Below are 57,671 nucleotides of genomic sequence, written 5' to 3'. Positions count from 1 at the left end.
GAGCGTGGTCCCCAACTCGCAAGCTCCATCTTCCCTGATTGATATCAACGGCGTCTACAAGCAGTACGGCACTGGTGTCATGGCAGTGAGCGATATGTCGCTCAGAATCGAACAAGGCCAGTTCGTTAGCTTTCTCGGTCCATCGGGCTGCGGCAAGAGCACGGCTCTGCGCATGATCGCGGGCCTGGAATCCATTTCCGCAGGCGACATCCATGTCAACGGCCACGCACCGGGCAAAGGCCCGGCTGGCGCACAGGATATTGGTTTCGTGTTTCAGGAACCAACCCTGATGCCGTGGGCTAGTGTTTTCGACAATGTCTATCTCCCGCTTCGTCTTTCCGGCCTTTCGCGCAAGGAAGCCACGCCCCGCGTGGAAGAAGTGCTGACGCAAGTCGGCCTATCCCGCTTTGCAAATGCTTATCCGCGCGAGCTTTCCGGCGGCATGAAGATGCGTGTGTCTATAGCCCGTGCACTGGTCACGCGTCCTCGTCTTTTGCTTATGGATGAGCCTTTTGCGGCATTGGATGAAATGACCCGCTTCAAGCTCAACAATGACGTGTTGCGGCTGTGGCAAGAACATGGACTGACGGTGATCTTCGTCACGCACAGCGTTTACGAGTCTGTGTATCTGTCCAATCGCGTTATTGTCATGGCAGCACGTCCTGGACGGGTGGTTGCCGATATCGCTATTGAGGGCAGCTATCCCCGCGCGGAAAACTATCGCACCACAGAGCCTTATGCCAAATATTGTGCCGAAGTTTCTGATGCACTGACGGCGACGCTTTCGTCTCAAGATATAGACCATTGAGGGCGCGAAAATGAACCAGATGCAAACCGAACTGCCGGTCCTTAATTCAGAACAACATCGCCTCGCCCGCCGAGATCGCAATTTGCGCATCATCATGCCGACGCTTGCAATCATCATCGCGCTTGGCATCTGGGAGGGGCTTGTACGCTTCTATGAGGTGCCACACTATCTCATCCCTGCGCCGTCGCTCATCGCCGAGACACTGGTGAAAGACGGACCGTCGCTGATGACGTCTATGTGGTTCACGGTCAAACTTACGCTGATTTCGCTGCTCTGCGCTATCGTTGGCGGCGTTCTGCTTGGTATGATCTTCGCCCTGTCTCGTCCGATTGAAATGGCATTCTTCCCGTTCGCGGTCATTCTTCAGGTCACGCCTGTCATTGCTATCGCACCGCTGATCCTGATCTATGTGCGGGATACGTTTTCGGCGCTGCTGATCTGCGCATGGATCGTCGCCTTTTTTCCGATCCTGTCGAACACAGTCATAGGTCTGCGCAGTGCCGATCATAATCTGCGCGATTTGTTCAAGCTCTATCGGGCATCACCTTGGCAGCGTCTGCGCTACCTGCTTGCGCCAAGTGCATTGCCTTACTTTATGGCCGCTCTCAAGATCGCCGGTGGGCTGTCGCTGATCGGCGCAGTCGTAGCTGAATTCGTTGCAGGCAGTGCTGGTCAAAGCACAGGCCTTGCCTCGCGTATTCTGGAATCGAGCTTCCGCAACGAAATTCCGCGTATGTTTGCCGCACTGTTTCTCGTTTCACTGCTCGGCATTGTGATCTTCCTCATCACAAGCTGGCTGTCGCGCCTTGTCCTTGGACGCTGGCATGAAAGTGAGATCCGACGTGAGCGATAAGACTGGGAGCACTGAGTTTCTGAAAGGCGTGGCCATAGCTGGCCTCAGCGGTCATTACGACATCGGCATTGATGCTGGTCGCATTGCATCGCTTACGCCTTCACAGGCGACAGGAGGCGGCTTCGCAACTCCGCTGCTCGCCGATGCACATGTGCATCTCGACAAGACTTTCACTATCGAGCGTATCGCTCAAAAGGGACGCGCCAAGGTCGAATGTCTCTTTGATGCTATTGACCTGATGAATGTCGATCGCGAGCATTGGAACGCCGACGATATTCGGGTACGTGCCACGCAAGGACTTGAAGCAGCCTTTGCGCAAGGCGTTGGTGCCATGCGCAGCCATATCGATTGGACAACACCTGAAATGCCAACCGCTTGGCCAGTTCTGAATGAGCTGCGCGACGAGTGGAAAGACCGCATCGATCTGGAACTTGCAGCACTTATCCATGGCGATATCGTGCTTGACGCAGGAGCTGCGATTGCCGAACGAGTGGCAAAAGATAGCGGCGTTCTCGGTGCTTTCTTCTATCGCAATGCCGATCTGGAAGCCAAAATCGAAGCAATGTTTCGTCTGGCAGTTCAACACGGTCTCAAACTCGACTTTCATGTCGATGAAGGGCTTGAACCAGAAGCTGATGGCTTCTCGCTGATCGTGGCTGCAACCAAACGCCACAAAATGAGCGGACGCGTTCTTTGCGGTCATGCCTGTTCGCTTTCACTGCGTTCGCCTGAAGAACTCAGCCGCATTCTTAATGCTGCTGCTGACGCAGGAACTGCCCTTGTTTCGCTACCAACCTCCAATCTCTATCTGCAGGACAGACTTGGCGGAAAATCACCACGCCTGCGTGGTGTTGCCCCGCTCAAAGAAGCACGTCGGGCAGGCATGGAAGCCATGCTTGGCTCAGACAATGTGCGCGACGCTTTCTATCCTTACGGTGATTACGATCCGCTTTCGGTTCTGCGCCTCGCAGCCCCGGTCTGCCACCTCGAGCCGGATGAATGGCTCGACAGCGTTACCACCCTACCCGCCCGCTTCATCGGAAGTGACCGCATTCAGGCGCTCTCAGAGGGCGGGCCTGCGAATTTCATCTGGCATGACGCCACAGACATTAACGACCTCATCAGCCGTCCGCAGGCGCGTCGCGTCATCTGGCGTGATGGAACTATAATTTAATCGGAGAACCCCATGAATTCTGTCGCACCACAGCGCATCTATGACTGGGCAGCATTTCGCGCCGAAATCGAAGGCATCCGCATTTATGACGACCCAAAGCAGGTCGAATTGCGCTCCCGGGATTACTTCTGGTATAGCCCGATCCTGACCGAAGATATCGGTCATTATCTGGGCGATCTCGTTGTTATCCCGAAAGATCAGGATGAAGTGCGCCGCGTCGCAGCGGCTGCAGCGAAGCTTCGCATTCCGATCACCGTTCGCGGTGGCGGCACCGGCAATTATGGCCAATGCGTTCCGCTTGAAGGCGGCGTCATCCTCGATATGACTAAAATCGACCGCATCATCGCAATCGAGCCGGGCAAGGTTCGCGTTGAGGGCGGCGCACGTATTTCGCGCCTTGACGATGCTGTGCGCGAGACGGGTCAGGAATTGCTGATGTATCCATCAACCCGCCGTATTGCCACTATTGGCGGCTTTTTCTCGGGCGGTTCAGGCGGCATTGGTTCACTTCGCCACGGCATGTTGCGCGACGATGGAAATGTTTATTCGGTTAAGGTTCTGACGGTTGAACCCGAGCCTAAAATTATCGAACTGACAGGCCGCGATATCCATAAGGTACAGCATGCCTATGGCACCAATGGCATCATTCTGGAGCTCGAAATTGGCCTGACCAAGGCAACCGAATGGGTACATACTGCCGCATTATTCGATACTTATGAGGCCACACTGAACTTCTGCCTGAAGGCACTTGAAGAAAGTCTCGATTGTTATCTTTTAACGACCGTCGATCGTCGTTTTGCACGTTTCTACACAAAATTCGGCGAGCTGTTCCCATCCGACAAGGATGCAGTTTTTGCGATGATTGCGCCAGAGGAAGTCGCGCGCTTTGAAGCTCTCGCAATCCAATTCGGCGGCAAGGTCTCTTTCTCGATGACGCTCGATGAATTGCACAAGGCCGGCCTTCAGCCTGCTTATGAATGTGGTTGGAACCATACAACCCTTCAGGCACTGAAAGCTGAACCGGGCTGGACCTATCTGCAGGTTGCCTACCCTCGCCCGTTTGATGTGGCGCTGGTCAATCGCCAGATCGAACGCTATAGCGAAACGCAATATATGCATCACGAAATGGCGCGCCTTGAGGGCGAAGTGCAGATTTTCGCACTCCCACTCGTACGCTTTGAGGGACGCGAAGAAATGTATCGCCTCATCGAAGAACTTGAGCAGGTCGATGGTTGCGATATCTATGATCCACATGCCTACACGATTGAAGATGGCGGCATGAAGGAAATCGATAGCGTTCAAATAGAGTTCAAAAAGCAGGCAGATCCTTACGGTCTGCTCAATCCGGGTAAAACCCGCGGCTGGACAGCCGACATGGCCTTAAAAAACTAACAGGGGAACAAAAATGAAAAAGACACTTGTTGCGGCGCTGGCCGCACTCTCGATGGGCTTTTCCGCACAAATGGCCTATGCGCTCGATCAGGTGACGCTCGGCACCAATTGGCTGGCGCAAGCTGGCCACGGCGGCTTCTATCAGGCAGTTGCGGACGGCACTTACGAGAAATACGGTCTTGATGTGAAGATCGAAATGGGTGGGCCACAGGTCAACAACCGTCCAATGCTTGCTGCTGGACGTCTCGACTTTCTGCTGGCCGGCAATCTGCTTCTGTCGTTCAACAATGTCGCCAATGGTGTACCAACCACTGTCATCGCGGCTTTCTATCAGAAAGACCCGCAGGCACTGATGGCGCATGAAGGCGAATATAAGGACTTCAAAGATCTGGCAAATGCGCAGACGATCCTGATTTCCAAGGATGGTCAGTTCTCATTCTGGCCCTGGCTGGTAAAAGATTTCGGCTTCAAGGACGAGCAGCTTCGCCCATATGGCTATAGTCTGGCTCAGTTCCTCAGCGACAAGAAAACCGTTCAGCAGGCCTATGCGACTGCCGAGCCTATCTATGCCGAAAAGGAAGGTGCCAAGGTCACGACCTTCCTGCTCGCCGATCAGGGCTACAGCACCTATGCCAACACCATTGAGACGCGTCAGGATCTGGTCGAAAAGAACCCAGAACTGGTGCAGCGCTTTGTGACGGCCTCCATCGAAGGCTGGACCAACTTCCTCTACGGCGACAACAGCAAGGCTTATGAGCTAATCCTCAAGGATAACGCGGATATGAGCAAGGAAACGCTGGATGCGGAACTTGCACGTCTCAAGGACCTGAAGCTCATCGACAGTGGTGACACGCTGGAAAAAGGCATCGGCGCAATCGACATGAACCGCGTCAAGGCGTTCTACGAGCTTGCCCGCAAATCGGGCATCATCAGTGGCGAAGAACTGGATATGAGCAAGGTTGCGACCGACACTTTCGTGAACAAAGGTGCAGGTCTCGACATCAAGAAGCAACTGGGTCAATAAGCGCCTTAGAGCGTCGCTCTGATTAAAACAGGCAGGCGCTCTAACGTCTTTTATATGAAGCATAATCTCGTCGAGCCTCATCTCCCTTCGGTCAGATTATGCTCGAAACCAAATCGGGAAGCCGCAATGTGGCTTCCCTTCTTATTCTTGGCTGGCAAATAAGATGATTGAAGACGAGAATGACGATACAGAGCTGACCGGACGGGACAAGGTTCTCGACCGCAGGCGGCGCATTCTTGGCGCGATCCGCACGGCCGCTATTGATGAGTTTGCTGAAAAAGGACTGGTGGGCGCATCCACGCAGGGCATCGCGCATCGCGCAGGCCTCACCAAGCCACAACTCCACTACTATATTTCCAGCAAGGAAGAGCTCTACGAAGACATTATTGTCTTCATTCTTGACGAGTGGGAAGAAATTTTTCTGGGCGCCAGCACCGAGCAGGACCCGGCCAAAGTAATCCGGCAATATATTCGCGCTAAACTCGTCTATAGCCAGAAAAACCCCAAGGCCTCACGGTTATTCACGACCGAAATTGCCAATGGCGCGCCGTATCTCCGCCGTCACTGGACAAAACATGTCAGTGCCACGCACAATGCAGTCAAGCTGATCCAGTCCTGGGTGGATGATGGTCGCATCAAGCCGGTCGACCCGCTCCTGTTTCAAATGCATATATGGGCTGTCACACAGCATTATGCAGATTTTGAAACGCAGGTACGTAGCATGATGCAGCTGAGCACGGACGAGCCGCTGGACCTTGATCGCATCGAAAAGGAAGTCTCGACACTGTTTCTGCGCGCATGCGGACTTGAATGAAGGCCTCGTAGAAATAACAGCTTTTCCGTTACAGCCTAAAAATGTCAAATTTGGCACAAGAAAAGCAAGAATGTGGTTGCATCAACAATAAAACGTGCGTTAAAGTTGCCAACACAAGATTTAGTGGGCTCAATGAGTAAGTCCTAATCTTGACAGCATCAGGTCAAGCATCGACCAACCCTTGGCGGGGGGCGATGCATTAAGGAGCAGGTTCTTGGGGAGGAGCCTGCTCCTTTTCATTTTACTCATCATGATAAAAGCAAAAGCCCCGGCATGTACCGGGGCTCTGTTTTATTCAGCAAACTGTGAGCTTGTTTACTCAGCAAGCCATTCTTTGATCCGATCAGGATTGTCGGCAATGTATTTGTCGACGGCCTTCTCGTAAGATGTCTCCTGTGCCTCAAACATTGCTGTTTCCAGCTCGTTGATCGGAATGCTCATCTTGGCAAGGAACGCGGCAGCCTTAGGGTTGTCTTCCGTGAAGCCCTTACGCGCAATCGCGTCGACGTGTTCAGCGCCGCCCAATGCGCCTTCCGGATCAGCAATATAACGCAGCTTATATTTACCGAACATCCAATGCGGACTCCATGACGTGGCAACAAACCAGCCATCGGAACGTGTCGCACGGTCGACGGTCGTCAACATTGCTGCTTCACTGGAAATATTGAGCTTGTAATCCAGCCCATATTTCTTGATCGCTTCGTCCGACAGACGGGTCAAACCTGCACCCGGATCGATGCCCTGAATTTCGCCCTTCAGCTTCTCGCGAACTTCCGGCTTTTTCAGATCTTCAATCGAGCTGATTTCACTTTCAGGAATATAGTCCGGAACGATCCAGCCGAGCTTCGCGCCTTCATATAGAGGGCCGAGGTTTTCGACCTTGTCTTCGACGCGCTTATAATAATCCGCATGAGTTTCTGGCAACCAGGCCATCATCATCGCATCGATGTCGCCACGGCTAACGCCCTGATAAAGCGGTGCAACATCAGTCTGCACCAGCTCAACTTTCTGACCAAGTTTATCCTCGATAAGTTTCGCGGCAAGTTTGGTCACAAACTCTGCGTCAGACCATGGAGCCCAGCCGATTTTGACTGTTTTGCTGTCTTGCGCGAAAGCCGCTCCGGCAGTCATGCTGCCTGCAACCACTGCTGCGAGACCGAATTTTGTTAGCTTTCCTAACATGGCTTCTCCTTTTCAGATTAACTGTCGTTCCCGTTTATTTGAGCGGCCACAGCAAAGATAAATACGCAGTAACCGCTCAATCTATGTGTTTGCGCGCATTATCCAACGCAAAAGGCTCACGCACTTTTGCTGGAAATGCGTTGTATTCATACTTCTTGCTTGCGGAGGGCAGATGAGGACTGCTCACCCGCCGTCTTTTTCATGAAGGACAGCCTTTTGAAGAAGCCCAACAAGCCCCCGGAGTTTCCTTTGCCAAAGCTTTGTGTAATGCGGTCGAGAATGACGGCCAGAATGACCACGGCGAGACCACCCTCAAAGCCCTTGCCTACATCGAGGCGCTGAATACCTGTAAGGACCGTGTTTCCGAGACCACCAGCACCAATCATCGATGCGATAACCACCATCGAAAGCGACAGCATGATTGTTTGGTTCATACCCGCCATGATTGAAGGCATGGCATTGGGAAGCTGTACTTTGTAGAGCAGCTGACGCGATGTGCAGCCGAACGCAAGACCCGCTTCGACAAACTCAGCATCTACCTGACGAATACCGAGGTTGGTCAAACGCACCACGGGTGGCATCGCAAAAATCACCGTTGCAATCGTACCCGGTACGGCACCAAGTCCAAAAAACATCGCTGCCGGAATGAGATACACGAATGCAGGCATCGTCTGCATCAGATCAAGTATCGGGCGTACGATTGAGGCTACCGCATCGCTGCGCGCCATCGCAATTCCAAGCGGAATGCCGATAACTACGGCGATAAATGTGGAAGCCAGCACGAGTGACAGGCTTTCCATTGTGCCATTCCACAGCCCCATGTGAATTATGAGCGCCAGGGCGAGTGTTGTGAAAATCGCAAACTTCCAACCCACACGCCAAAGCGCGAGCAAGGTGAGAATTCCGATACCCACCACAGGCGGAATGGCAAGAAGCGCATCCTGAATTCCGTCAGTGACGAAACCAATTGTGGCGGCGATCATATCCAGCGCTGGAGTAAAGTGGTCGAGAATGTAGTTGACCACCACATCTGCCCATCCGCCAATACTAAAATTCAAATCCATATTTTACCGTCCATTTCAGATCTTGTTGCCTCTGGATTGGACCAATCCTATTAATTGCTGACCTATTAAATGCCGGGCTTTTTGCCCTGCAGGCCTAAGCGTGGTGGAAATCAGCCAGCGCGGCCAAGCGTTTCAAGCAGTGCTGATTTGCTAATAGCCCCGAGATAACGGTTGTTCCGGTCTGTCACCGGCACCGGCCATGGACTTTCAGCAACACGCATCAAAAGCCCGGAGAGTGGCGCGTCAGCCTGTATGGCAGCGGCGCTGTCGAGTTGATCATCACCCGGTTTAAAACTGCCATTGGCGAGAGCATCACGGGTAATGACGCCGCGATAAATCCTGTCAGCGTCAAGCAGGACACCATATGTCTGCCCACTCGCATCAAGGCGCTCAAGGGCCGAGGTCAACTGTGCTGAATCGAACATGATCAATTCGTCATCCCGCGCGACATCCGACGCCCTGAAGACGCGTGAAACATCGACGTTGCGGAAGAATGAACGGACGTAATCATTGGCTGGCGAAGAAACGATTTCGTTTGGCGTTCCAACCTGAACAACCTTGCCGTGCTGCATGATGCAGATACGGTCGCCTATTCGCATCGCCTCATCGAGATCGTGGCTCACGAAAATGATTGTACGACTGTTTTCAGCCTGAAGACGTTTCAGCTCATCCTGCATTTCAGTGCGGATCAAAGGATCAAGCGCTGAAAATGCTTCGTCCATGAGGAGGATTGTCGGCTCACTCGCAAGTGCTCTCGCAAGTCCAACACGTTGCTTCATACCACCCGAAAGCTGGTCTGGCATACTATTGGCGTAAGGTTCGAGCCCCACAGCCGCAAGAGCTTTCAATGCTTTCTCATGGCGTTCAGCTTCACCCATTCCAGCCACTTCAAGGCCAAAAGAGGCATTGTTTAACACCGTACGATTGGGCAGCAGCGCAAAAGACTGGAACACCATGCTCATGTCGCGGCGACGGAGGTCGATCAGCTCGCGCTTCGACATTTTGACAATGTCACGACCATCAACTTCGATGGAACCGGAAGTCGGCTCTATAAGGCGATTGAGCAAGCGCAGCAGTGTGGATTTACCTGAGCCTGAGAGGCCCATGATGACGAATACTTCGCCCTCTTTAATATCGAAGGTCGCGTCATCTACGCCGATTGTGGCACCATGATCGCTATGTATCTGGGCCTTTGATTTACCTGCACGCAATTCCTGCATTGCGCGCTCCGGATCGTCGCCGAAGACTTTAAACACGCTACTTAAGCTTATCTTTGTCTTAGCAGGCGACTTCATACTATCTTCCTTGTATAAAATACCATGCATTATGTTTAACCCCGCTGTGCTGGCGGGTTTAAGCTCCTTTTTAACGTCATTATTTCTTCATTCTTGCGCGAATTGGACATGCGCAACTTGCAGGCAGCGAACGACCCACAGAGAATGATTAGCGATTGGTGTGGCGTATTTATATAGACCATTTCCAGACATGTCCACCCACAGTCACGGATTCATCTTTGCGCGACCCGTCCCCTTGTTTGTTTTTGATGGGTTGCGCGACGAAATATGCGAACTGGCCGACGTATCCGATTATGAGAAATAGCCGGCCAGTCTGCCAATAATAGTAATCCTGTGAAAGCGCTGCACACGAGCGAGCTGCGACAAATATGCAATTAGCTGCGACATGAGGCAATTTGGTATTCGTAGAATATAATTTCGCTTAATTGCAGTAAATTTGTATGATTATACTTTTGCCTTATCTGACGTCATTTGCCAGAAAAATGGGCGCTGATCAAGCGATCCGCGCCCTTAAAATCCTCCCGCTCGAACCGGGATAAATTAGCTATTAACCATATATCCAATGAAGCCGGTAATGCGCCAACATTCACCGTGTCGACGGCAAAAATAAAGTGTCTGCCAATTCAGTCGATCATGCGTTCCATCTGCCTTGGCGATAGTCCCATCGAACTTTTTACGCGCAATAGCAACATCGCCATCAATATCAATCACGCTGAGATTCGTTGCACGAAACACGCCATCAGCCAGAGATTCGGCATATTCAGTCGCAGCGCTGTCGGCAGCCTGTCGTAACCATTCATCGCGATAAGCGGTCAGCGTTGGAAAGGCCGCGTTCCATTTATCTGGATTAGCATCACCATGGGCATGAATGCCCAGGAACCGCGCCTCATCAAAATCATTAGCAACAAGTGCCCAGTTCTGACCTACAAACGCCTTGATATCGCGGCGCACAAGCATTTCCCAAATCTGCTCACGATCCTTATCGCCTGCAAATGGATTGACGGCATCTTTCATACTGGTCCCCATTATTATTTCAGCTTTCCACGTGCAGCCACCGGCAATATGTCGATAACATCGTCGCCCGAGATGAGATGCACTTCATCGAAGAGATTTGAAACAACGCAAACATGGTCAGGAATAACCCGCACCTTGTCACCTACTTTCAATCCTGCGATATCGCCCTTGAGCGTGCCATGTTCCTCACTCAAGCCTGTGATACGTGCATCTGGCCTTCCAGCCAGTTCACCGAAATCAGCAAGCCCAAGCGTGTCGCTGGAAAGTGACTTTGAGCCGGCGTCAATGATTGCACGATCGGGTGTTGGATGGCTGACGATTGTTGAAAACACCGTCAATGCACAGTCATCGAGCGTTGCTGCGCCGTGGCCAACTTGATAACGGTCGAAATAAATATAGGTGCCGGGCCGATATTCCGTGATCACACTTTCCTTTGGAGAGCGCCACATATCTGGCGTGCCACCGCTTGAAATGGTTTCACACTGGATACCGTTCGCAGCCAGCACATCACGTGCCTCAACAAGCCATTGTTCGGCTTGCTCCGCTTTGCCGGTCGCCGGATAAGTCATCAGCCCACCAAACCTGAGCCCCTTGCTCTGATCGATCTGACGCGCGAGTTCCAGCGCCTCTTCTGGCGCCTGAACACCACAGCGTCCCATGCCAGTATCGCATTCAACCAGCACCTTGAGCGGGCGCCCTTCATTGGTGAAGCGCTTTTCCAATCCTTCGAGACTCGTAGAATTATCGACGGTGACAGAGATCGTGATGCGCTGATGAAGAGAAAAGAGTCTGTCGAGCTTCTCCTTGCCCAGAATATTATAAGGCAGAAAGATATCGACAATTCCCGCATCTGCCATAACCTCAGCCTCGCCGAGCTTCTGGCACGTAATCCCCACCGCGCCCGCCTCAAGCTGGCGTCGCGCAAAGAACGGTAGTTTATGCGTCTTTATATGTGGACGCAGCTTCACACCAACAGCATCGGCATGAGCTTGCGCCTTCATGATATTGGCTTGCACACGATTAACATCAATCAGAATTGCTGGAGTATCAATTTCGTGGACAGTTTTAGGCCGTGTCATTGGTCAGTCTCCCATCAGTCACCCAGGGGCAAGCGCGGATCGTCTATCTTGAGTGTGTTCAAACTGTGCTTGATGCGTCGCAGGCTCTCAAGCACTTTTGGCCCATGAACTTCAGCCGTCGCAGTTGCAATCATGTCCAGTATTGCCATCAAAGCAAAACGGGACGATGTCGGCTTATACAAGTTGCCGTCTTCAACGGCCTGAAACGGAATGACCGTATTGGCGGCCTTTGCAAGATCAGAACCTTGTGCGGTGATTGCAACCGTCTCCGCTCCATATTGCCGGGCCACCAAAATGGCCTCGACTACAGAGCGCGCATAACCTGACACGGAGAACGCAATCACCGTTGTCTCACGCGTTGCAACGGCTGCATACATGCGCTGTAACTGCCCATCCACCTGCGCCAGAACCGGAATACCCAGTCGGAACAGTCGGTTTTGCAATTCTGTCGCCATCATTGAAGAGATGCCGCCTGAACCAACGCAAAGCACCGAGCCTGAAACAGCAATCCGTTCCGCAATTTTCATGACAACAGACATGTCCAGATTATCACTGGCACGATGAATGGCGGCAACTGCTGCCTCTGTAACCGCGGAAGCGATACGTGCTTCGCGAACATCGCGGGCTGGCGCTTCTGCGGTCAGGTACTGACCACCAATTGCCAGCGCCTGTGCCAGAAAAAACTTGAAATCACGGACACCATCGCAGCCCAGACCACGACAAAATCGCGTGACCGTCGGCTCACTTACTTCGGCCCGAGCCGCTATTTCAGATATAGCGGCTTTGGATGCGTAATCAGGATCTGACAACACCAATGCAGCCAGTCGACGGTCAGATTTTGACCCTTCCTGTGCTGCGGCATGAAGCCTTGTGATGATGTCTGCAACCTTGCTCATACGAGAATTACAGCGGTAAACCGCTTTCCTTATCAAAGAGATGAATGTGTTCGGGCTTTGCCGTTACAGGGACTCGCTCTCCCGGGGCAAGGTGAATACGCTCACGGAATACTGCTCGCACAGATTCACCAGCAATTTTCCCATAAACATGGGTTTCCGGGCCTGTTGGTTCGACGACCTCGATAGCAAGCGTGAGCCCTCCGCCGTCTTTCGCGACGATGAAATTTTCCGGCCTGATACCCAGTTCTGCGCCACGTTCCGATGTCTTGCGTCCCGGGGTAGCAATCTCTTCGCCGTCAGTCGTGCGGAACCTGCCGCCCTCAATCACCTCACCGGGAATGAAGCTCATTGATGGTGAGCCGATAAACCCTGCCACAAACTTGTTGGCGGGTCGGTCATAGAGTTCAAGTGGTGCGCCGATCTGCTGAATCTTGCCCTGGTTCATCACCACGATACGGTCAGCCATCGTCATGGCTTCGATCTGATCATGTGTCACGTAGATGACTGTCGACTTCAGCCGATGATGCAGCGCCTTGATTTCGGTACGCATCTGCACACGCAACTGAGCATCAAGATTGGACAAAGGTTCATCGAACAGAAACACCGAAGGTTCGCGTACAATCGCTCGCCCCATCGCAACGCGCTGGCGCTGACCGCCGGAAAGCTGGCGCGGATAACGGTCGAGATAAGAATGCAGATTGAGAATAGATGCAGCCTTGTCCACTTTCGTCGCCGTGGTCGAACTATCCTCGCCCCGAATGCGTGGACCAAAACCGATATTCTCCCGTGCCGTCATATGCGGGAAAAGTGCATAAGACTGAAACACCATCGCGATATTGCGTTTTTGCGGTGGCAGCTCATTGGCGCGTTCACCGCCAATAATGAGATCGCCACCGGAAATTGGTTCAAGTCCCGCGACCATACGTAAAAGTGTGGACTTACCGCAGCCAGACGGACCAACGAGCACCAGAAACTCACCGTCCTCAATCTCCAGATCAACGCGATCCAGAACATTCATCTGTCCGAAAGATTTGGTAATTCCACGCAGGGAAACATTTTTCATCACTCAGTTCCCACCTAAGATATCTTCAATAAAAGGTCTGCAACCAGCCATAAGCCCAGCATCAACAGGCAGAATTGTGCCCGTTATGCCGGATGCCCGGTCCGATGCGAGGAAGGCGACCGCTTCGGCCACCTCAGTAACATTGACAATGCGACCCAGCGGATAAAGCCGCTTGAGCTTGTCAAGAACGGCTGGGTCTTTCGCAATCCGATGATCCCATGCCGGGGTATGAATTGAACCCGGACAAACGACATTGGCACGCAATCCGTGTTGCCCATATTCAACCGCAAGAGCACGAGCAAAAGCATTGATGCCAGCCTTAGCCGCCGCATAGGCTGGATTGCCGAAATGCGAGAGCGCATTGACCGATGATATAAAAACAAAAGCGCTACGGCCGCTCGCCGCCATTTTCTGTGCCAGTGCCGCAGAAAATGAACAGACTCCGGTCAGATTAAGATCAATCTCCTGATTGATTCGCGCCTGATCCAGTTCGTCAAATGATTCAGCCCGGGTCCATCCAGCATTGTTGATCACAATATCCGGCACACCATCAGCATCTATGATGGTGTTTACGACAGACTGAAGCGTGTTGCGGTCAAGCAGATCGAATGCATGGCGGCTGTAAAAACTATCAGCCTGCATGACTTCCAGACTGGAATCACAACCGATAATTTTCGCGCCGCGTGATGAAAAAATTTTCACAAGCGCTGTGCCGACGCCGCCTCCGGCCCCGGTAATCAGTACGGATTTTCCGGCAAATTCGCCTGAATGCTCCACTCTCGTCCCCTTTATACAGCACTTTACGTGCATACTATTCAGACCAGCCTAAAAGTGAAAATGTAAGTTTGCAACAAAACTTTTTACTTGAAAGCGCGAAATTTGCCGATAATGTAAGAAAATAACAAAAATTATAACGTCTTCACATGAAGCATGGGCAAACAAGGGAACGGGAAAATGTCTATTAATAAATGGAAGGCCAGCCTTTTGGCTGGATTGAGCATTCTGGCACTTGGTTCGGCGGCACAGGCTGGCGAAGTGCGTATGACGGTCGCTGAATACAGCTCGAAGACCGGCCCATACTTTGAGGAAGTCAAAAAGGCTTTTGAAGCCGCAAACCCTGGAATCACGCTCAATTTCGAGATCGTGCCATGGGACGTACTTCTACAGAAACTGACCACCGACATTTCAGCAGGCACCAATGCCGATCTTTCGATCATCGGCACACGCTGGCTGATCGACTTCGTACAGCAGGGCATTGCCGAGCCACTTGATGGCTATATGGATGATGCATTCAAGGGACGTTTCATCGAAACATTCCTGTCGCCTTCTGTGCTGGAAGACAAGACATACGGCCTGCCGATCGCGGCATCCGCTCGCGCCATGTATTACAACAAGGATCTGCTTGAAAAGGCAGGTGTGGCCAATCCTCCTGCAAACTGGGATGAAGTGAAGGCTGCCGCAGAGAAGATCAAGGCACTTGGTGGTGAAAACTATGGTTTCGGCCTTCAGGGCAAAGAAATCGAAACCGATGTCTACTTCTATTACGGCATGTGGTCCTATGGCGCCGAAATCCTCAACAAGGATGGTACTTCTGGCCTGAGCACACCTGGTGCGCTGGAAGCTGCCAAGCTTTATAAGTCGATGATCGACGACGGCCTGACTCAGCCAGGTGTCACTTCCTATGCTCGTGAAGATGTGCAGAACCTCTTCAAGCAGGGCAAGGTCGGCATGATGATCACCGCGCCATTCCTGTCAAACCAGATCAAGGAAGAAGCACCAAATCTGAAATATGGTGTGACTGCAATTCCTGCTGGCCCAACAGGCGCTCGCGGTACTTACGGCGTGACAGACTCGGTTATCATGTTCCAGAATTCCAAGAACAAGGAAGAGGCCTGGAAGGTTCTCGACTTCCTGTTCCAGACGGAGTGGCGCGCCAAGTTCACACAGGGTGAAGGCTTCCTTCCTGTGAACAAGGAAGAAGCGAAGATGGATTATTACGTCAATAATGCCGATCTCGCTGCTTTCACTGCCCTGCTCCCTGATGCCCGCTTTGCGCCAATCATTCCGGGCTGGGAAGAAATCGCCGACATTACGTCCAATGCGATGCAGAGCATCTACCTTGGTCAGGGCGCACCGGAAGCCGTTCTTAAGGAAGCTGCCGCCAAGGCGGATGCAATCCTGAAGAAGTAATCCCATCACCCCGGCAGTGGACGAAACTGTAGACAGTTTGAACTGTTCTGCTGCCGGGTCCCTTTTATTCCGTGGAATTTTTGGCCGATGCAAAATCGCACCCTGCCCTATTTTCTGATCTTGCCAAGCCTGCTGCTGGCTGCGGTAGTGATCTTCTGGCCGGTCGTGCATCTCTTTGAGATCGCCACCCATGATGTGAACCGTTTCGGGCAATTGCGCGATTTCAACGATGGCGCAAACTTCACTGCCCTTTTCGCATCAGCCGATTTTCTGAACGCATTATGGCGAACCGCCGTATGGACGATAGCCGTTGTCGGTGGCGCACTTGTCGTATCGATACCAGTTGCGATCATCCTGAATATGGATTTCTACGGCCGTTCCGTCGCACGCGTTATCGTTATGCTGCCATGGGCTGTCTCCTTGACCATGACGGCAATCGTCTGGCGCTGGGCGTTGAATGGCGAAAGCGGGATGCTTAACTCGGCGTTGCGCAATCTTGGCATTATAGACAGCAACATTCAGTGGCTTGCCAGCGCCACAACCGCCTTTCCAATGCAGGTTCTCGTTGGCATTCTGGTGACTGTGCCGTTCACCACCACGATCTTCCTCGGCGGCCTGTCGTCCATTCCCGATGATCTTTATGAAGCCTCTTCACTGGAAGGCGCCAGCCTCTGGCAGCAGTTTCGTGAAATCACCTTGCCCTTGCTCAAGCCGTTCGTGAACATCGCAATCGTGCTCAACACGATCTATGTGTTCAACTCGTTCCCGATCATCTGGGTAATGACGCAGGGTGGACCGGCAAATACGACAGATATTCTCGTAACCCACCTTTACAAGCTGGCTTTCAGACTCGGAAAACTCGGTGAAGCCTCAGCAGTCTCGCTGATCATGCTCGCCATCCTTCTGGTTTTCACAGCCTTCTATATCCGGCTATCCATGCGGAGCGAACGCACATGATCGCATCCAAAATCAAACGCACAATCCTTGCCTGGATCATCCTCGCTCCACTGATCGTGCTGACGCTGTTTCCTTTTGCGGTCATGTTTTTGACCGCAGTCAAACCACCACAGGAAGTTCTGTCACCGACATGGTGGCCGAGTGAATTCCGCTGGCAGAATTTTTCTGAAATGTGGGTGCGTACCGGCTTTGGCAATGCATTGCTGAACTCGTTCTATGTCTCGATCATTGCGTCAGTTGGTGCGATAGTCGTCTCCATTCCGGCGGCATATGCCATGTCGCGCTTTCGCTTTGTCGGTCACGGCGCTTTTCGGCAGTTCTTGCTGATTTCGCAGATGATATCGCCAATCGTGCTGGTACTCGGCCTGTTTCGCCTGCTTGCCGCTTATGGATTGATCGAGAGCGTGACCGCTGTTGGCGCCATTTACATGGCTTTCAATATCGCCTTCACCGTCTGGATGTTGCAAAGTTATTTCGACACCATTCCCAAAGACCTTGAAGAAGCTTCATGGATGGAAGGTGCTGGCCGTTTCAAAACGCTTGTCAAAGTGTTCCTGCCGCTCTGTATACCTGCCATCGCCGTAACCGCGATCTTCACTTTCATCAATGCATGGAACGAATTCGTGGTGGCGCTCACCATGTTGCGCAGCCAGAGCAGCTATACGCTTCCCATTCAGGTTTTCTCGCTGGTCGCTGGCCGTTACACCGTTGAATGGCACTATGTCATGGCTGCAACGCTTGTCGCCACTCTCCCCGTCGCGATCCTTTTCATATGGCTGCAGCGCTACCTGATCAAAGGTCTATCGCTGGGCGCTGTAAAATAATCGGAGTTCAACATGTCCAAAAAACAGGCATTCGGTGCATCACATGTGCCGCTTTCCCCTGCCGTGCGCGCTGGCGATACCGTCTATATATCAGGACAGGTGCCAATGGGTGCTGATGGCAAGATCGTAGATGGCGGCATTGAAGTCCAAACCGCGCAGGTGCTCGAAAACATTAAAGCAGCCCTCGCTCTTGCTGGAGCGAGTATGGAAGACGTGGTCAAGACAACCATCTGGCTCGAAGATGCGCGTGATTTCGGACGTATGAATGCGATCTACGCAACCTATTTCCCCAAAGACCCGCCAGCACGTACCACGGTTGAATCCCGACTGATGATTGACATCAAGATCGAGATCGAAGCCATCGCCTACGCACCGCAAAAATAGACCGGGCAGACCATATGCGCATTTTCACCGCGTCGCTTGCTACTGAAACCAATACTTTTTCGCCTGTCCCAACCGACCGTGCGTCGTTTGAAATGGCTTTCTATGCGGCACCGGGCAAACACCCCGATACGCCGACGCTGTGTTCATCGCCAATCGTGGCATTGCGCAAACGAGCAGCTGCGGAAGGACTAACTGTCATAGAAGGAACAGCCACATGGGCTGAACCAGGCGGTTTGTTGCAGAAACAAGCCTTTGAAGAACTGCGTGATGAAATTCTGGAGCAGTTGAAAGCCGCAATGCCAGTCGATGCCGTCGTGCTTGGCCTGCATGGGGCCATGGTCGCGCAAGGCTATGACGATTGCGAAGGCGATCTGCTGGAGCGTGTGCGTGCAATTGTTGGACCGGACATTCTGGTGGCCAGCGAATTTGACCCGCATAGTCACCTGACACAGAAGCGGGTCGAAAACCTGAATATCTACGCCGCTTTTCTCGAATTTCCTCATACGGATTTTTATGAACGTGGCGAACATGTTGTGTCGCTGGCACTGGATGCGTTGAAGGGCAAAATCAAGCCTGTCATTTCCACTTTCGACTGCCGCATGATCGGAGTTTTTCCGACTAGTCAGGAGCCGATGCGCTCGTTCATCGATCGCATCAAAGGGATGCATGGCAAGGACGGCATTCTATCCATCTCTGTCATTCATGGTTTCATGGCAGCCGATGTTCCTGAAATGGGGACACGCATTCTTGTCGTCACAGACAATGATCGCGCAAAAGGTGATGCTCTCGCAGAAAAACTGGGTCGCGAGCTTATCGGTATGCGCGAGCAGACATTGATGAAGATGTATAGCATCGATGACGGCATCGACCGTGCAATTGCAGCCCATGCCGTCAACCCGGCAAAGCCTGCCGTGATTGCCGATGTATGGGATAATCCCGGCGGTGGCGTTGCAGGCGACGGCACCCATATTCTGCGTCATTTAATGGATCGCGGTATCCTGAAAGCTGCTGTTGCAACCATATGGGATACACTGGCCGTCACTTTCTGCCATGCGGCGGGTGAAGGTGCAGTGATTGATCTGCGTATAGGTGGAAAATCGGGGCCACAGGCCGGAGAGCCAATTGATGCCCGCGTGACAGTAATGAAAGTTCTGCCCGAAGGCTGGCAAAGCTTTGGCCTTAGTCGTGTGACGCTGGGACCATCAGCAGTTGTTCGCATTGATGGAACGGAGATAGACGTCATCCTCAATACCAATCGCACGCAAACTTTTGAGCCTGATATTTTCTCCAATATAGGCATCGATCCCATGCTTAAGGACATTCTGGTCGTCAAATCGACCAACCATTTTCATGCAGGGTTCGCGCCGATTGCGGCCGAGATCATCTACGTAGATGCGCCGAGTTCTTACCCGGTCAATCCACGGGCTACCGATTATCGAAAAATGACGCGGCCCATATGGCCGCGTGTCGATAACCCCTGGTGATAAAAAGCGCGGGAAATTTCCCGCGCTTTATTTTTAGTGTGCCAGGAATGTCGTTATGATCGGCACATAGGTGATCAGTCCCAGCAGAATGAACAACGCCAGATACATACTGAACGCCTGACGTGTAAAATCACCCACTCTGACCTTGGCAATATTACACACCATTAGCATGACCGTACCAACCGGCGGTGTCAGCGTGCCAATCGACAGATTCACAATGACGATAATACCGAAATGGACCGGATCAATACCAAGCGCCTTTACGGTAGGCATCAGGAGCGGAACCAGAACGATCATCAGGGCAGTGCCTTCGATCAGCGCACCAAGCACGAGCAAAATCACATTAATGGCAAGCAAAAATGCATATGGATTGCTGGTGAAAGTCGAAATGACCTGCATCAACGACTGACCGGCCTGCTCAAGCGAAAACACCCATGCGAGCGCCGACGACGCCATGATAACCAGCATGACCGAAGCTGTAGACTTGGCAGTTTCGATGAGTGAATCCACCACATGCGATACGCGCATTTCACGATAGATCACAAAGCCAATAATCAGCACCAGCGTCACCGCAACAGCACCAGCTTCTGTCGGCGTGAAGATGTTAAGGCGAATACCACCGATAATGGCAAGCAGGAGCAAAACGGCAGGCCAGGCAGATGCGAGCGTTGAAGCAACTTCAGCGCCGGTCATGCGCCGGTCGCGGCTTGGCTTGTAGCCACGCTTCACGGACGTCAAATAAGCCGCGATCATCAAAATGACCGCCCCCAGAATACCCGGCACGATGCCAGCCATGAACATCTTGCCGATAGAAACGTCCGCAATCAGACCATAGATGATCAGCGCTATACCCGGAGGAATAATAGGAGTAATCAGCGAGCCGGCTGCTGTAACCGCGCATGAAAACGCCTTGTCATAGCCACGCTTGACCATTTCCGGCACCATCATACGGGTCAGCATGGCGCTGTCTGCAAGATTGGACGCACTGACCCCGCCCATCAGGGTCGAAACCATGATGTTGGTGAGTGCCATGCCGCCGCGCATACGGCCGACAAGAATATCTGCAACTTTGATCAAACGCTCGGCAATACCCGTATGCGACATCACAGTGCCGAGCATGATGAAGAATGGGATAGCGAGTAGCGACGTGTTTTGAGCCGGACTGATGAAACGCTGAACTGCGATTGCAATCGGCATCTGGTTGAAAAAGATAAAATAGGTAAAGACCGCGATCAGAATGGCCACGTAAAGGCGCATATTCAGCGCGATCAGCGCCAGCATAATCAAAACGATAGTGGTCAGGTTCATGCCTTGCCTCCCGCAAAAGCGGCGCGCAAGGTTTTGAAAGCGCCAGTAAACATGTAAAGAGCGATGATGACGAAACCGACGGGTACTGCGATGTCGATCCAATAATAGGAAATCCGCAGCACGTCAGTCACCTTGAACTGAGCGGCTACCGACAGCTTGTATCCGGCATAGGACACATAGAGCAGAAACAGACCAGAAAGGATCGAGATGATTGAATTAATCACATCGCGGACCTTTTCAGGCAGAATTTCCACAAGCATCGGAATAGCAAGATGCTGGTTGTCACGTTCCGCTGCGACACTGCCAAGCATGATGATCCAGATCATCAGCAAGCCGGAAATTTCTTCTGTCCATTGCAGCGGCTGGTGAAGCCAGTAGCGCATCACTACTGCAACATTAAACAGCGCAAGCAGAATGAACAGCGGAGCAGCAGCAAGCCAGTCGATCAGTTTTTCAAAAATTTTCATCGGATTAGATTCCATGCAGTTGCCGTGCCGCAGTCAAACTGCGGCACGGCAATATCCGAATTGAGATGGATCAGTTCTTCAGCTCTGCCTTGATCTTTTCGTAAAGACCTGGCGACCATTCTGGGAACTGAGTGTAGACCTTTTCAGCCAGCGCCTTGAAAGGAGCACGGTCGACATCGATCACTTCGACGCCCGCTTCCTTCATCTTTTCGATCATTTCGTTGTCTTTTTCGATCGTCAGCTTCTGGCTGTAGAGACCTGCATCATAGGCAGATTCATGGATCATCTTGAGTTGCTCTTCAGGCAGCGTCGAGAAGAAGGCTTCACCACCAACGATGAGAGCAACATTGGTCAGGTATCCGACCTTGCTCAGATATTTGGCTTCTTCCTGGAACTTCTGACCGTAAAGAACAGAAATCGGATTTTCGACGCCATCGATCACGCCCTGTGCCAGTGCCGGGAAGGTTTCGCCCAAAGGCATTGGAGTTGGGGTTGCGCCCATGGCTTCAAAAGTCTTGATCTGCATGACGTTGTTAGGCACGCGGATTTTCATGCCCTTGAGGTCTTCAGGCGTGCGGATCGGCTTCTTGGAAATGATCTGGCGAATACCGTAAAGATAGTTCGGCATTACGATGTGAATGCCTTTCTTCTTCAGATCTTCGCTCTTCTCTTTGAACCAAGGGCCGTCATAAACTTTGAAAAGCTGTGCCGGATCATCTGTCAGGAACGGGCCATAAAGCACGCCGAGGTCCGGATCATATTCTGCCAGAAAGCCAACGTCGGAAATGGTCACGACGTTGAGGCCCATCATGGCCTGTTCGGTCACGTCCTTCTTGGAACCGAGCTGCGAGCTTGGATAAAGCTCAAGCATGATTTCGCCGTTGCTGCGCTTGGCGAGATCGTCTTTCCAGTAATGCATAACCTGATCAAAAGGCTCGCCGGGATTGTTTTCATAGGCAACCTTGATCGAGACATTGGCGGCATATCCCGCAATGCTTCCAGCCAGCAACATGCCAGCCGCGATCGCACCGGTAACAAACTTCTTCATGGGTATCCTCCCGTTAGGGTCCTTAACTTATGGCCAGAGGGCCGGTTTCCTCCGCACCATCTCCATACCGTTCCTTCCCTGGCATGGAGATGCGCTTCGATTTCAGTAGCGTTCGATAATGATCTTCAGAACGTTGCGGTCGCCATCCCAATAGGGCAGCGCCTGTTCGGCATCCTCAAAAGAAAATACCTTGGAGATAAGCTGATCTGCGTCACTCCCGAGCTTTTCCAGATGTGCGATGACAGCCTCGAAATCAGTGAGCGTCGCATTGCGCGATCCCATGATGTCGAGTTCCTTCAGATTGAAGAACTGGGTCTGATAGGTCACTGGTGACTTGGAATAGCCGACATAAACAACACGGCCAGCGAAGCCTGCCAGATCAACAGCTTGCGTGAAGGTAATCGGCAATCCGACTGCTTCAAAAGCCACATCAACGCCATCGTCGCTGGTCAATTCCTGGACTTTGGCGACCACATCCTCACCGCCCGGGAGAGCATGCGTTGCACCTAACTTCAGAGCCAGTTCACGCTTTTCCGCACTTGGATCAATCGCGATAACCCTGGCACCGCGCGCAACCGCACCGATCAGCACGCCCATACCGATCATGCCACAGCCCAGAACGGCAACCGTGTCCCCAGCTTCAACTCGTCCACGTTCCACGGCATGAAAACCAACAGAAAGTGGTTCAACCAATGCCAGATGACGTGGTGCCAGGCTTTCGTTCAGAATTAGCTTCTCGGCTGGCAGAACGATCTGTTCAGCCAGTCCACCATTCTGCTGTACGCCAAGTGTCTTGTTATAACGACAGGCGTTCAAACGGCCTTTGCGGCACGACGAGCAGGTGCCACAATTGGTGTAAGGCAGAACGATAACACGCTTGCCCTTGGCGTAAGCAGCGCTCACACCCTCACCTGCTTCGATGATCTCGCCACCAATTTCATGACCCGGAATACGGGGAAGTTCCACGAGCGGATTAAGCCCCTTGAACGTGTTCAGGTCACTGCCGCAAAGTCCCACATGACGCACGCTTACACGGACATAACCCGGCAAGAGAGGTGCTTCGGGAATTTCAGCAAAACGGGTAACGTTTTCGCTCTCTATACGCAGAGCTTTGACCATCGAAATATTCCTGTCAGTCGTCATTGAACTAAAGAGGCAGATCAGGTTACGGCGCCAACCTGCCAAGGTACGAATTCGTTATCGCCATAGTCGTAAATTTCGCTGAGCGTCTGCTCACCGGAAGCGACTGCGATAATGTGTTCAAAAATGCGCGTACCGGATTCTTCGATGGTTTCGTCGCCCGTGACGATGCCACCACAGTTGAAATCCATATCTTCCTTCATGTGTTCGTACATTTCGGAATTGGTTGCGATCTTGATACAAGGCGCTGGCTTGAAGCCAGATACCGACCCGCGTCCCGTGGTGAAACAGATCACATTGCAGCCGCCGGCAACCTGCCCGGTCACAGCAACCGGATCATAGCCCGGCGTATCCATGAAAGTGAAACCCGGTTCAGTGACGGTTTCAGCAAACTCATAGACGGCCTTAAGCGGCATTGATCCGCCCTTGGCGACCGCGCCCAACGACTTTTCGAGAATGGTAGTCAGGCCACCAAGCTTGTTTCCGTGCGATGGGTTATTGTTGAGTTCATCACCGTTGCGAGCGGTATAATCGCGCCACCAGTCAATGCGCTGCAGCAGTTTTTCGGCGACCGCTGGCGTAACAGCACGGCGTGTCAAAAGGTGCTCAGCGCCGTATATCTCGGGCGTTTCTGCCAAAACAGTAGTGCCGCCATTACGGACAATCAGATCGGAGGCATAGCCCAACGCCGGATTGGCAGAAATGCCGGAATAACCATCCGAGCCGCCGCATTCGAGTGCTACTTTCAGCTTCGACAAAGGCTGCGGCGTGCGTTTGGCAGAATTCACAAGTGGCAGCATTTCCTTGATTTCTGCTATCGCATGATCGATGGTCTTGCGAGTGCCGCCGTGCTGCTGGATCGTCATGGTGCGCAGGCGTGCGCCTTCTTCCATGCGATAATGTTCCATAATCGGCGCGATCTGATTGGTTTCGCAACCAAGGCCGATCAGCAAAATACCGCCGAAATTTGGATGCTTGGCGTAGCCCTGAATGGTGCGGGTCAACAGGCGATAGCCTTCCGACTTGGTGTTGATCGCGCAGCCACTGCCATGCGTCAACGCCACCACGCCATCGACATTCTCGAAGCCTTCGAGACCGCCCATGCGATTAAAATAATCTGCGATATAGCGCGAAACCGTGGCCGAGCAGTTCACCGACGAAATGACGCCAATATAGTTACGTGTACCGACACCGCCGAAACCGCGATCATAACCCATGAACTGGCGGCGCTCTGCTTCCGGCAACATCCCACGCTCTTCGATATCGACCGAAAACTGATGCTCGTGTTCGGACGGCAGCATAGCGAGATTGTGCAGATGAACATGCTCACCGACAGCAATGTCCTGAATGGCAACGCCAATCACCTGACCATATTTATGCACTTCTTTGCCGGCCGAGATGTCGCGCAAAGCCACCTTGTGACCGCGCCCGATCAGATCGCGTGCGATGATATCGCCAAGCCCAATCGGGTCGCCTGCACGGACCGAAATACGCGCGACCGCCACATCGTCGGACGGATGCAAAAGGATTACCGGCGTTACAGCCGAGACAGCCTTATCGTTCATTGTTCTGACCTCACTCCCAAAACCGCCACAGCGACCAATATGAGCCTCATTATCTGGGCTCGTTTTCCATCCATCGCTGCTTTGATGTATCCAAATGCGTTCGCATCGCTGCCTGCGCCAGAAGCGGATCCTTCGCTTCAAGGCCTGCAAAAATTTTCTCATGCTCCGCCAAAGCATAGGTCCATGTCTCGGCATTCTCGTAACGCGTACGCATCTGCGCCGTGAGCGGACTATGCCGCTCGTCAAACAGGTCACGTACAATACGTGTCACGACCGAATTACCGGACTGCTCAGCAATAATGAGATGGAACTGCCGATCCAGTTCAATAGGTTTGCGCCCGGCCTCAATCTGCAACCGCATGGCATCGAGGTTGCCGCGCAGGCGATCCAAGGCATCAAGCGTGATATGGCTGCAAGCCATGAGCACCGCGCTACCTTCGATCAATGAGCGCGCCTGCATGATTTCAAGCGGGCTTTCGCCAATCGATCCGCCTTGTGCTGGAAGCCGCGTTTCTTCAGCTGCAACATAGATGCCGGAGCCCATGCGAATTTCAACGTTGCCTGCAATTTCAAGGGCGATGAGTGCTTCACGCAATGATGGGCGTGACACGCCCAGCTGTTGCGCAAGTTCGCGCTCAGCGGGAAGCCTGCTTCCAGCCGGAAAATGCCCTTCGCGGATCAGCAGCCTGACCCGGTCGGCAATCTGTTGGTAAAGCCTCCGTGGTTCCACGGAGCCGATATGCTCACTCATGCTCTCTCCCAAATTGGCCTTACCATATTTTGAAGATGCGAAAAGTGCAATATCATCTATACTATTGTTATTGCAGCATATTGAGAGTTTTGTCAGTTTTGTCGCAGCACGCTTTAGATGGTTTTTAAAGAGTGGCTTGACCAATTTTACCCGCTAGAATAGCTATTCCAGCATATTCAAGGGAGGACTTCATGACCGATCAGCCATCGATTCTACAGTTCGGAACGAGCCGTTTTCTGCTCGGACATGCGGATTTCTTCATTTCGGAAGCGCTTGCAAAGGGCGACGCCATCGGCACAGTCGCAATCGTTCAAACCACCTCAAACCCAGAAAGTGCACGACGCATCGCAGCGCTTAACACTGGTGAAGGTTATCCGGTGATCATTCGCGGACTGACTGGTGGCGAAGCAATTGATGAGACCCATCAGGCTAAAAGTGTGACTGCCGCCTATTCGGCCCATACTGACTGGCAGGCGATCCGCACGCTGGCGGCCCAGGTTAAGGTCATTCTGTCGAATACGGGTGATAAGGGATTTGAGCTGGATGACAGCGACGACATTTCGCTGCTGACTGACACCGATCGCCTGCCGAAAAGTTTCCCTGCCAAGCTTCTCGTGCTGCTGCATCATCGCTGGCAGGTAAATCCAGATGCATCGCTGTCGATTTTCCCGTGCGAGCTAATCTCGCGCAATGGCGACAAGTTGCGTTCGATTGTGCTTGATCTCGCAGAAACGTGGAGCTTGCCCGAGGCTTTCACGCAATGGATTGAAAGCAACTGTGTCTTCGCCAACAGCCTCGTAGACCGCATCGTATCAGAACCAATTGATCCGGTCGGCGCTATTGCCGAACCTTATGCGATCTGGGCGATCGAGCAGGCCAATGGCCTGACTCTCCCCTGCACACATCCTGATATCGTTGTGACTGAAAACCTTGCGCTCTATGAACGGCTCAAGCTTTATCTGCTCAATCTCGGCCATACGTTCATTGCTGAGCAATGGCTGAACGGCAATCGTCCAAAAGACGAAATCGTGCTCGAAGCCATGCAGGACGAAACGATCCGCAGCGAGCTTGAAGCACTGTGGCGCGAAGAAGTCCTGCCAGTCTTTGCGGCTGATGGCCTTGGTGATCAAGCTGAAAGCTACGTGGCTTCCGTGCGTGAACGCTTCCTCAATCCGTTCCTCAAGCACCGCATTGCCGATATTGCTTCCAATCATGCGGAAAAGAAACAGCGTCGCTTTGCGCCAATCATTGCTCTCGCGAAGGACCTCGACCTCGATCTGGAGCAGCGTCGATTGAAAGCGGCTGTCGGCTGAGCCAATCGTTAAGATCAATTTCAGCCCGTTCAAGCGCGCTGAAATTGAGAAGTTTGCGTAAAAGCGCCACCGTTACCGCACGGGCCCGGAGGTTGAAACGCCCCTCATCCGGTTCGCCTTTGTCCTGATATACGCTAAGTTTTTCATAGAGTTGCTGCAATCTGTTCTGAACGCTTCTCAAAGAAAGATTGCGTCGACGCGCGATAACCCGATCAGTCAAACCGAGCGCGATATCAATCAGGATTTCATATTCGCTTTCGCTGAAACCGCTGGCGTGACCAAGGCTCTTTTGCTGCAAACCACGCACTTCGCGATCGATCACACATTGCGCTTCGACAAAAATGCTTCGCAACGCCAGCCGCAATTTGTCATCAGATGCCGACTTCAGTACATAGCCGTAGGCAGCCCCTTCCGGCACGATGCGCGAGACACCGCGCACATAAGCTTCGTCGGCATAGTTGGACCAGAACAGGATACGGGTCTCCGGATTTTCCTTCCAGATTGTGCGCGCGGCTTCGATGCCATTACGCCCGCTCATTTGTAAATCCATCACAATATGGGCGAAACGATGCATCCGTGCCAGCTTCTCGCCCGTCGAACCGTTATCAGCCTCCAGAACATCATTGCACTCCGGCAATGCCGCACGGATCGCTTCGCCCAGATAGGTGCGATGCAACGGATCATCCTCCACGATCAGAACCTGCATCCTACCCTCCAATTCTCTCACACATTTCCGGCGGCAGATGGATCGTCACGCATGTACCGCTGCCTTCCGTATTCTTTCTGATGGCAAAGCTTGCCGAAATCAGCCGCGCACGTGTTCGCATGTTGTCGATACCATGGCCAATACGCTGCGCCTGACGGTCCATACCAATCCCGTCATCCATTACCTCAACCAGAAGCCGGCCAGCCTTGTCACGAAGGCGAACACGGATTTCACCCGCTAGCGCGTGGCGGATCGCATTGTTGATTGCTTCCTGCACAATCCGAAAAAGCGAAGTTGCCACCGCCTCCTCAAGCTTTTCCGTCATGCCCTCGCTGTAGTCGTCCAGAAACCATTCGATTGCAGCCCCGCTCTCACGTATGGAACGGTCAAGATGGTTCTCCGTTGCCTGAGCAAAGCCAAAGAGCTGAAGCACAGAAGGCTTTGCTTCTTCAATGATTTGTCGCAAATCCTGCATACAGTGCTGTAAGCCGCGAAACAGTGGCTCCAGTTGCTCACCGGAAAGGTCGGGGGCGCGCGTCAAACGTTCGACATGACGTGCCAAACGGGTCAGGTCTGCCAGCGTCTGATCATGCAAATCCATGCCTATGCGATGCCGTTCAATCTCCAGCGCTTCGGTAAGCTTGAGGGCTCCAAAGCGTAATCCTTCTTCCCGTGCACGGGCTTCCGTCTCGACAATTGCTGAGCGTTTCGCTTGTTCGGCAGCCCGAATGGCGAAAAAATAAGGGGCGAGAAGATCGGCTATCGATTGGGCGTTTTCCACATCACGCGTCGTGTAGCAGCCGATCCTTAAACTGGAACAACTCAGCGCGCCGATAATATCACCCTGTGCTTTCAGTGGCACATGGAGGCGAGCTTTGAGATCATGTTCAATGATCGGCGTTGAGAATGATCCTTCAAAATGAAACCGGGTATCTGTACGCGCATCATCAGTCAGCAGATACTCAGCCTCTCCGGATAGGAGCGTGCGAATTGGGCTTCCTGATAAAAGCGCTGGCGGATTTCGGCTCCAGGCCGTCTCAATCCCGCTTTCATAGGCGATGTGAAACTTGCCATCGACCATCTTGATACAGACGTCCAGATGATCATAGGGCAGGATATGATTGATCTCGGCAGCAACCGATTGAATGATAGAATCGAAATCGAGCTGACCTGCCAGCAATCTCGAAATATTGAGATAATGGTCGAGCAAGCGCTCAGGTGCTAATTCCAGCAAGCGACTCTCCTCCCAAAGACAGATTGCTTTGCTTCTTATCATACGCCTTTTGTCGGGTGGCGCGTCTTGCGGGTTCCCGCAATTATGCTGCGGTAAACCGCACCATGGTTGCTTCGATCAGCCTTCACAGAGCAACGCATTTATTTCATTCTCGCTTCACCAGAAAATTGCCCACAAGACAATAGGTAATGTGGTGCGCAAACTGGGACCGTTGAGGAGCGGTCGTGCGGGAGGCTTCGCACAAAAAGAATTTCAAACGGACCGAAGCGTTGAGAACGCTGCGGCACCGCAAATTTGTAACTGGGAGGAATGAAATGAAGCTTGGGAAAATTCTTTTGGCATCCGCAGCACTCGCCACTGTGATGGCAACAGGCAGCGCATTTGCCGACACAGCGTCGAAGAAGATCGCTTTCTCGAACAATTATGCCGGCAACTCATGGCGTCAGGCCATGCTTCAAAGCTGGGACAAAGTAACGAAGGAAGCTGTCAGCGCAGGAACAGTTTCTGCAGCCGATGCTTTCACCACTGCAGAAAATCAGGCAACTGAGCAGGCCGCACAGATCCAGAATATGATCCTGCAGGGTTACGACGCGATCGTCATCAATGCAGCGTCCCCGACAGCGCTCAATGGCGCGGTCAAGGAAGCTTGCGATGCCGGCATCACCGTTGTTTCCTTCGACGGCATCGTAACCGAACCTTGCGCATGGCGCATTGCGGTTGACTTCAAGGCAATGGGTGAAGGTCAGGTCGAATACCTTGCTAAGCGTCTCCCAGAAGGCGGCAATTTGCTTGAAATTCGCGGGCTTGCTGGCGTTTCGGTCGACGACCAGATGCATGCCGGCATCGAAGATGGTGTGAAGAAGCATCCGAACTTCAAGATTGTCGGCTCTGTCCACGGCGATTGGGCCGCTGACGTTGCGCAGCGCGCGGTCGCCGGTGTGTTGCCAAGCTTGCCGAAAATCGATGCGGTCGTGACACAGGGCGGCGATGGCTATGGAGCAGCACAAGCATTTGCTGCCGCAAAGCGCGAAACGCCGATCATCATCATGGGCAACCGTGAGGATGAGCTGCAGTGGTGGAAACAGCAGAAAGAAGCCAACGGCTACGAAACCATGTCCGTTTCGATTGCTCCGGGTGTTTCCACGCTGGCATTCTGGGTTGCACAACAGATTCTCGACGGCAAGGAAGTCAAGAAAGACCTCGTTGTTCCATTCCTGAGCGTAAGCCAGGAATCGCTCGAAAAAGACCTCAGCAACACCCAGAAGGGTGGCGTTGCGAATGTCGAATATTCGCTTGAGGACGCTCAGAAGGTTATCGCGGAAGCGAAGTAAACCTTTTCTCTCAAAGAGGGTGGCATTGCCTATGCCTCCCTTTTCCTTCACCTCAAATACAGTTCGGGTGCATGTCTGAAACAATCGACAGAAGCGAAGTCGTCGCCGCGCGCAATATCCGCGTACAATTCGGTGCTGTGAAAGCACTGGATGGCGCCGATCTCGTGATTCACGAAGGCGAATGCGTTGGACTTGTCGGCCATAACGGTGCAGGCAAATCCACCATCGTCAATGTTATCAATGGTGGTCTTTCGCCTCACGAAGGCAGCTTATCCTATCACGGAGAAGCAGGTCATGGTGTGGTGACTGCACGCAAACATGGCATCCGCTGCGTCTTTCAGGAGCTGTCACTCTTTCCCAATCTGACGATTGCCGAAAATGTGCGCATCATGCAGCGCGACCTTAAGGGTTCAAACTGGCGCGGCAAGGCGGTCGAGCTCATTTCAAAGAAGCTGAGCGAGATTTTCCCCGGCCACAAGATTGATTGCTCCGCGACGATTGATGAACTTTCAATTGCCGAGCGGCAGATGGTTGAGATTTCCATTAATTTCACTGCCCCCAGCCTTGCACCCAAACTGGTTATTCTCGATGAGCCAACCTCATCACTCGACGCAGGAATTGCAGCCCAGTTGATGGCCTATGTCCGCAGCTTTGTTGGTACAGGCGGCTCGGTAATCCTGATCTCTCATATGCTTGGTGAAATTCTCTCAACTTCAGACCGCATCGTCGTGATGAAGGATGGCAAGGTTGTTGCTAATCGTGCCGCAAACGATTTCACAAATCGCAGCCTGGTCGAAGCCATGGGCAGCGTCGAACGTGAGAAAGCCGCACGGCGTGCTGCAAAGACCGATTCAAGTGGGAAACCTGTGCTCTCGTTTACCAAGCGCGCCAATGACGCCAAGCCATTTGAGGCTTTCAAAGGCGAAGTTATCGGGCTTGCCGGACTTGCTGGTCACGGCCAGACCAAGATGCTGCTCGATCTTTATTATGCTCGTCGGTCAAACTGGTTGCCTGCACGCACTTGCGAGCTAGCCTTCGTGGCTGGCGATCGCAGTCTCAACGGCACGTTTCCGCTCTGGAGCATTCTGCACAATCTCACCATCGGTTCGCTTGACCGCCTTTCATCCATGAAACTCGTTGATAAGAGCCATGAAGATACACTTGGCGCGCAGTGGAAAGACAAAATCCAGATCCGCACACCGGATATGGCAAACCGGATACTGTCCCTTTCCGGCGGCAATCAGCAGAAGGTGCTTTTTGCACGTGCGCTTGCGACAAGCGCCAACGCCATTCTGATGGACGACCCCATGCGTGGTGTCGATGTCGGAACCAAGCAGGAAGTCTATGAAATCCTGCGCCACGAAGCTGAAAATGGCCGAACCTTTGTCTGGTATTCCACCGAAATGGACGAGATTGAACTTTGCGATCGTATCTATGTTTTCCGAGACGGTGCGATCGTGACAGAGCTAATCGGCAACGAAATCACGGAAAAGAACGTGCTTGCTGCATCATTTGAAGGAGGACACGAATAATGCGTATTTCTTCCTCCTCACTTCGCCTGCTAACGCCGGTTTTCTCACTCGCTCTGCTTCTGGCTGCTGTTTTCTACATGCAGCCCCGTGCCATGAGCTATACCGGGCTTAACCTCCTGTTCAATCTGGCAGTCCCGATTGCACTCGCCACGATTGCACAAATGCTCATCATGGCAGTCAACGACCTTGACCTTTCGATGGGGACCTTTGTGAGCTTCGTAGTCTGCGTGGCCGCGACCTATCTCAATACCAATCCGGTCATTGGCGTATTGATCCTTGCCGCAGCCATTGCGACTTATGCAGCGTTGGGTGCGATCATCCACCTGCGCAATCTGCCTTCCATCGTTGTCACGCTGGGCATGAGCTTTGTCTGGGGCGGACTGGCCGTATTGCTGCTGCCGTCGCCCGGTGGTCAGGCGCCAGACTGGGCGCGCTGGGTCATGACCACCAAGCCACCATTTGTCCCCATGGCTATTGTTGCCAGCGTGCTAATAGCCGTCGTTACGCATTTCATTGTCATGCGAACCACGTTCGGCGTTCTTATGCGCGGTGCAGGTGGCAATGCCCGCTCCATCGAGCGTGCTGGCTGGTCTATCACGGCAATTCGCGCTGGAACCTATGCACTTGCTGCTTTCTTTGCCGTGCTTGCAGGTATCGCACTTGTCGGCCTTACGACTTCAGCCGATGCAAATATTGCACTGCGTTATACGCTTCTTTCCATTGCTGGTGTCATTCTCGGTGGCGGTGAATTCGTCGGCGGACGTATCTCGCCTATCGGTGCGGTAATCGGTGCGCTGACACTGACGCTCGCGGGTTCGTTTCTCTCCTTCATGCGCATTTCACCAGACTGGCAAATCGGCGCGCAAGGCGGAATTCTCATCGTTGTTCTGGCCCTGCGTCTCTTCCTCAATCGTCTCGATAGCCGTGGGAAAAAGCAATGACCGCAATTTCTGTTCTCACAAGCCGTCCATGGATTTGGTCTTTCGTTGCGACTATCGCGGTCTGGATTATCACCGTTCTGTTTACAGGCGGAGCCGGAGCCCACGGCTTGTCCTACGCAGCTTTCACATTCGCATCCTTTTCCGTGATTGTTGGCCTCGGACAGATGTTCGTGATCACGCTCGGCCCCGGCAATATCGACCTGTCTGTGCCCGCCACCATGACGCTTGCAGCAACAATCGCTCTCAAGCTGATGGATTCGCAGGATAATATGGTTCTGGCAGGTCTGGCTGTTGCACTGCTGATCGGTCTTGGAATTGGTGTTTGCAATTATGCGCTTATCAAGTTGCTACGCATTCCGCCGATCATCGCAACCCTGTCGATGAGCTTCCTTATCCAATCGACTGCGATCTGGAGCAATCGTGGCCTGCGTGTAAAGCCGCCGGAAGTTCTGGCACAATTCACCACATCTTCGACGCTTGGCATACCTAACGTTGCCATAGTGGCTTTGGTCCTATCCCTGATCGGTTGGGTGCTCCTTAAAAGGAGCATCTATGGACGCTGGATTTCGGCCATTGGGCAAAATCCATTCGCTGCCCGCATGGCGGGCGTCCCGGTCGATGGAACGCGTTTCATAACTTATCTGCTCTGCGCGGTTCTGGCGTCGCTCTGCGGCTTCCTTCTTGCCTGCTTTTCGGGTGGAGCCGCACTCAACATGGGCGCTGAATACCTCCTTATGTCGATAGCCGTTGTCATCATCGGTGGCACTGCTGTTGCCGGTGGTGACTCCAACATCCCCGGAATTTGGGGTGCCGCACTCTTCATGTTCCTCATAGTCTCGATGCTCAACACCTACGGCTTTGGTGCCGGTGTTCGTCTTGTCCTGACCGGCCTCACCATCATTGCGGTGATTTTCCTCGCCAGCAGTCGCAGATCTGAGCGTTAAACAGCATTCCTGGAGTAATATTCTTGTCCCAGAATAATTCGATTTACGAAATCCACGACGAACGCTTCAAGCAGATGATCGTGGCAAGCGCCGATCTCGATGAACTTTATACGAGCTGTCGCTGGGCGGAAGGGCCGGTTTGGTTCAGCGATCATAACTGTCTGTTGTGGAGCGACATTCCCAACGAGCGTATCTTGCGCTGGGTCCCGGAAGGCGGAGTATCTGTTTTTCGGCAACCATCCAATTTCGCAAATGGTAATACACGCGACCGCGAGGGGCGACTTGTTACCTGCGAACACGGTGGTCGCCGCGTTACCCGCACGGAAGTAGATGGCAGCATCACTGTTTTGGCCGATAGCTATCAGGGCAAGAAGCTGAACGCACCTAACGATGTTATCGTGCGTTCAGACGGTTCGATCTGGTTCACCGATCCAACCTACGGCATCATGGCAGATTACGAAGGCTATAAGGCCGAGCCTGAACAACCGACCCGCAACGTTTATCGCCTCGACCCGAGCACCGGCGAGCTTGAGGCTGTCATTACCGACTTTCACCAGCCAAACGGCCTCGCTTTTTCGCCCGATGAAACAAAGCTTTTCGTTGCCGATAGCGCTTATAGCCATGATGAAAGTGCGCCGCGCCATATCCGCGTGTTCGATGTCATTGATGGCGGCAGGAATGTGACAGGCGGCAAGATTTTTTGTACCATCGATAGCGGACTGCCAGATGGTTTCCGTTTTGATACTGATGGCAATCTGTGGACCAGTGCTGGTGATGGTGTGCATTGTTTCTCACCGCAGGGCGAGCTTCTCGGCAAGATCAAGATACCGCAAACGGTGGCCAATGTGACCTTTGGCGGCCCTCGTCGCAATCGCCTCTTCATCACTGCTACAAAATCACTCTATGCGGTCTATCTGACAGTCACAGGCGCACAGCACCCTTGAATAAAGTACGGCGACCATCCGAAAAGGATGATCGCCGTTAAATAAAGCTCACATTAATTCATATGAAAAATTATATTAGCCACATGCCCGCTTTTGGTTCTGCCCCCGCAGGACAGGCATGCCAACATCTATACCTTATTCAAATCTGAACCATCATCATCCCTCCACAAAATCGTTCATGGAAACCGATTTAGGTTCACACACCCGGAACCGAAAATAACGACACAATCGCAATATGATTGCATCGATCACTTCGGTGACGCGACCTCGACCTTTCACAATCGAAGAGCACTTTTCCAAATGCGACAGACGGCGATATAAACAAACTGTCAATGAAATGGAAACAGTTTGTCAACAAAATAGCTCACAACACTGTGATAAACTTAACAAAAAGTGATAACTTTCACTAACTTAGCAGAAAATATCATAATGTATTTTAGTAACTTCTTTATTTCATGTAAATTTAACTTGTTCTTATTCTAAGAGAATTTTTAAAACCTATGAGAAATTTCTATACATTTATGCAGTCTTCTTGAACGCCAGCACCGAATGACCTGGTGGGCGATAACGGATATGACATCCATCTATCTCGTCATATTCCACATCAACCTCGACACCGAAAACACTGCTTATGCTGTCTGCACGCAACACCTCGCGTGGAGACCCCAGTGCTACGATTCGACCTTTGTTCATGATCGCAATGCGGTCGCAGAACATGGCCGCGTGGTTCAGATCATGCAAAGCTGCAACTACGGTCAACTGCTGACGCTTAACGAGATCAAGCAGGCCGATTTGATGACCAATATCGAGATGATTGGTCGGCTCATCCAGAAGCAGTATCTGTGGATCCTGTGCCAAAGCACGGGCAATGTGGACACGTTGACGTTCACCGCCTGAGAGCGTGTGCCAGTACCGATCTGCGAGATGTGCCATATCGACATTGGTCAAAGCGCGTTCAACGATGGCATCGTCCAGCTCGGTCCATGGAGACAAAGCACCGAGATATGGCGTACGCCCAAGTTCCACCGCCTGCCTTGCGGTGATACGCTCTGTCGTTCCTGCCTGTTGTTCAACCAGTGCCAGCTTGCGCGCGATCTCACGCCTATTAAACTTCTGTATAGGAGTTCCGCAAAGCTTCACTTCGCCGGAGCGGCATCGCCGCACGCCGGACAGCAGAGACAGAAAACTCGTTTTTCCCGAACCGTTGGGGCCAATAATACCGAGGAATTCTCCCTCTTTCACATCGAGCGAAACATCCCGCAGAATTTCAACACCTCCTGCAGACCAGGAAATATTGGTCGTCGAAAGCATCATGATTGCGCCCTCCTCTGTCCAAGCAACAACGCAAAGGCAGGTGCACCAACCAAGGCTGTTATGACTCCGATAGGCAAAACCTGACCGGGAATGATGATACGAGACACAATGTCAGCCAATATCATGAAGATTGCGCCGATGAGTGCTGCCGCAGGCAACAACCTGCCATGACGAACGCCGACCAACATGCGAGCCGCATGTGGAATGACCAGACCAATAAAGCCGATGGAGCCAACAATCGATACCATCACAGCTGTCATCATGGCACTCACACCAATCAGAACAGCATAAACCCGCCGAACCGGGATACCGAGTGAAGCGGCAGATTCCGAACCAAAGGTGAAAGCGTCTAATGCACGAGAATGCCAGAGGCATATCACGAGCCCCACCATGCAGGCTGGTAGCGCAAGCGCAACATCTGGCCAGCGGACACCTGAAAGATTGCCCAGTAGCCAGAACATAATGCCGCGCGCCTGCTCAGCATTTGCCGCTTTCGTCACAATGAGGGATGTCAGCGCATTGAAAAGCTGTGAACCAGCAATACCTGCAAGAATGATCGCACTGTTGCCGCGCCCTGCCCGCAAAGCGAGCAGGGAAACCAGAACGAAGGCGACAATCGCACCAATAAACGCTCCCACTGACAGTGACAGCACTCCAGCACCAATCCCAAGGATTGCAACGCCGACCGCCCCTGTAGATGCACCAGCAGAAATACCCAGAATATAGGGATCAGCCAGCGAATTACGGAGAAGCGATTGCAGTACCACACCCGACAAGGCCAGCGCCGCGCCACAACAAGCTGCGACGACCGCCCGGCTTAAGCGATAGCTCCACACAATACCTTCATCAATTGGCGCAAGTGGATAACCAGCATTCCAGACGCGGTTGGCAATGGTTTTCGCCACCACGTCCAGAGGTATGGCAGTTTCGCCAATGGCAGCACCCAGCCATAAGGCCACGCAGAGCAAGACGAGCGCAAGCACTCCCAGGAGCACTCGGGCGCTCATCTTACTTTGCAACGAAATACCCGCTGTGGCTGCCCTTGACGTCACTTGTTCAGGTCCGACCCGGCAATATCGGCGGCCAGCGCTTCAATGCCTTCGATAACTCTCAGTGATGTACTCATCGACTGGGCATCGATATCGAACACATATCCGCCTTTAACAGCAGGCATCAGCTTCGTCACCGGATCGGTATCGAGGAACTGATGTTTGACGGCAATATCGTCGGCAGGATAACGGCGGCGATCCAGCTTGGCTGCAACGATCATCGATGGGCCGGACTTGGCGATTGTTTCCCAGCCCACGGCTGGCCATTCCTCTTCGCTCTTAATCACATTCGCAATGCCTAGCGCAGAAAGAATATAAGCAGGAGCACCGAACTTGCCCGCCACGTAAGGATCGGCGTCTACCTGTGTGCTGGAGAACCATGCAACCGCAGAGAGCTTGCCATCAGCTGAACCTATTTTCTTACGAGCCGCGTCTTCACGTGCCTTTAAGTCAGCGATCAATTTTTCACCGCGATCCTGCACATTGAATATCTGAGCCAGTTCGCCGATTTCCTGATAGACGATATTCATCGTGAATGGCGCCGTGCGAACACCATCACCGCCGCCGGAATTATCCTTGCCAACGCAGTCAGAGGGTGAAGTGTAGGCAGAAATACCCAGTTCTTCGAATTGTTCCGGCTTGGCGACAATACCCATCGGACCAACATGCCACTGGAAATCTGCTGTAACGATGTCGGGCTTTTGCGCCAGCACACTCTCGAAACTCGGATCATTATCAGCCAGACGCTTTACCTTGGCGTTCACATCCTCAAAGCCTTTGAGGACAGGTCCGAACCATACCGCCGTACCCACAACCTTGTCGCCAAGGCCGAGACTGTAGAGGATTTCGGTGCTGCTCTGCCCGACGGCAACTGCCCGCTCCGGCACATGTTTGAAGATAACATCACGACCGCAGTTTTTAAGCGTGAGCGGGTACTGCGTTTCGGCTGCCTGTACAGCAAAACCAGTTGCAAAAAGAGTGACGGCACCTAAAAGCGCGCCAAAAGGCACTTGGCCTGAAAGTTTCATTTAAATCCCCGAAATGACATGAGAAAAAGCCGCATCAAACGGCGGAAGCGATCCGGCGCGTGAAGTAGCCTGACATATCCGGGGATATGAATGACAATGGGAAGCGACGTCTTGCGACGTGAAAAGCTGTCATAACCAACTCCTGCTCCGGGCATCCCCGCCCGTGACAATGGACTACGTTAGACGGCAGGTCTCCTGGCTCACGAATATTCGCTGTTCACCTGCCTTCCCGAGCCTTCTGAAGCGGGCTCAGTGACATGACGCTTTTGGCGTCACAAGGATGAACGGCAATTCGCTTACAGTTGCGGGGGCAGCCACGGTTTTGGTCCCTTTTGGGTCGTCCTCACCGTGTTCCCTATTAATCCCCTTCGCTCTCGGTCGGGGAACCGTCGTAACTGTATTACAATCTGGCATAATACGCGTCAAGCTAAGTCAGACGCTTATTCGGCTATATACAAGTCCGCATTAGACTTTTTTGGCAGCGTAGTATTTTCGGAAAATTCAGAAGCCTCGCAGGATTTGATCCGCAGTGAGATGCTCACGATACATGAAATACAAATGCTGATATTTATCCCTATTGATCGGGATCAATGAGACTCGGACGGACAGCTGACAAGCTGAACTTCATCAGATGAAGGAGAACATCATGTCCAATACACCACACACTCTGGGCGAGGAATTTCCAGGAAAATTAGTAGCTATTCATGCATTGAAGGCTGCCGACCCACGCTTTGCCCGTATCCTTGAAGAGTATGATGCAGTTAACGACCGTATCCATCGTGCGGAAACCAAAATCGAACCCATCAGCCAGGAAGAAGAAACAATCCTGCGCAAGCAACGGCTCGCACTGAAGGACACTATCGAGCAGGCCCTCGCGCCGATTTGAGCTGAATCCTATCAGCGAACCAATCAACCCGGCTCACTGTTGTCGGAAGCAACTTTTTGCTCCAGTTTGCCAACAAGGATCAGCATGGCGACAGCAATAACTGTCGCCATGATGGCAATATGCCAAAGCCCCAGGCCACTTGCCAATCCGATGGCCGCTGCGAGCCACATACCTGCACCAGTAGTTATGCCGGTAATCTTGCCTTTGGCGAAAATGATGAAACCCGCAGCGAGAAATGCGACGCCGCTTGTGATCGCCTCAACCAGACGCGATGGGTCCATTCGGATGTTTTGATCATCAAAAACAGGGACATTCACCAGTTCAAGTGAGACGATAGTGAACGTTGCCGAAGCCAAACAGACCATCATATGGGTCTTCAAACCCGCAGGCCGCTGTCGCCATTCGCGTTCAAGCCCGATAATGGCGCCAAGCAGCGTTGCCAGCAGCATACGCGCCAGAACGACTGGCAGACTTATGAGATTATCATGCGTGAATTCGGCCCAGAATTGCTCCATTTTCGTCAACGGAGATAAGCTGCTTTTGTTCCAGCTTAGCTGGTTTAAAAGCTTTCCAGCACCATATTGTTAGAGCGCACTACTGGGCAGATGCTGGTGGAACAGATTCTGTTGCTGCCGGTGGCACCGAGCCTTCGCTGTTCGAAGGGACGTCAGGTGCAATGACATTACCGAAAACTTCGACCAGAAACCAAACTACGACTGCGGCGGCAAGACTCACCAGCAAGATAATCAGAACCGGTTTGCCCTCTCGGCCCTGCCGTGCTTCACGCGGACTGACCTGTTTCATGGATCAACACCTCCTGTTTATCTCCATACCCGTTAGACCAATGATCGGTGGCCGGATTGGTTCCAAACGCAACAGGCATCAGCAGAAATATCCATAAATCTTTGCTGTTTCAATATCTTAAGAACAGGCGGATTTCCAAACATCCGCGAATTCGTCGGTGTCGTCTTCAGTGAAAGCACCTATGCTTTTACCGGCTCCCATATAGCGTTTGCTGCCGGTATAGCCGCCAAAGCTGTCCTTCGATTTCACTTTCCCACATACGACCGGAGAGCCAGATTTATAGGATACATATTCATCACTGAACTCGGCGCTGGCAGGGTCTTTCAAACCTTCGAGAAGCAGCTGTTGATTTTCCTGTATCCAAAGGATTTCTTTTTCCTTGGATAGTGTTTCAGCCTTCGCAGGCATCGTCCAGACTGGTGCCACAGACAACAAAAACACAGCGACTTTCAACTTCATATCAATTTTCACCAACGGCCCCATCATCCATCCTGCTCCCCTAACAACTGTGCCGATAGATATATGCAACTCGGGGAAAAATGGAATTGGTCTTTCGGGATATGAGATTTCCGGCAGGAACTCCATTCGTAATATTGTAAATTCGAGATCAAACACTTGATCGAACGCACGCGTGGCGCAGAATGTGGCGCAACAATCCGAGGGCACGTAAGAGATATCACTTACGATCTTATTTTATACAACAATTACAATGTAATAAGGGGAGAAATGGTACGGACGGGTGGATTCGAACCACCGACCTCAGGAGCCACAATCCTGCGCTCTAACCAACTGAGCTACGACCGCGTACCTAATTCTCAACGAACTCGCATATGGTGTCCGTCGACAGGGGGTCACATACGGAGAATCGATCCACATTGCAAGTGATTACAATGATCTTTTTTGAAGAAATCCACGTTTGTGAGCCAAAGCAGCCCATTCGTTAAAATTCGATGGGTTTTGATTACCATGTTTTATGCATGCCTGTGCACAAAGCTGGATAATGCACCAACACATAAAATTGCCGCACCCGCATTAACTAATGGAACAGAAAATGAGGTCCATATCGAATGGGAATATGGACCCGAACCCGCAAGAAGCTTATTAACAGGTCGTTAAAAGCACTTCAGGTGATCGGAAGAACAGGTAAAGGACAGGTATGTCAGGATCATACCCCTTCATTGACATTGCCGCGCAGGATCATATCCGCGAAGGTTTTGCCAAGGGCGATGCGCAGCTCGTGCTGACGCGCGACCTGTCGACAGTTTTATGGATCAACGGTCCCGGAGCCAGGCTATTTGGTTTTGAACGTATTGAAGACGTCATCGGAGACGAACTCGATCTGCCAATTGCTACCCGCCGTCAAATCATGGGTTCAAGCGGCGAAGCAAATATCGCCCCGCGCATCGTTGCTGTCCGTCTTGGCTCTGGCATGCGTTCTGAACTTACTCGCCTTCAAGTTTCTCACCTGACGATGCCTGACGGGATCAATGCCCTGTTGCTCGCGGTAGAGAAACCGAACGCTACCGTCGGAGATATCATTTTTGGTCTCGGAGATAACGCGACACATGTGGCGCTGATCGACGCTGACGCTAAGGTGATCGCTTCAAGCCCTCGCTTTGCGACACTCGATATTTCTGCGTCAACGCTTGAAGACCTCATCGTTGAAGCAGGCGACGCCAGCGACCGGGTCGTCAAACGCCGCATTCGTGCAGGCAAGAGCTCCGTTCCGGGTGCAGTTGCACGGCTTACTGATAATCCGGCCTTACATCTTATCTGCATTGCTGGAGAAGCAGTCATTACACCTGCAAAGCCAGATAATGCGGAAACAGTATCTGCACCATTAGGCGAAGCCGTCGTAAATCACGATGATATTTCGGCGACGAGCACCAAGCCGAAAAGCTTTGTCTTTGATCGCAACGGGCCTCCCGCCCGTTTTATCTGGAAGACGGACGCAGCTGGAACATTTACAGAAGTCTCGCCGGAACTTGGCATCATCATCGGTCCCAATGCTGCTGATGTGATTGGCAGACGCTTTGCCGAAGTAGCCAATGTATTTGGCTTTGATACAGATGGCAGCATAGGCTCGCTTCTGGAAAAGCGAGATACATGGTCTGGTAAAAAGTTACTCTGGCCCGTGGAAGGCACAAGCCTCCGAGTGCCCGTAGAGCTTGCCGCCCTGCCCGTTTATTCGCGTGATCGTGAATTCATCGGCTTCCGCGGATTTGGTCTGGTGCGCCCTGAGGATGCAGAAGAAGATCCCGAAACAATCGGTCTTGTCCTTGCTGGAGGCATTCCACAGAAGCGCGATACCGCGCCCACTGTACAGGAAATGTTGAGCGCAGATGGTGATGACGATGTGTTGGCGCTTTCTGAAGAAGTTGCCAATGACGATCGTCCTGACGCCGAGCATCAAGTCACCGATGCATCGACGTTGCCCTTTGAACTGACACCTAACCCGGGTCGCCGTGAGTCCGATAAGGTCATTGAGCTTCTCAATGCCGCCGCACGCGAAAAAGTGGAAGCCGATCAGGCAAAACACTTCAAAGGCAAAGAACAACGCCCTGAAGGTGGGTTGACGACGACTGAGCGCAATGCGTTTCGAGAAATTGCTGATCGTCTGCGCAAGCAGGGGCTGGCCAATTCTCGTCAGGATGGCGACACCCCGCCCGAGAAGCCTGTAGAAAAGATTGAGCAGCAGCCAGTAGCGGAGCGTGCCGCACCCGTTGCAATCGCGTCTGAAAATCTGCCAGCGGTGGATGATAAGCCACAAACTGCAAAGCCAGATCAGAAGCACCGTGCAGATGAAACGGCACTGCTCTCCAACCTGCCTATCCCTGTCATCATCCATTCGGGTGACGAAATTCATTATGTTAATCAGGCACTTCTCGACCTGACAGGCTACGAAGCACTGGAAGACATTCATAATGCTGGTGGTGTCGAGGCATTGTTCAACAGCGACAGCGATGAAAGCGGCAGTCCTCAAGGCATGGTGCTGCGTCGGGCAGACGGCCGTGAAGAGCCAGTGGACGCGCATTTGAATGCAATTGGCTGGCGCGATGGTCGTGCGCTTATGTTAAGCCTTATGCCCGTTACTCATAGTGCTGTTGAAGTCAAAGCTCCTGAAAAGGCCGAAATTACTGGCGAAGACAATGCTGAAAAGCAGGCGCTTAAAGCGCAGGTTGAAGAACTCAAAATCATTCTCGACACCGCAACAGATGGCGTAGTGTTGATTGATCCGGAAGGTCGCATTCGTTCAATGAACCATTCGGCGGCGGCGCTTTTCGGTTATGACCGAACCGACACCGAAGGCAAGTTTTTCTCCATGCTGTTTGCAATTGAGAGCCAGCGCGCAGCGATGGACTACTTGCACGGCCTATCCGATAACGGTGTTCTCAGCGTACTGAATGACGGCAGAGAAGTGATTGGCCGTGAAGCTCAAGGTGGGTTCATTCCCCTCTTCATGACTATGGGCAAGCTTCCGCACACGAGCGGTTTCTGCGCTGTTCTACGCGACATCACGCAATGGAAGCGGACTGAAGAAGAACTGACAAATGCGCGCAAGGAAGCTGAACGCGCGTCTAACCAGAAAACTGACTTCCTGGCCCGGATTAGCCATGAGATTCGCACGCCACTAAATGCGATCATCGGCTTTTCCGAATTGATGGCAGACGAGAAATTCGGCTCGATAGGCAATGATCGCTATCGCGATTATCTGCGTGACATCAACCGTTCAGGCAATCATGTGCTGGCGCTCGTCAATGACTTGCTCGACATTTCCAAAATCGAAGCTGGCGCACTCGATATGCAATTTGAAGCGGTTTCGCTCAATGATGCGATCGGCGAGGCCATTGCTCTGATGCAGCCTCAGGCTAACCGTGAGCGTGTCATTATCCGCTCGAGCTTCCAGTCAAACCTGCCCGATATCGTCGCCGATGCACGTTCGATAAAGCAGGTGGCACTCAACTTGCTGTCTAATGCCGTTCGCTTCACGGCAACGGGCGGGCAGGTCATCGTCTCAACCAATTATGAGTTGAACGGCGATGTCGTCATGCGTGTACGTGATACAGGTGTTGGCATGACAAAGGCTGAAGTCGAACAGGCCTTGAAGCCTTTCCGCCAGGTCAACACCATGCAGCGCAGACAGACGGAAAGCGCAAAAGACTGGCGCAATGAAGGTACAGGCTTGGGCCTGCCGCTTACAAAGGCAATGGTCGAAGCGAACCGTGCGCAGTTTGCGATAGATTCGACCCCGGGTCGTGGCACCGTGGTGGAAATCGTCTTTCCGCCTACCCGTGTTCTCGCAGATTAACAGTATTAAGCCCTCCTCTCGGAGGGCTTTTTACATACAAACCAAAAAAACGCCGGTAAGAACCGGCGTTGGAGAATCTCAGAGACAAAGAGACACAAAAGCAATCGCGAATGAGGGCCTGACGGCGGCTCGATCATTACTCAGTGTTGCACTTTTTATGACGCATAGCCGGTTAATCGGTCGTTAAAACTACGGTTCAGAATTTAGACATTGGAAACTCCTGTAAAATCAGGGTTAATTTCCAAGGAACAATTGTTTAACCATATGTCAGAATCAACGCGGACGGCTTTGCTTTGCCACAGTGCTGGTTTAGATTACAGAATATGTCTCACTGATAGGATGGTTGATGCGCTGGCCCAGATTTACGCGCCTTATTGTTGCGATCATCATTCTTAGCGCGGCAGCCGTGGCAACACTGCTGGCCCTTATACCTTTTATCGTCTCAACAGATTCAATCCGCATTCGCGTGGCGCAGGAAATCAGCGCATGGACTGGCTATAGTGTCGAACTACGCGAAGCACCACGTCTGCGCGTATTTCCGGTTTTGCGTGCGTCTCTTGAAGGCGTGACACTCAGCAAACTCTCCGAACAAGGTGCCAAGCCATTCATGAGCGCCAGCCGGATCGAGGTCGAGCTGTCCCCGCTTGATGCATTGATGGGTCGTTTATCCTTTTCAGAAACACAGATTGTCCGACCACATTTCAACATTGGTGGTCCGGTCGATAATTTCTCCGGCCTGCTCGATGCCATTGCAAGTTCCAACGGACGTCTTGGCACAGCGATCCGTGCCCAGCGTGCATTGCAGCAGAACGGGGCAAACGACAAAACGCTTGCTGCACAACAGGCTTCGCAGCCTTTCGGTCGCGTTGTGATCCGTGACGGTACAATTTCGTTCAATCATCCGGATTCCGAAGAGGAGCCGAAAGAAGATCAACAGATTACCAAGCTGAACGCCACACTTGAATGGCCGCGCACCTCCAGTGCCGCAACGCTGCGTGGCAGCGCACTATGGCGCGGAGAAAATACGCAGTTTAACCTGACAGCAGCGCAGGCTCTGCCGCTCCTCGCTGGCGGCACATCCGATGTTACTGCGAGCTTCACGTCCAATCCTGTCAATGTGACCTTTGAGGGCAAGGCCAACATTTCCAGCAACCGCTTCTTTGAAGGCGCGTTGAGTGCCAAAACACCCTCCTTAAGTAGTGCGGTGCGCTGGCTTGGATTGCCACCTGTTGCAGGCAGCACTGAAGTTGGCGTCTTTTCACTCGATTCAACGATCACCTCAACACCTCTTCGATTGAAATTCGATAATGTCGAAATGACCACAGATGAAAGCCCGGCCAAGGGCGTCATCGAAATCGGATTTGAACAAGATACGCCTGCCGTGACCGGAACGCTTGCCTTTGATAAGCTTGATCTGCGTCGACTGTTTTCCATCTTCGTGCCTTTGCCTAACAATCAGCCTCGTTCGCCGAGTGAGCGCGATCAAAGCGGGCAAGACAATATTGATACGAGCTTTATCGATCGCGCTGAACTCGATCTGCGCCTTTCGGCACAAACGGCTAGCGCCGGCCCTGTATCCATGACGGGTGTCGCTGCGGCTGTGCAGATCAGAGGGGGCCGCGCTATGTTTGATATTGGTGATGCCAAAGCATTTAACGGCATCCTGCAAGCCAATCTCCAGATCGTTCGCGATCTCAAAACGGCCACCGGAGAACTTCGTTTCAACGCATCAGACATTGATAGCTCTCAACTCTTCGCAGCCCTCGGTTTTGACAAGCCATTCGTCAACGGCAAAGGCAATGTCTCGCTATTCATGAAAGGCCCCGCCAATCGCTGGTCAGCACTGTTGACCGGTGCACAGGGTAACGTTTCTGTGCAACTCAACAATGGCCAGATGCAGGGTTTCTCAGTTCAGGACTTTCTGACCAAGGCTCAGAGCCAGGGCTTCTTCGCACTTGAACGGCAGGAAAATGTTTCGCTCGCCTTCAATCGGCTCGATCTTAAGGCCAACCTCTCGGATGGCGTAGCGACACTCGAAAATGCTCGCCTCGGAACCACCGATGGCACTCTTAATCTCGCTGGTATTGTTCCGTTCGTTGATCGCAGTCTGGCACTCAGTGGCGAAGTGATCTTCCCTGACAGCCAACCACAGCAGCAGCCGGAGAACACAGACGGAAAACAGACCGAAGCGACGCCCACCAAGCCACCATTGCATTTCTTCGTAGGCGGCTCATGGGATCGGCCCTTCATCTCCCCATCAACGACAGGAAGTGCAACGGGGCAGTAAACCGCCCCGTTCTTTAACGGTTTAGCCCAATCTGAATGCGGCTTGCTCATCGCGGCGGCGTTGAACTTCCCGGCGTTTGTTAACGACTGAAGCAATGATAACACCCGTCGTCACCAGCGCGATGAGTATCGTACAAACCGCATTGATTTCCGGTGTCACTCCAAGGCGAACCTGGCTGTAGATTTTCATCGGCAGCGTCGTTGCGCCCGGTCCAGATGTGAAGCTTGCAATCACCAGATCGTCGAGCGACAGCGTGAAGGCGAGCATCCAGCCCGAAACAACAGCAGGCAAAATCACCGGCAGAGTAATCTTCATAAACGTCGTCACAGGTGGTGCACCAAGGTCCTGTGCGGCTTCTTCCAAGGAATGATCAAAGCTTACAAGACGAGATTGCACGACAACGGCCACAAAACACATCGAGAATGTGATGTGCGCAAGCGTAACCGTCCAGAAACCACGGTCGAAATTCATCGCAACAAACAGAAGCAGCAGCGACAGACCCGTGATCACATCCGGCATCACCAGCGGCGCGTAAACCATCCCTGAAAACAGGATGCGCCCACGAAACCGGGTGTAACGGGTCAGCGCAAGCGCTGCCAGTGTGCCAAGCACGGTTGCAATGGTTGCCGATAGAAGACCGACGCGGATTGTCACCCATGCCGCATCCATCAGTGCCTGATTTCTGAAAAGCTCAACATACCATTTTGTCGAAAATCCTGCCCAGACAGTGACCAGACGGGATTCATTGAACGAGTAGATGACCAGCAGAACAATCGGCAGATAAAGGAAGGCGAAGCCAAATGCGACTGAGGCGATATTGAAACGGGACCAGTTATTGTTCATGGCCTATTTCCCCTTTTCCTGCTGACGCGCCTGTACTTGCTGAAAGATCACAATCGGTATGATCAGTATCAACAGAAGAACGACAGCGACTGCCGATGCAACCGGCCAGTCGCGGTTGGAGAAGAACTCACTCCAGATCGTCTTACCGATCATCAATGTCTGAGATCCACCCAGCAGGTCGGGGATAACAAACTCACCAACCGCAGGAATGAAGACAAGGAAGCAGCCTGCAAGAACGCCCGCAAGCGACAGAGGAAATGTAATCTTCCAGAAAGCCGCGATAGCAGTACAGCCAAGATCCTGTGCTGCTTCGATCAGCGAATAATCCATCTTTTCCAGAGATGAATAGATCGGCAAAATCATGAACGGCAAATAGGAATATACGATACCAATGTAAACTGCCGTATCGGTATTGAGAATGGTCAGCGGCGTATCGATGATGTTCAGCCACATTAAAAACTGATTGAGCAGGCCTTCTGGTTTCAGAATGCCAATCCACGCATAAACCCGGATCAGGAACGACGTCCAGAATGGCAAAATCACCAACATCAGGAGTGTTGGACGGATCGTTGATGGTGCGCGCGCAATGCCATAGGCCATCGGATAGCCGACAAGCAGCGCCAAAACGGTGGAAATGGCAGCAATCCGAACACTCGACAGATAAGCCTTGTAATAAAGCGGGTCATCAAGCAGCCATAAATAATTATCGAATGAAAGCTGTTTAACTTTTTCCCAGCTTTGCGCAAAAGTGCCAGCCCAATCAAAAGCTGGCATATAGGGCGGGATGGCCATCGTGACTTCAGACAGAGAAATCTTGAAGACGATGAAAAACGGAACCAGAAAGAAAAGCAGCAGCCAAAAATATGGCACTGCTATCACAAGGCGACTGGTTATGGAGGCGATGAGCTTTTGCATGCGCGTCCCCTCCTTAAGCCGTTAGCACCAGACCGGCATCGGTATCGAATGAGACCCAGACCCGATCATCATAGCCAAGTGGATTATCAGTCTTTCGCACGGCGTTGAGGCTTGCGGCCTTGATGGTTCGACCGTTTTCAAGACGCACATGGAAAACGGTCATATCGCCAAAATATGCGATGTCCCACAACTCACCCTCAACCGCATTGACCGACGCATCCTCTGGTTTGTCGCGGGTGATGCGGGTCTTTTCTGGCCGTACAGCATACCAGACCTTCTGGCCTGGATTGAGCTGTTCGCGGGTTTCGGTGTGAATATGAAAGCCGAACTTTTCAGTAGCGATTTCCGCCTCACCGTTGATAGCTTTCACGACCTCACCTTCAATGATGTTCACATTGCCGATAAAGTCAGCCACAAACTTTGAGCGTGGCGCTTCGTAGACTTCCGCAGGCGTTGCAACCTGCATGATACGGCCTTTGTCCATCACCGCGATACGGTCGGACATGGTCATGGCTTCTTCCTGATCATGGGTGACAACCATAAAGGTCATGCCAAGCTTGACCTGCAAATCCATCAACTCGAACTGCGTTTCTTCGCGCAACTTCTTGTCGAGCGCGCCAAGCGGCTCATCAAGCAGCAGAACCTTCGGACGTTTGGCAACGGAACGTGCAAGCGCCACACGCTGGCGCTGACCGCCTGAAAGCTGATGCGGCTTGCGCTTGCCGTATTGCTCGAGCTTTACCAGTTTGAGCATTTCAGCAACGCGCGCGTCGATTTCTGATTTCGCCATTCCGTCCTGTTTGAGACCGAAAGCGATATTGTTTTCAACGGTCATATGCGGAAACAATGCATAGGACTGGAACATCATGTTCACAGGGCGCTTATAAGGGGGAATGCCACGCATATCCTGTCCATCAAGCATAATGCGACCCGATGTTGGCTCTTCAAAGCCTGCAAGCATGCGCATAAGCGTTGTCTTGCCGCAGCCCGAAGCCCCCAGCAGTGCAAAGAATTCGCGATTGAAGACATTGACTGACAGATTATCGACGGCAGTAAAATCGCCGAATACCTTCGTCACATTCTCAAACGAAATATAAGGCTTCGCTGCCGGATCATTCCACGGTGCAAATTTGCGGCGAAAGCTGCCAAAAGATTCCATTCCGTTCCCCTATCGACTTATCAGGAACCCGATCCACAGACCGCAGCCTGCCACTAAAAACTCTTTGAAGACGTAGAGCACCGTACGCCCAACGGCGCATAAAGGACGCTCTGCGAATTTACACAGGCTGCATAATTTCACCTTAAATCGCTTATGGATTTAAGGAATTATGCAGCAGAGCGGCCCTCCTGCGTAAACAGTGAGCCGCTCCCAGATTTGTAACGGGCATGCCCGTATCGGCTAACAATAATAGCCGTCATATTATCCGACTGTTACTGGCCTGTGACGATCTTGGTCCAGGCACGCGTAACAACGCGCTGTACTTTGGTGTCGTATGGCGTTGGCACAAACAACTTCTTCAGAACATCAGCGCTTGGATAGATTGCCGGATCATCGAGAATTTCCTTGTCGATGAATTCCTGCGACGCCTTGTTGCCATTTGCATAGAATACGAAGTTCGACGCCTTCGCAGCCACTTCCGGACGCATGATATAATTCATGAATTCAAGCGCTTCCGGAACATTCTTTGCATCTGCTGGAATCGCCATCTGGTCAAACCACATCAGCGCGCCTTCCTTCGGAATCGAATAACCGATCTCTACGCCTTGCTTAGCTTTCTCAGCGCGGTCACGCGCCTGGAAAATATCACCCGAATAACCAACCGCCATGCAGATATCGCCGTTCGCCAGCGCATTGATATATTCTGACGAATGGAACTTACGGATATTTGGGCGGATTTTCAGATAAAGTTCCTGCGCCTTTTCCAGATCGTCTGGTGATGGCGAATTAGGATCAAGGCCGAGATAATTCAGAGCTGGACGCAGCATTTCGCTGGCCGAATCCAGAAGATAAATGCCGCAACCTTTCAGCTTCGCCGACTTTTCCGGATCAAAGAGTACATCCCACGAGTCGATCGTGTCCGTACCGAGCGCTTCCTTGATCTTGGCCTTGTTGTAGCCAATGCCGGTCGTGCCCCACATGTAGTTGATGGAGTATTCATTGCCCGGATCGTAGGTTGCAGCACGGGTAGAGATTTCGTCCCACATATTTTTGAGGTTCGGCAGCTTGTCCTTATCAAGCTTCAGGAACACGCCCGCAGGGATCTGGCGGCCAAGGAATTCACCTGATGGCACCACGAGATCGTAGCCGCTGCCGCCTGCGAGAAGCTTGGTTTCAAGAATCTCGTTGGAATCATAAACATCGTAAACGACCTTGATACCGGTTTCTTTGGTGAAATCCTTGAGGATCGAGTCGTCGATATAATCCGACCAGTTATAGATATTGACCACCCGCTCCTGCGCGCTTGCGGGAAATACGGCGGCAGCGACAAGGCCAGAGACCATCGTTGTCGCCAGAAGAAAGGATTTCATCCTCATCGCGTGCTCCATTCTGCACCGTCATTCCCGGCACAGCTCAAGGGTGGGTAAACTGTTTCAACTTCATACCTTTTTAGATTGTGTGCCATTCGTCAACAGGGTGATGACAAGACGAACACAAAAATTGGATATAAGCGCTTACAGATATTGAATGAAGCGGTGAGATTTCAGTTCTACTGGAAGTCAAAGGCAGACAATCCAGCCACCATTTCGTCAAGACCAAGCGGTCGGGTCAACGGTGGCTCAGCGCGTGTAATACAACCTTGACGCTCACAAAGACGACAGGCCGGGCCTATTTCCGTAATCGGAGCATTTCGCGCGCCATAAATGGTTTCTTCACCTGCGTCCTGAGAGCAGCCCAGGAGCACAGCCGTGCGCCGGGGACGTTCATTGAAAGCGCCCTGCGGGCCCTCAAGCGTTCGGGCTATGGTGAGAAAAGCTGAACCGTCTGGCAGGACTGCCGGTTCCACCAACACCTGCCCTGCCTGTGCGAAAGCAGCATAGACTGGCAGTTTCGGACATTGACCGCCAAAGCGGATCGGAAAGCCTTCAGCGCCAACCATCCGCAAGCGATTGCCTGCATGGTCAATTTCCAGCAGAAAAAATGGCAACGCGTTCGACCCTTGCCGTTGCAAGGTCGTCAACCGATTTGCAGCTTGCTGAAACGACACACCAAAACGCGAACGCAAAACATCGACATCGTAACGCGCACGGACAGCTGCATCGCGAAATTGCCTATAAGGCATCATGAGTGCCTGCGCAGCATAGCGTGCCAATTCAAACCGCGCGATGCGCTTCGCCTCCCCGGACGATAGTTTCAACCCTTCAGTTTCCGCACCGATCATCACCTGCATACGGATAAGTGCTGCCTCCATCGCAATTTCCTGCAATTGATCGAATGGCGACAGCCTTTCTGAAATAAACAACCGCTGCGAATGTCGGTCATAACGTCGACGCCAGTTTGGCATAGTGGCAACAGGCAGCGTGCGCACAGTAATACCATGCTCGCGCCGCAGCCATTCTTTCAATGCACTCGATAGATCACCATCGGGCTTCAATAAGGCGTAAAAGCTTTCCGCCTCCTCTTCGATGCGCGGATAATGATTTGACCGTCGTGCCATCACGTCGCGCACTTCATCAAGCGGCAAACGTGTTGCGGAGAGCTGCGCATCGCTGCCCTCATGAGAGAGCAATTGCGACAAATCTGAAAGACGCTGCTGCTGCTCACGATATGCGCGATAGAGTTTGACGATACCGCTCGCGGCGTTGGGCGCTGCCTCGCCAATTTCCACCAGTTCCTGATCGCCCGGCAGTTCACCAGTCAGAAGCGGGTCGGAAAATACTTCCTTCAGACCCGCAACCGTTGTGCCGCTTTCTGCCTGAAGGCTGTCGAGATCGAGCTTGTAAACGCTGGCGAGCTTCAAAAGAAGTTGCACGGTCAGCGGCCGCTGATTGCGCTCAATGAGATTGAGATAGGATGGTGAAATGCCAAGCGCTTCCGCCATAGACGTCTGCGTCAGGCCACGCTCGTTACGGATACGCCTGATGCGTGGTCCTGCAAATATCTTGCGTTCACTCATCAGGTCCTCCCAAACCAGAAGCAGCAATCTTTACAACTCATGACAAAATAGCTGCAATTATTGGCTTTGACAATATTTACAAATTTACAGACTAAGTCCGTCAAATATCGGACAGCATTACCTCAATTACATGCCGGTTTTATCGGTTTCTCTGGCTGATCAATCGCCACGTCTGTAAATCTAGTCACAGAAAGAGCGCCGACAAATTGCTCTTCCAGAACCAGCTTAAAGTGTGAGGAGACACCGACATGACAGATTTTTACAGCCTTATCCCTTCGGCACCAAAGGGCCGCTTTGACGGCATTAAGCGTGCGCATACAGCCGAAGACGTGAAGAGGCTGCGCGGTTCGGTGGAGATCAAATATTCACTCGCCGAGATGGGCGCCAGCCGTCTTTGGAAGCTGATCCATGAAGAAGACTTCGTTAATGCCCTCGGCGCGCTCTCCGGCAATCAGGCCATGCAGATGGTTCGTGCTGGTCTGAAGGCGATCTATCTTTCCGGTTGGCAGGTTGCAGCAGATGCCAACACGGCATCGAGCATGTATCCCGACCAGTCTCTTTACCCGGCAAACGCCGCACCAGAACTGGCCAAGCGTATCAACAAGACGTTGCAGCGCGCTGATCAGATCGAAACAGCGGAAGGCAAAGGCCTTTCGGTCGATACATGGTTTGCACCAATCGTTGCCGACGCGGAAGCAGGCTTCGGTGGACCGTTGAATGCTTTCGAGATCATGAAAGCCTTCATTGAGGCAGGCGCAGCGGGCGTTCATTATGAAGACCAGCTGGCATCAGAAAAGAAGTGCGGACATCTCGGTGGTAAGGTTCTGATCCCGACAGCGGCACATATCCGCAACCTCAATGCGGCACGTTTGGCTGCCGACGTCATGGGAACGGCAACGCTGGTTATCGCCCGCACAGATGCAGAAGCCGCCAAGCTTCTGACCTCGGATATCGATGAACGCGACCAACCTTTCGTTGATTACGATGCTGGCCGCACTGCGGAAGGCTTCTATCAGGTGAAAAATGGCATCGAGCCATGCATCGCCCGCGCGATTGCCTATGCGCCCTATTGTGATCTGATCTGGATGGAGACATCGAAGCCCGATCTTGAACAGGCCCGCCGCTTTGCTGAAGCTGTTCACAAGGAGCATCCCGGCAAGAAACTGGCTTACAACTGCTCACCGTCTTTCAACTGGAAGAAGAACCTCGACGACGCCACGATTGCCAAATTCCAGCGTGAGCTGGGCGCGATGGGGTACAAGTTCCAGTTCATCACGCTGGCCGGTTTCCACCAGCTAAACTTCGGCATGTTTGAGTTGGCGCGCGGTTACAAGGATCGTCAGATGGCGGCTTATTCCGAGTTGCAACAGGCTGAGTTTGCGGCGGAGGTCAATGGTTACACTGCGACCAAGCATCAGCGCGAAGTCGGTACCGGTTATTTCGATGCCGTGTCACTCGCAATCACCGGCGGGCAGTCTTCGACCACCGCTATGAAGGAATCGACAGAAACAGCACAGTTCCGCCCGGCTGCGGAATGATACCCAATTCTTAGAGTGCACTTTAATCTGAATAAATCAGATCGCACTCTAAGGCTTTGTTTAACGCGCATCTTGTCCGAAAACCGTTTCATACTTTTCGGGATGCGCTCCTTAGAGGAGAATAACCATGGCTTCGATTGCACGTGTTAAGGAAAGAGCAGAAGAGCAATCAACCTCAATGAGCACCGATCAGCAAAGCGCGATCCGTATGCTCGCTAATGATCTGCACCGTCTCAACCAGTCGGTCATGAATGCAGTTGAGGCCGGTGTTTCCGTTGAGCTGGTTCGATCGGCCCGCCATCATGGTGGTGAAGGCAACTGGGGCGACCTGCTCATCCCGGTTATCGTTACCCGAACCACATGATGGTGCTCATGATCTCTGCCTTCACCACCATGTTTCTGGCTTTTGTGTACCTACGGCAGCACGGGAATGGTGAAGGCAACTGGGGCGATCCGCTCATCCCGGTTATCGTTACCCGAAACTCATAGTGGTCTTCATCGCAATCACTGTCGCCACCATGCTTTTTACCTCCACAAGGGCTATGGCGACGGGAACAAACAAGCGTGAAAGCCTTCCACGGGCTGTTTCACACAGAGATCATATATTAGAACTTGATATACCAGTTCATTCATGTTGGACTGCCGCCACTGACCTCCCCGGCTGGCTCTGCCAGTCGGGTTCTTTTTTTACATCAGCAGATAATCTTTCGGCTGCGGCAGGTCTGGTAAATCTATTTCCCCCAAAGCTTCGCGCACATTGATCTCAATCGTATCAGCAATCGCGCCGATAGGTAGATCGTTGGGCAGCGTGCCGAACGGCTCTTCCAATTCATCGCCCAGCGCATCCAGCCCGAAGAAGGTATAAGCAACGAGCGTCGTCGCGAAAGGGGTCCCCCAACCGAGCGTGTCCGCAAAGCCGAAAGGAATGAAGAAGCAGAAAAGATAAGCCGTGCGATGCAGAAGCAAAGTGTAACCGAACGGTACGGGCGTAAAACGCAAGCGCTCGCTTGCAGCTTGCACTTCGGCAAGACTGTTCACCGTTTCATCGAGCGTCTGAAAATCAATCGGCTCAATACGCCCGGTTCCCCGCAACTCAGCGAGCGTCTCCCCGATCTTGCGAAGGATGAAGTCAGGCCCATTGCGGCTTGCATCAAACGCCTTTTGTTCATCGGCAGAAAGCCATTTGTGTGATTTGATCTGACCGTCACCGGGTCGAAGATGCGGCACCATCGCTTGCGTGAAAGCAATCGCATAGTGCAGCAACTTTGTGCGTGCGCCTTCCGCTGCCTGCAGCCGATCCAGAAACATGGTCTGGCGGGCGAAACTGCGGGTGACATGCACCAGCTTACCCCACACTTTCCGCGCCTCCCACCAGCGGTCATAACAGGCATTGTTGCGAAAACCCAAAAAGATCGAGAGCGCGATACCCAATAGAGCAAAGGCCGTGCCGTTGTTGAATGCGGGCACCCATCCCGGAAAAGCACGATGCGCCCAAACCACGATAAGTGACAGCACGAACACTGCAAATATCTGCGGCATTATCCGCATGATGATGGAGCCCTTTAAAATGAAGAAGAGTTTCCATAAGGGTGGACGCGGGCGAACGATCATTTCAATGAATATCCCAGAAGTTTACGGGCCGTCCTTATAGCCTTTGCTCCTCCTCGCCAAGCATCGCAAGTTCTCCTCTCGATCAAATCTTGATACGTTCTTAACAATGTCGACGAATAAGAATGACAGCCATAATCGTTGCAAAGATGCAATCGGGAGCCATCATGTCTATTCAATCACTCATCGACACAGTCGCCGCCCAGGTCAATATCGATCAAGCTCTGGCGGAAAAACTGACCGGCTCGGTCTTCTCGGTATTACAGCACAGCACTCCCGAGATCGGCGAGAAAGTGTTTGCGCTTATACCGGAAGCCAAACCTCTGGCCGAAAGCCATGATGTGCTTCTGGCAGGAACAGGCGGTATTGCTGGAATATTCTCCGGACTGATGGATAGCATGGCCGGCGAAAAGATGAGCGCCCTGCTGAAAGCGTCCGCCAGCTTACGTTCAAGCGGCCTCTCCAGCGAACAAATTACAGAAGCGGGCAAACAGGTGTTTTTATATATCCGCGAGCGCGATCCCTATCTCGTGGATCAGCTGATCACCGCAGCACCTTCTATCAAAGGACATTTCGGTCTTTAGAACTGCATCTGATTCAATCGGATCGAAACGAACTCTAACGGATTGGCACGCCATCAGAAACATTCTGATGGCGTATGCCCATGACTATTTAAGGGTCTTTTCCAGTGTCACCCATTGTTCATCGCGCGTTATGGGCCCCAAGCCGCCTTTTCCCACTGGCATGTTCTTGTTGAGGCGGACGAATACCACCTTTTCATCGTTCTTCTCAGCCCATCCAACATACCAGCCGAACTGGCGGCGGCGATCCGGCTTACCTTTCGGGCCAGTCTCATATCCGGACCCTGTTTTGCCGTGGGCAGTCCAGCCATTTGAAAGCTCGTGTGTCGGAAGGATAGCCATCGTTTTGGTGGTGGCCACTTCCGAAAACGGCAGCTTTTGATTGACCATCTTCAAAAGAAAATCGACCTGCTCATTGGGCGAAATGGTCAGTGACGACGATATCCATGAACGCAAGAGGCCGTTATCCTTACCGGGATCGCCGCTCAGATCACGGTTGCCATAATTCAGCTCGTCTGTGTATTTCTGGAACTGTTCTTTCCCAAGTTTCCGGGTCAGTTCCTGCGAGAACCAGACCACCGACTGATCCTCCCAGTATGTCGGATCGACCGACTGCTTCCAAGACTCACGCCAAGCCGGATAACCTTCCTTATAAGGCCAGGATGGATTGTGACTGTCTTGCAATATGCCACTCTCAAAGCCCATCAGCGCAAGTGGCACTTTGAATGTCGAAGCGGGACTATTGCGCTTGTCGCAAATCTCACCCTCTTTAGCGATGACCTCTCCGCTCTTTGCATTGAGGATAATCATGCAGGTAAGCTTTTCGCCCGCAGCAAATGCCTGCCCCTGCAGAGCGAACATTGCAACCACTGTGCCGCTAGCCATTCCCAAAGCCGCTTTGATCGTTCTTTGCATCAAGAAAATCTCCAAATGAATGCACAGTGAAATACATTTCTCAAACATGGCGCCAACATTGCACAATGATGGCAATCCACACGTTTATCCCAAAGCTCTGATATGCTGCCACAAACGCTATTAGTGATGAGTGGCTGGCATCTTATGGGCTCAGCATAACCAGTTCATCACTCTTCGGGATTTAAATGTTCTTGTTGCTCAAAGGTCATTTGTCATTGTCGAGCGTCCCCGCTATCATGACGACATAAGAAATCATTTTTTGGTGTTGGATGTCTGCTGATACGACGGAAAAGAAGGTAACGCGCGCGCCGCGTCGCCGTACGCCTACTTATGTCAAAGCGCTTCGCGGCGTGAAAAACTGGAAGCAGGCCACAGAGTGGCTCGCATGGCGTGATATTGAAGACATCGAATGCATCACACCCGATCAGGCGGGCGTTGCCCGCGGCAAGATGATGCCGTCCAAGAAATTTACGTCCAATACATCGCTTGCCCTGCCTTCGGCAGTTTTCATGACGACTATTTCAGGTGATTACCCAGAAGACGGACACGGCTTTCAATACCCGGAAGATGACGGCGATCTGAAACTTCTGCCCGACCTTTCAACCCTTTGCACAGTGCCCTGGGAGTCGGATGCAACAGCGCAGGTCATTTGTGATCTCGTCTATCAGGATGGACGCGCAGTTGAATTCACTCCACGCAATGTGCTGCGTTCAGTTGTTGCCGCTTATCATAAACGTGGTCTCAAGCCAGTTGTCGCT

At 52.4% G+C, this 57,671-nt stretch carries 53 protein-coding genes, 1 tRNA gene and 1 riboswitch (2 of these 55 only partly in view); of the genes, 24 read left to right on the top strand and 30 right to left on the bottom strand.

Features of this window, described 5'->3' with window-relative positions; genetic code table 11:
• From CEV32_RS03465 to CEV32_RS03440, 6 genes are all read left to right on the top strand, one after another.
• Positions 1-808, top strand: partial view of an ABC transporter ATP-binding protein gene (locus CEV32_RS03465; protein WP_094574188.1) — the 3' portion only. 2 nt of this gene lie to the left of the window's left edge; 808 of the gene's 810 nt are visible here — the last part of the coding sequence; only part of the start codon is in view: it crosses the left edge, with 1 base visible at position 1; it ends in the stop codon at positions 806-808.
• Positions 809-818: 10 nt separating this feature from the next.
• Positions 819-1,661 (top strand): ABC transporter permease, encoded by an 843-nt coding sequence (locus CEV32_RS03460; RefSeq protein WP_208620791.1) that lies wholly within the window; start codon positions 819-821, stop codon positions 1,659-1,661.
• The gene (locus tag CEV32_RS03455; RefSeq protein ID WP_094574186.1) at positions 1,633-2,835 is read left to right on the top strand and encodes an amidohydrolase family protein; all 1,203 of its coding nucleotides are present in this window, start codon (positions 1,633-1,635) and stop codon (positions 2,833-2,835) included. Before CEV32_RS03460 ends, CEV32_RS03455 begins: the two co-directional genes overlap by 29 nt.
• 12 nt (positions 2,836-2,847) lie before the next feature.
• Positions 2,848-4,227 (top strand): FAD-binding oxidoreductase, encoded by a 1,380-nt coding sequence (locus tag CEV32_RS03450; RefSeq protein ID WP_094574184.1) that lies wholly within the window; start codon positions 2,848-2,850, stop codon positions 4,225-4,227.
• A 13-nt stretch (positions 4,228-4,240) separates the two neighbouring features.
• A complete protein-coding gene (locus CEV32_RS03445) occupies positions 4,241-5,251 on the top strand; it encodes an ABC transporter substrate-binding protein (protein ID WP_094574182.1) in 1,011 nt (336 codons plus the stop codon).
• Between the two features lie 163 nt (positions 5,252-5,414).
• Complete coding sequence (locus tag CEV32_RS03440; RefSeq protein WP_094574180.1) at positions 5,415-6,065, top strand: TetR family transcriptional regulator C-terminal domain-containing protein; 651 nt, start codon at positions 5,415-5,417, stop codon at positions 6,063-6,065.
• Positions 6,066-6,380: 315 nt separating this feature from the next.
• Here the strand turns inward: CEV32_RS03440 and CEV32_RS03435 are convergent, their stop codons facing one another.
• From CEV32_RS03435 to CEV32_RS03400, 8 genes are all read right to left on the bottom strand, one after another.
• The gene (locus tag CEV32_RS03435) at positions 6,381-7,247 is read right to left on the bottom strand and encodes a glycine betaine ABC transporter substrate-binding protein (RefSeq protein ID WP_094574178.1); all 867 of its coding nucleotides are present in this window, start codon (positions 7,245-7,247) and stop codon (positions 6,381-6,383) included.
• Between the two features lie 146 nt (positions 7,248-7,393).
• Positions 7,394-8,311 (bottom strand): ABC transporter permease, encoded by a 918-nt coding sequence (locus CEV32_RS03430; protein WP_094574177.1) that lies wholly within the window; start codon positions 8,309-8,311, stop codon positions 7,394-7,396.
• Between the two features lie 110 nt (positions 8,312-8,421).
• Positions 8,422-9,606, bottom strand: a complete 1,185-nt coding sequence (proV, locus tag CEV32_RS03425) for a glycine betaine/L-proline ABC transporter ATP-binding protein ProV (RefSeq protein WP_094574175.1) — start codon at positions 9,604-9,606, stop codon at positions 8,422-8,424.
• Between the two features lie 540 nt (positions 9,607-10,146).
• Positions 10,147-10,620, bottom strand: a complete 474-nt coding sequence (locus CEV32_RS03420; protein WP_094574475.1) for a hypothetical protein — start codon at positions 10,618-10,620, stop codon at positions 10,147-10,149.
• Positions 10,621-10,634: 14 nt separating this feature from the next.
• Entirely contained in the window at positions 10,635-11,699 is a 1,065-nt protein-coding gene (locus tag CEV32_RS03415) for a D-TA family PLP-dependent enzyme (RefSeq protein ID WP_094574174.1), read from the bottom strand.
• Positions 11,700-11,713: 14 nt separating this feature from the next.
• On the bottom strand, positions 11,714-12,595 hold the full coding sequence (locus tag CEV32_RS03410) for a MurR/RpiR family transcriptional regulator (RefSeq protein WP_094574172.1): 882 nt from the start codon (positions 12,593-12,595) through the stop codon (positions 11,714-11,716).
• A gap of 7 nt (positions 12,596-12,602) precedes the next feature.
• Complete coding sequence (locus tag CEV32_RS03405; RefSeq protein ID WP_094574170.1) at positions 12,603-13,658, bottom strand: ABC transporter ATP-binding protein; 1,056 nt, start codon at positions 13,656-13,658, stop codon at positions 12,603-12,605.
• Positions 13,659-13,661: 3 nt separating this feature from the next.
• On the bottom strand, positions 13,662-14,435 hold the full coding sequence (locus CEV32_RS03400) for an SDR family oxidoreductase (RefSeq protein ID WP_094574168.1): 774 nt from the start codon (positions 14,433-14,435) through the stop codon (positions 13,662-13,664).
• A gap of 177 nt (positions 14,436-14,612) precedes the next feature.
• Between CEV32_RS03400 and CEV32_RS03395 the strand changes: the two genes are divergently transcribed.
• The 5 genes from CEV32_RS03395 (at position 14,613) to CEV32_RS03375 (ending at position 19,497) form a co-directional block, all read left to right on the top strand.
• Positions 14,613-15,848 (top strand): ABC transporter substrate-binding protein, encoded by a 1,236-nt coding sequence (locus tag CEV32_RS03395; RefSeq protein WP_094574166.1) that lies wholly within the window; start codon positions 14,613-14,615, stop codon positions 15,846-15,848.
• 87 nt (positions 15,849-15,935) lie between these two features.
• Positions 15,936-16,805 (top strand): carbohydrate ABC transporter permease, encoded by an 870-nt coding sequence (locus CEV32_RS03390; protein ID WP_094574164.1) that lies wholly within the window; start codon positions 15,936-15,938, stop codon positions 16,803-16,805.
• On the top strand, positions 16,802-17,629 hold the full coding sequence (locus tag CEV32_RS03385; RefSeq protein ID WP_167382731.1) for a carbohydrate ABC transporter permease: 828 nt from the start codon (positions 16,802-16,804) through the stop codon (positions 17,627-17,629). The genes CEV32_RS03390 and CEV32_RS03385 overlap by 4 nt, the downstream gene beginning before the upstream one ends.
• A gap of 12 nt (positions 17,630-17,641) precedes the next feature.
• Positions 17,642-18,013 (top strand): RidA family protein, encoded by a 372-nt coding sequence (locus CEV32_RS03380; RefSeq protein ID WP_094574162.1) that lies wholly within the window; start codon positions 17,642-17,644, stop codon positions 18,011-18,013.
• Positions 18,014-18,027: 14 nt separating this feature from the next.
• Positions 18,028-19,497, top strand: coding sequence for a M81 family metallopeptidase (locus CEV32_RS03375; RefSeq protein ID WP_094574160.1), 1,470 nt, complete (start codon positions 18,028-18,030; stop codon positions 19,495-19,497).
• Positions 19,498-19,530: 33 nt separating this feature from the next.
• Here the strand turns inward: CEV32_RS03375 and CEV32_RS03370 are convergent, their stop codons facing one another.
• The 6 genes from CEV32_RS03370 to CEV32_RS03345 all read right to left on the bottom strand — a co-directional run bounded on the left by CEV32_RS03370 (position 19,531) and on the right by CEV32_RS03345 (position 25,776).
• Positions 19,531-20,805, bottom strand: coding sequence for a TRAP transporter large permease (locus tag CEV32_RS03370; RefSeq protein ID WP_094574158.1), 1,275 nt, complete (start codon positions 20,803-20,805; stop codon positions 19,531-19,533).
• Positions 20,802-21,272 carry a TRAP transporter small permease gene (locus CEV32_RS03365; RefSeq protein ID WP_094574156.1) on the bottom strand — a complete coding sequence of 157 codons (471 nt, stop codon included), beginning with the start codon at positions 21,270-21,272 and terminating at the stop codon, positions 20,802-20,804. The genes CEV32_RS03370 and CEV32_RS03365 overlap by 4 nt, the downstream gene beginning before the upstream one ends.
• Positions 21,273-21,342: 70 nt before the next feature.
• Positions 21,343-22,320 carry a C4-dicarboxylate TRAP transporter substrate-binding protein gene (locus CEV32_RS03360; RefSeq protein WP_094574154.1) on the bottom strand — a complete coding sequence of 326 codons (978 nt, stop codon included), beginning with the start codon at positions 22,318-22,320 and terminating at the stop codon, positions 21,343-21,345.
• Between the two features lie 102 nt (positions 22,321-22,422).
• The gene (locus tag CEV32_RS03355) at positions 22,423-23,439 is read right to left on the bottom strand and encodes a zinc-binding alcohol dehydrogenase family protein (RefSeq protein WP_094574152.1); all 1,017 of its coding nucleotides are present in this window, start codon (positions 23,437-23,439) and stop codon (positions 22,423-22,425) included.
• A gap of 41 nt (positions 23,440-23,480) precedes the next feature.
• Complete coding sequence (locus tag CEV32_RS03350; protein ID WP_094574150.1) at positions 23,481-25,025, bottom strand: UxaA family hydrolase; 1,545 nt, start codon at positions 25,023-25,025, stop codon at positions 23,481-23,483.
• Positions 25,026-25,074: 49 nt separating this feature from the next.
• Positions 25,075-25,776 (bottom strand): FadR/GntR family transcriptional regulator, encoded by a 702-nt coding sequence (locus CEV32_RS03345; protein ID WP_094574148.1) that lies wholly within the window; start codon positions 25,774-25,776, stop codon positions 25,075-25,077.
• A 191-nt stretch (positions 25,777-25,967) separates the two neighbouring features.
• On the opposite strand from CEV32_RS03345, the gene CEV32_RS03340 reads away from it, so the two are divergent.
• On the top strand, positions 25,968-27,089 hold the full coding sequence (locus CEV32_RS03340) for a mannitol dehydrogenase family protein (protein WP_094574146.1): 1,122 nt from the start codon (positions 25,968-25,970) through the stop codon (positions 27,087-27,089).
• On the opposite strand, the gene CEV32_RS03335 is transcribed toward CEV32_RS03340, so the two are convergent.
• Both CEV32_RS03335 and CEV32_RS03330 read right to left on the bottom strand, forming a co-directional pair.
• On the bottom strand, positions 27,022-27,795 hold the full coding sequence (locus CEV32_RS03335) for a response regulator transcription factor (RefSeq protein WP_094574144.1): 774 nt from the start codon (positions 27,793-27,795) through the stop codon (positions 27,022-27,024). The genes CEV32_RS03340 and CEV32_RS03335 overlap by 68 nt on opposite strands.
• 1 nt (position 27,796) lies before the next feature.
• Positions 27,797-29,029 (bottom strand): GAF domain-containing sensor histidine kinase, encoded by a 1,233-nt coding sequence (locus tag CEV32_RS03330; protein ID WP_094574141.1) that lies wholly within the window; start codon positions 29,027-29,029, stop codon positions 27,797-27,799.
• Positions 29,030-29,343: 314 nt separating this feature from the next.
• On the opposite strand from CEV32_RS03330, the gene CEV32_RS03325 reads away from it, so the two are divergent.
• From CEV32_RS03325 to CEV32_RS03305, 5 genes are all read left to right on the top strand, one after another.
• Positions 29,344-30,360, top strand: coding sequence for a substrate-binding domain-containing protein (locus CEV32_RS03325; RefSeq protein ID WP_094574139.1), 1,017 nt, complete (start codon positions 29,344-29,346; stop codon positions 30,358-30,360).
• Between the two features lie 71 nt (positions 30,361-30,431).
• Complete coding sequence (locus CEV32_RS03320) at positions 30,432-31,892, top strand: ATP-binding cassette domain-containing protein (RefSeq protein WP_094574137.1); 1,461 nt, start codon at positions 30,432-30,434, stop codon at positions 31,890-31,892.
• Complete coding sequence (locus CEV32_RS03315; RefSeq protein ID WP_094574135.1) at positions 31,892-32,833, top strand: ABC transporter permease; 942 nt, start codon at positions 31,892-31,894, stop codon at positions 32,831-32,833. The genes CEV32_RS03320 and CEV32_RS03315 overlap by 1 nt, the downstream gene beginning before the upstream one ends.
• On the top strand, positions 32,830-33,777 hold the full coding sequence (locus tag CEV32_RS03310; RefSeq protein WP_094574134.1) for an ABC transporter permease: 948 nt from the start codon (positions 32,830-32,832) through the stop codon (positions 33,775-33,777). The genes CEV32_RS03315 and CEV32_RS03310 overlap by 4 nt, the downstream gene beginning before the upstream one ends.
• 74 nt (positions 33,778-33,851) lie before the next feature.
• Complete coding sequence (locus tag CEV32_RS03305) at positions 33,852-34,721, top strand: SMP-30/gluconolactonase/LRE family protein (RefSeq protein ID WP_094574471.1); 870 nt, start codon at positions 33,852-33,854, stop codon at positions 34,719-34,721.
• Positions 34,722-35,240: 519 nt separating this feature from the next.
• Here CEV32_RS03305 and CEV32_RS03300 read toward each other — a convergent pair.
• The 3 genes from CEV32_RS03300 to CEV32_RS03290 are packed head-to-tail and all read right to left on the bottom strand — an operon-like array spanning position 35,241 to position 38,112.
• Positions 35,241-36,035: an ABC transporter ATP-binding protein gene (locus CEV32_RS03300; protein ID WP_094574132.1), complete on the bottom strand. Its 795-nt coding sequence runs from the start codon at positions 36,033-36,035 to the stop codon at positions 35,241-35,243.
• Positions 36,032-37,087 (bottom strand): FecCD family ABC transporter permease, encoded by a 1,056-nt coding sequence (locus CEV32_RS03295; RefSeq protein WP_094574130.1) that lies wholly within the window; start codon positions 37,085-37,087, stop codon positions 36,032-36,034. Before CEV32_RS03295 ends, CEV32_RS03300 begins: the two co-directional genes overlap by 4 nt.
• On the bottom strand, positions 37,084-38,112 hold the full coding sequence (locus CEV32_RS03290) for an ABC transporter substrate-binding protein (RefSeq protein WP_094574128.1): 1,029 nt from the start codon (positions 38,110-38,112) through the stop codon (positions 37,084-37,086). Before CEV32_RS03290 ends, CEV32_RS03295 begins: the two co-directional genes overlap by 4 nt.
• Before the next feature lie 168 nt (positions 38,113-38,280).
• Positions 38,281-38,518: riboswitch (cobalamin riboswitch) on the bottom strand.
• Positions 38,519-38,758: 240 nt separating this feature from the next.
• Between CEV32_RS03290 and CEV32_RS03285 the strand changes: the two genes are divergently transcribed.
• Positions 38,759-38,998 carry a YdcH family protein gene (locus CEV32_RS03285; protein WP_094574126.1) on the top strand — a complete coding sequence of 80 codons (240 nt, stop codon included), beginning with the start codon at positions 38,759-38,761 and terminating at the stop codon, positions 38,996-38,998.
• 23 nt (positions 38,999-39,021) lie between these two features.
• Here the strand turns inward: CEV32_RS03285 and CEV32_RS03280 are convergent, their stop codons facing one another.
• From CEV32_RS03280 to CEV32_RS03265, 4 genes are all read right to left on the bottom strand, one after another.
• On the bottom strand, positions 39,022-39,513 hold the full coding sequence (locus CEV32_RS03280; protein WP_094574123.1) for an MgtC/SapB family protein: 492 nt from the start codon (positions 39,511-39,513) through the stop codon (positions 39,022-39,024).
• A gap of 79 nt (positions 39,514-39,592) precedes the next feature.
• Positions 39,593-39,802 carry a hypothetical protein gene (locus CEV32_RS03275; RefSeq protein ID WP_094574121.1) on the bottom strand — a complete coding sequence of 70 codons (210 nt, stop codon included), beginning with the start codon at positions 39,800-39,802 and terminating at the stop codon, positions 39,593-39,595.
• Positions 39,803-39,919: 117 nt separating this feature from the next.
• On the bottom strand, positions 39,920-40,417 hold the full coding sequence (locus CEV32_RS03270) for a hypothetical protein (RefSeq protein ID WP_143128783.1): 498 nt from the start codon (positions 40,415-40,417) through the stop codon (positions 39,920-39,922).
• Positions 40,418-40,529: 112 nt separating this feature from the next.
• A tRNA-His gene (locus CEV32_RS03265) sits at positions 40,530-40,606 on the bottom strand.
• 352 nt (positions 40,607-40,958) lie between these two features.
• On the opposite strand from CEV32_RS03265, the gene pdhS reads away from it, so the two are divergent.
• Positions 40,959-44,111 carry a cell-division control histidine kinase PdhS gene (gene pdhS, locus CEV32_RS03260; RefSeq protein ID WP_094574116.1) on the top strand — a complete coding sequence of 1,051 codons (3,153 nt, stop codon included), beginning with the start codon at positions 40,959-40,961 and terminating at the stop codon, positions 44,109-44,111.
• Between the two features lie 346 nt (positions 44,112-44,457).
• Positions 44,458-46,398 carry an AsmA family protein gene (locus CEV32_RS03255; RefSeq protein ID WP_094574114.1) on the top strand — a complete coding sequence of 647 codons (1,941 nt, stop codon included), beginning with the start codon at positions 44,458-44,460 and terminating at the stop codon, positions 46,396-46,398.
• 21 nt (positions 46,399-46,419) lie between these two features.
• Here CEV32_RS03255 and CEV32_RS03250 read toward each other — a convergent pair whose 3' ends face one another.
• The 5 genes from CEV32_RS03250 to CEV32_RS03230 form a co-directional block, all read right to left on the bottom strand.
• The gene (locus CEV32_RS03250; RefSeq protein ID WP_094574112.1) at positions 46,420-47,241 is read right to left on the bottom strand and encodes an ABC transporter permease; all 822 of its coding nucleotides are present in this window, start codon (positions 47,239-47,241) and stop codon (positions 46,420-46,422) included.
• A gap of 3 nt (positions 47,242-47,244) precedes the next feature.
• The gene (locus tag CEV32_RS03245) at positions 47,245-48,156 is read right to left on the bottom strand and encodes an ABC transporter permease subunit (protein WP_094574110.1); all 912 of its coding nucleotides are present in this window, start codon (positions 48,154-48,156) and stop codon (positions 47,245-47,247) included.
• Between the two features lie 13 nt (positions 48,157-48,169).
• Positions 48,170-49,315: an ABC transporter ATP-binding protein gene (locus tag CEV32_RS03240; RefSeq protein ID WP_094574108.1), complete on the bottom strand. Its 1,146-nt coding sequence runs from the start codon at positions 49,313-49,315 to the stop codon at positions 48,170-48,172.
• A 272-nt stretch (positions 49,316-49,587) separates the two neighbouring features.
• Positions 49,588-50,691: a polyamine ABC transporter substrate-binding protein gene (locus CEV32_RS03235; RefSeq protein WP_094574105.1), complete on the bottom strand. Its 1,104-nt coding sequence runs from the start codon at positions 50,689-50,691 to the stop codon at positions 49,588-49,590.
• Positions 50,692-50,864: 173 nt separating this feature from the next.
• Positions 50,865-52,271: a helix-turn-helix domain-containing protein gene (locus CEV32_RS03230; RefSeq protein WP_094574103.1), complete on the bottom strand. Its 1,407-nt coding sequence runs from the start codon at positions 52,269-52,271 to the stop codon at positions 50,865-50,867.
• Between the two features lie 248 nt (positions 52,272-52,519).
• Between CEV32_RS03230 and aceA the strand changes: the two genes are divergently transcribed.
• Complete coding sequence (aceA, locus tag CEV32_RS03225) at positions 52,520-53,809, top strand: isocitrate lyase (RefSeq protein ID WP_094574100.1); 1,290 nt, start codon at positions 52,520-52,522, stop codon at positions 53,807-53,809.
• A gap of 127 nt (positions 53,810-53,936) precedes the next feature.
• A complete protein-coding gene (locus tag CEV32_RS03220; RefSeq protein WP_094574098.1) occupies positions 53,937-54,173 on the top strand; it encodes an SMc00767 family acetate metabolism repressor in 237 nt (78 codons plus the stop codon).
• A gap of 323 nt (positions 54,174-54,496) precedes the next feature.
• On the opposite strand, the gene CEV32_RS03215 is transcribed toward CEV32_RS03220, so the two are convergent.
• Positions 54,497-55,420, bottom strand: coding sequence for a bestrophin family protein (locus tag CEV32_RS03215; RefSeq protein WP_094574096.1), 924 nt, complete (start codon positions 55,418-55,420; stop codon positions 54,497-54,499).
• Positions 55,421-55,584: 164 nt separating this feature from the next.
• Between CEV32_RS03215 and CEV32_RS03210 the strand changes: the two genes are divergently transcribed.
• Entirely contained in the window at positions 55,585-56,001 is a 417-nt protein-coding gene (locus CEV32_RS03210; protein ID WP_094574469.1) for a hypothetical protein, read from the top strand.
• An 84-nt stretch (positions 56,002-56,085) separates the two neighbouring features.
• On the opposite strand, the gene blaOXA is transcribed toward CEV32_RS03210, so the two are convergent.
• On the bottom strand, positions 56,086-56,913 hold the full coding sequence (gene blaOXA / locus CEV32_RS03205; RefSeq protein ID WP_094574094.1) for an OXA-919 family class D beta-lactamase: 828 nt from the start codon (positions 56,911-56,913) through the stop codon (positions 56,086-56,088).
• Between the two features lie 269 nt (positions 56,914-57,182).
• Between blaOXA and CEV32_RS03200 the strand changes: the two genes are divergently transcribed.
• Positions 57,183-57,671: the start of a glutamine synthetase family protein gene (locus CEV32_RS03200; protein ID WP_094574092.1), read on the top strand. The gene runs 942 nt beyond the window's last position; 489 of the gene's 1,431 nt are visible here — the first part of the coding sequence; the start codon lies at positions 57,183-57,185; its stop codon lies beyond the right edge, outside the window.

Origin of the sequence: Brucella rhizosphaerae, from assembly GCF_002252475.1 — a bacterium.
Lineage (GTDB): Bacteria > Pseudomonadota > Alphaproteobacteria > Rhizobiales > Rhizobiaceae > Brucella > Brucella rhizosphaerae.
The sequence above is the reverse complement of the archived record's forward strand: the minus strand, read 5'-3'. Positions and strand labels throughout refer to the sequence as shown.

What these genes read in the sequence shown, in the direction of transcription:
- CEV32_RS03460 (WP_208620791.1), top strand. Translation starts at nt 819, where the DNA reads ATGAACCAGATGCAAACCGAACTGCCGGTCCTTAATTCAGAACAACAT.
- CEV32_RS03455 (WP_094574186.1), top strand. Translation starts at nt 1,633, where the DNA reads ATGAAAGTGAGATCCGACGTGAGCGATAAGACTGGGAGCACTGAGTTT.
- CEV32_RS03450 (WP_094574184.1), top strand. Translation starts at nt 2,848, where the DNA reads ATGAATTCTGTCGCACCACAGCGCATCTATGACTGGGCAGCATTTCGC.
- CEV32_RS03445 (WP_094574182.1), top strand. Translation starts at nt 4,241, where the DNA reads ATGAAAAAGACACTTGTTGCGGCGCTGGCCGCACTCTCGATGGGCTTT.
- CEV32_RS03440 (WP_094574180.1), top strand. Translation starts at nt 5,415, where the DNA reads ATGATTGAAGACGAGAATGACGATACAGAGCTGACCGGACGGGACAAG.
- CEV32_RS03435 (WP_094574178.1), bottom strand. Translation starts at nt 7,247, where the DNA reads ATGTTAGGAAAGCTAACAAAATTCGGTCTCGCAGCAGTGGTTGCAGGC.
- CEV32_RS03430 (WP_094574177.1), bottom strand. Translation starts at nt 8,311, where the DNA reads ATGGATTTGAATTTTAGTATTGGCGGATGGGCAGATGTGGTGGTCAAC.
- proV (WP_094574175.1), bottom strand. Translation starts at nt 9,606, where the DNA reads ATGAAGTCGCCTGCTAAGACAAAGATAAGCTTAAGTAGCGTGTTTAAA.
- CEV32_RS03420 (WP_094574475.1), bottom strand. Translation starts at nt 10,620, where the DNA reads ATGAAAGATGCCGTCAATCCATTTGCAGGCGATAAGGATCGTGAGCAG.
- CEV32_RS03415 (WP_094574174.1), bottom strand. Translation starts at nt 11,699, where the DNA reads ATGACACGGCCTAAAACTGTCCACGAAATTGATACTCCAGCAATTCTG.
- CEV32_RS03410 (WP_094574172.1), bottom strand. Translation starts at nt 12,595, where the DNA reads ATGAGCAAGGTTGCAGACATCATCACAAGGCTTCATGCCGCAGCACAG.
- CEV32_RS03405 (WP_094574170.1), bottom strand. Translation starts at nt 13,658, where the DNA reads ATGAAAAATGTTTCCCTGCGTGGAATTACCAAATCTTTCGGACAGATG.
- CEV32_RS03395 (WP_094574166.1), top strand. Translation starts at nt 14,613, where the DNA reads ATGTCTATTAATAAATGGAAGGCCAGCCTTTTGGCTGGATTGAGCATT.
- CEV32_RS03390 (WP_094574164.1), top strand. Translation starts at nt 15,936, where the DNA reads ATGCAAAATCGCACCCTGCCCTATTTTCTGATCTTGCCAAGCCTGCTG.
- CEV32_RS03385 (WP_167382731.1), top strand. Translation starts at nt 16,802, where the DNA reads ATGATCGCATCCAAAATCAAACGCACAATCCTTGCCTGGATCATCCTC.
- CEV32_RS03380 (WP_094574162.1), top strand. Translation starts at nt 17,642, where the DNA reads ATGTCCAAAAAACAGGCATTCGGTGCATCACATGTGCCGCTTTCCCCT.
- CEV32_RS03375 (WP_094574160.1), top strand. Translation starts at nt 18,028, where the DNA reads ATGCGCATTTTCACCGCGTCGCTTGCTACTGAAACCAATACTTTTTCG.
- CEV32_RS03370 (WP_094574158.1), bottom strand. Translation starts at nt 20,805, where the DNA reads ATGAACCTGACCACTATCGTTTTGATTATGCTGGCGCTGATCGCGCTG.
- CEV32_RS03365 (WP_094574156.1), bottom strand. Translation starts at nt 21,272, where the DNA reads ATGAAAATTTTTGAAAAACTGATCGACTGGCTTGCTGCTGCTCCGCTG.
- CEV32_RS03360 (WP_094574154.1), bottom strand. Translation starts at nt 22,320, where the DNA reads ATGAAGAAGTTTGTTACCGGTGCGATCGCGGCTGGCATGTTGCTGGCT.
- CEV32_RS03355 (WP_094574152.1), bottom strand. Translation starts at nt 23,439, where the DNA reads ATGGTCAAAGCTCTGCGTATAGAGAGCGAAAACGTTACCCGTTTTGCT.
- CEV32_RS03350 (WP_094574150.1), bottom strand. Translation starts at nt 25,025, where the DNA reads ATGAACGATAAGGCTGTCTCGGCTGTAACGCCGGTAATCCTTTTGCAT.
- CEV32_RS03345 (WP_094574148.1), bottom strand. Translation starts at nt 25,776, where the DNA reads ATGAGTGAGCATATCGGCTCCGTGGAACCACGGAGGCTTTACCAACAG.
- CEV32_RS03340 (WP_094574146.1), top strand. Translation starts at nt 25,968, where the DNA reads ATGACCGATCAGCCATCGATTCTACAGTTCGGAACGAGCCGTTTTCTG.
- CEV32_RS03335 (WP_094574144.1), bottom strand. Translation starts at nt 27,795, where the DNA reads ATGCAGGTTCTGATCGTGGAGGATGATCCGTTGCATCGCACCTATCTG.
- CEV32_RS03325 (WP_094574139.1), top strand. Translation starts at nt 29,344, where the DNA reads ATGAAGCTTGGGAAAATTCTTTTGGCATCCGCAGCACTCGCCACTGTG.
- CEV32_RS03320 (WP_094574137.1), top strand. Translation starts at nt 30,432, where the DNA reads ATGTCTGAAACAATCGACAGAAGCGAAGTCGTCGCCGCGCGCAATATC.
- CEV32_RS03315 (WP_094574135.1), top strand. Translation starts at nt 31,892, where the DNA reads ATGCGTATTTCTTCCTCCTCACTTCGCCTGCTAACGCCGGTTTTCTCA.
- CEV32_RS03310 (WP_094574134.1), top strand. Translation starts at nt 32,830, where the DNA reads ATGACCGCAATTTCTGTTCTCACAAGCCGTCCATGGATTTGGTCTTTC.
- CEV32_RS03305 (WP_094574471.1), top strand. Translation starts at nt 33,852, where the DNA reads ATGATCGTGGCAAGCGCCGATCTCGATGAACTTTATACGAGCTGTCGC.
- CEV32_RS03300 (WP_094574132.1), bottom strand. Translation starts at nt 36,035, where the DNA reads ATGATGCTTTCGACGACCAATATTTCCTGGTCTGCAGGAGGTGTTGAA.
- CEV32_RS03290 (WP_094574128.1), bottom strand. Translation starts at nt 38,112, where the DNA reads ATGAAACTTTCAGGCCAAGTGCCTTTTGGCGCGCTTTTAGGTGCCGTC.
- CEV32_RS03285 (WP_094574126.1), top strand. Translation starts at nt 38,759, where the DNA reads ATGTCCAATACACCACACACTCTGGGCGAGGAATTTCCAGGAAAATTA.
- CEV32_RS03280 (WP_094574123.1), bottom strand. Translation starts at nt 39,513, where the DNA reads ATGGAGCAATTCTGGGCCGAATTCACGCATGATAATCTCATAAGTCTG.
- CEV32_RS03275 (WP_094574121.1), bottom strand. Translation starts at nt 39,802, where the DNA reads ATGAAACAGGTCAGTCCGCGTGAAGCACGGCAGGGCCGAGAGGGCAAA.
- pdhS (WP_094574116.1), top strand. Translation starts at nt 40,959, where the DNA reads ATGTCAGGATCATACCCCTTCATTGACATTGCCGCGCAGGATCATATC.
- CEV32_RS03255 (WP_094574114.1), top strand. Translation starts at nt 44,458, where the DNA reads ATGCGCTGGCCCAGATTTACGCGCCTTATTGTTGCGATCATCATTCTT.
- CEV32_RS03250 (WP_094574112.1), bottom strand. Translation starts at nt 47,241, where the DNA reads ATGAACAATAACTGGTCCCGTTTCAATATCGCCTCAGTCGCATTTGGC.
- CEV32_RS03245 (WP_094574110.1), bottom strand. Translation starts at nt 48,156, where the DNA reads ATGCAAAAGCTCATCGCCTCCATAACCAGTCGCCTTGTGATAGCAGTG.
- CEV32_RS03240 (WP_094574108.1), bottom strand. Translation starts at nt 49,315, where the DNA reads ATGGAATCTTTTGGCAGCTTTCGCCGCAAATTTGCACCGTGGAATGAT.
- CEV32_RS03235 (WP_094574105.1), bottom strand. Translation starts at nt 50,691, where the DNA reads ATGAGGATGAAATCCTTTCTTCTGGCGACAACGATGGTCTCTGGCCTT.
- CEV32_RS03230 (WP_094574103.1), bottom strand. Translation starts at nt 52,271, where the DNA reads ATGAGTGAACGCAAGATATTTGCAGGACCACGCATCAGGCGTATCCGT.
- aceA (WP_094574100.1), top strand. Translation starts at nt 52,520, where the DNA reads ATGACAGATTTTTACAGCCTTATCCCTTCGGCACCAAAGGGCCGCTTT.
- CEV32_RS03220 (WP_094574098.1), top strand. Translation starts at nt 53,937, where the DNA reads ATGGCTTCGATTGCACGTGTTAAGGAAAGAGCAGAAGAGCAATCAACC.
- CEV32_RS03215 (WP_094574096.1), bottom strand. Translation starts at nt 55,420, where the DNA reads ATGATCGTTCGCCCGCGTCCACCCTTATGGAAACTCTTCTTCATTTTA.
- CEV32_RS03210 (WP_094574469.1), top strand. Translation starts at nt 55,585, where the DNA reads ATGTCTATTCAATCACTCATCGACACAGTCGCCGCCCAGGTCAATATC.
- blaOXA (WP_094574094.1), bottom strand. Translation starts at nt 56,913, where the DNA reads ATGCAAAGAACGATCAAAGCGGCTTTGGGAATGGCTAGCGGCACAGTG.